The 57,671-nt window shown below is 68.1% G+C and carries 48 protein-coding genes (2 of these 48 cut by a window edge); 19 read left to right on the top strand and 29 right to left on the bottom strand.

Going from position 1 to position 57,671, the window contains the following annotated elements; all coding sequences use genetic code 11:
• The 6 genes from AB8M46_RS26400 to AB8M46_RS26375 form a co-directional block, all read right to left on the bottom strand.
• Positions 1 to 647: the beginning of a hypothetical protein gene (locus AB8M46_RS26400; RefSeq protein ID WP_394361976.1), read on the bottom strand. It extends 2,125 nt beyond the left edge of the window; only the first 647 of its 2,772 coding nucleotides appear in the window; its start codon is at positions 645 to 647; its stop codon lies off the left edge, out of view.
• Entirely contained in the window at positions 644 to 1,756 is a 1,113-nt protein-coding gene (locus tag AB8M46_RS26395) for an AAA family ATPase (RefSeq protein ID WP_350593246.1), read from the bottom strand. The genes AB8M46_RS26400 and AB8M46_RS26395 overlap by 4 nt, the downstream gene beginning before the upstream one ends.
• A 19-nt stretch (positions 1,757 to 1,775) precedes the next feature.
• Positions 1,776 to 3,146: a VWA domain-containing protein gene (locus AB8M46_RS26390; RefSeq protein WP_394361975.1), complete on the bottom strand. Its 1,371-nt coding sequence runs from the start codon at positions 3,144 to 3,146 to the stop codon at positions 1,776 to 1,778.
• Complete coding sequence (locus AB8M46_RS26385) at positions 3,143 to 4,516, bottom strand: hypothetical protein (RefSeq protein ID WP_394361974.1); 1,374 nt, start codon at positions 4,514 to 4,516, stop codon at positions 3,143 to 3,145. The genes AB8M46_RS26390 and AB8M46_RS26385 overlap by 4 nt, the downstream gene beginning before the upstream one ends.
• Positions 4,516 to 5,013, bottom strand: a complete 498-nt coding sequence (locus tag AB8M46_RS26380; RefSeq protein ID WP_394361973.1) for a hypothetical protein — start codon at positions 5,011 to 5,013, stop codon at positions 4,516 to 4,518. The genes AB8M46_RS26385 and AB8M46_RS26380 overlap by 1 nt, the downstream gene beginning before the upstream one ends.
• Positions 5,014 to 5,085: 72 nt before the next feature.
• Positions 5,086 to 5,724 (bottom strand): haloacid dehalogenase type II, encoded by a 639-nt coding sequence (locus AB8M46_RS26375; protein WP_378422912.1) that lies wholly within the window; start codon positions 5,722 to 5,724, stop codon positions 5,086 to 5,088.
• A gap of 76 nt (positions 5,725 to 5,800) precedes the next feature.
• Here AB8M46_RS26375 and AB8M46_RS26370 point away from each other — a divergent pair, with 76 nt between their 5' ends.
• Positions 5,801 to 6,334 carry a CGNR zinc finger domain-containing protein gene (locus AB8M46_RS26370; RefSeq protein WP_394361972.1) on the top strand — a complete coding sequence of 178 codons (534 nt, stop codon included), beginning with the start codon at positions 5,801 to 5,803 and terminating at the stop codon, positions 6,332 to 6,334.
• A gap of 107 nt (positions 6,335 to 6,441) precedes the next feature.
• Here the strand turns inward: AB8M46_RS26370 and AB8M46_RS26365 are convergent, their stop codons facing one another.
• From AB8M46_RS26365 to AB8M46_RS26355, 3 genes are read right to left on the bottom strand one after another with little or no spacing between them, the layout of a single operon-like run.
• Positions 6,442 to 7,017, bottom strand: a complete 576-nt coding sequence (locus AB8M46_RS26365) for a TerD family protein (RefSeq protein ID WP_394361971.1) — start codon at positions 7,015 to 7,017, stop codon at positions 6,442 to 6,444.
• 46 nt (positions 7,018 to 7,063) lie between these two features.
• Positions 7,064 to 8,137, bottom strand: a complete 1,074-nt coding sequence (locus AB8M46_RS26360; RefSeq protein ID WP_394361970.1) for a DUF475 domain-containing protein — start codon at positions 8,135 to 8,137, stop codon at positions 7,064 to 7,066.
• Positions 8,138 to 8,170: 33 nt separating this feature from the next.
• Positions 8,171 to 8,749, bottom strand: coding sequence for a TerD family protein (locus AB8M46_RS26355; protein ID WP_394361969.1), 579 nt, complete (start codon positions 8,747 to 8,749; stop codon positions 8,171 to 8,173).
• Positions 8,750 to 9,084: 335 nt separating this feature from the next.
• Between AB8M46_RS26355 and AB8M46_RS26350 the strand changes: the two genes are divergently transcribed.
• From AB8M46_RS26350 to AB8M46_RS26335, 4 genes are read left to right on the top strand one after another with little or no spacing between them, the layout of a single operon-like run.
• A complete protein-coding gene (locus tag AB8M46_RS26350; RefSeq protein WP_394361968.1) occupies positions 9,085 to 9,468 on the top strand; it encodes a hypothetical protein in 384 nt (127 codons plus the stop codon).
• A gap of 38 nt (positions 9,469 to 9,506) precedes the next feature.
• Positions 9,507 to 12,380 (top strand): TIR domain-containing protein, encoded by a 2,874-nt coding sequence (locus AB8M46_RS26345; protein ID WP_394361967.1) that lies wholly within the window; start codon positions 9,507 to 9,509, stop codon positions 12,378 to 12,380.
• Positions 12,381 to 12,382: 2 nt separating this feature from the next.
• Positions 12,383 to 14,176 carry a protein kinase gene (locus AB8M46_RS26340; RefSeq protein ID WP_394361966.1) on the top strand — a complete coding sequence of 598 codons (1,794 nt, stop codon included), beginning with the start codon at positions 12,383 to 12,385 and terminating at the stop codon, positions 14,174 to 14,176.
• A gap of 3 nt (positions 14,177 to 14,179) precedes the next feature.
• A complete protein-coding gene (locus AB8M46_RS26335) occupies positions 14,180 to 16,342 on the top strand; it encodes an ATP-binding cassette domain-containing protein (RefSeq protein ID WP_394361965.1) in 2,163 nt (720 codons plus the stop codon).
• Between the two features lie 63 nt (positions 16,343 to 16,405).
• On the opposite strand, the gene AB8M46_RS26330 is transcribed toward AB8M46_RS26335, so the two are convergent.
• Positions 16,406 to 17,125 carry a trypsin-like serine protease gene (locus tag AB8M46_RS26330; protein WP_037336721.1) on the bottom strand — a complete coding sequence of 240 codons (720 nt, stop codon included), beginning with the start codon at positions 17,123 to 17,125 and terminating at the stop codon, positions 16,406 to 16,408.
• A gap of 281 nt (positions 17,126 to 17,406) precedes the next feature.
• Between AB8M46_RS26330 and AB8M46_RS26325 the strand changes: the two genes are divergently transcribed.
• Both AB8M46_RS26325 and AB8M46_RS26320 read left to right on the top strand, forming a co-directional pair.
• Positions 17,407 to 18,102 carry a nitroreductase family protein gene (locus tag AB8M46_RS26325; RefSeq protein WP_394361964.1) on the top strand — a complete coding sequence of 232 codons (696 nt, stop codon included), beginning with the start codon at positions 17,407 to 17,409 and terminating at the stop codon, positions 18,100 to 18,102.
• Positions 18,103 to 18,274: 172 nt separating this feature from the next.
• Entirely contained in the window at positions 18,275 to 19,663 is a 1,389-nt protein-coding gene (locus AB8M46_RS26320) for a Gfo/Idh/MocA family protein (protein WP_394361963.1), read from the top strand.
• On the opposite strand, the gene AB8M46_RS26315 is transcribed toward AB8M46_RS26320, so the two are convergent.
• Genes AB8M46_RS26315 through AB8M46_RS26305 form a run of 3 tightly spaced genes read right to left on the bottom strand, consistent with a single transcriptional unit; the run spans position 19,660 to position 21,943 of the window.
• Positions 19,660 to 20,250 carry a TetR/AcrR family transcriptional regulator gene (locus tag AB8M46_RS26315; RefSeq protein WP_394361962.1) on the bottom strand — a complete coding sequence of 197 codons (591 nt, stop codon included), beginning with the start codon at positions 20,248 to 20,250 and terminating at the stop codon, positions 19,660 to 19,662. The two genes, AB8M46_RS26320 and AB8M46_RS26315, sit on opposite strands and share 4 nt — an antisense overlap.
• Complete coding sequence (gene zapE / locus AB8M46_RS26310; RefSeq protein ID WP_394361961.1) at positions 20,237 to 21,091, bottom strand: cell division protein ZapE; 855 nt, start codon at positions 21,089 to 21,091, stop codon at positions 20,237 to 20,239. Before zapE ends, AB8M46_RS26315 begins: the two co-directional genes overlap by 14 nt.
• A 57-nt stretch (positions 21,092 to 21,148) precedes the next feature.
• The gene (locus AB8M46_RS26305; RefSeq protein WP_037336715.1) at positions 21,149 to 21,943 is read right to left on the bottom strand and encodes an adenylate/guanylate cyclase domain-containing protein; all 795 of its coding nucleotides are present in this window, start codon (positions 21,941 to 21,943) and stop codon (positions 21,149 to 21,151) included.
• Between the two features lie 227 nt (positions 21,944 to 22,170).
• Here AB8M46_RS26305 and AB8M46_RS26300 point away from each other — a divergent pair, with 227 nt between their 5' ends.
• Positions 22,171 to 22,767, top strand: coding sequence for a DUF6801 domain-containing protein (locus AB8M46_RS26300; protein ID WP_037336713.1), 597 nt, complete (start codon positions 22,171 to 22,173; stop codon positions 22,765 to 22,767).
• A gap of 384 nt (positions 22,768 to 23,151) precedes the next feature.
• Positions 23,152 to 23,559: a hypothetical protein gene (locus AB8M46_RS26295; RefSeq protein ID WP_394361960.1), complete on the top strand. Its 408-nt coding sequence runs from the start codon at positions 23,152 to 23,154 to the stop codon at positions 23,557 to 23,559.
• Here the strand turns inward: AB8M46_RS26295 and AB8M46_RS26290 are convergent.
• The 6 genes from AB8M46_RS26290 to AB8M46_RS26265 are packed head-to-tail and all read right to left on the bottom strand — an operon-like array spanning position 23,552 to position 31,718.
• The gene (locus AB8M46_RS26290) at positions 23,552 to 24,877 is read right to left on the bottom strand and encodes an MFS transporter (RefSeq protein ID WP_378422884.1); all 1,326 of its coding nucleotides are present in this window, start codon (positions 24,875 to 24,877) and stop codon (positions 23,552 to 23,554) included. The genes AB8M46_RS26295 and AB8M46_RS26290 overlap by 8 nt on opposite strands.
• Positions 24,878 to 24,898: 21 nt before the next feature.
• Complete coding sequence (locus AB8M46_RS26285) at positions 24,899 to 25,744, bottom strand: DUF3592 domain-containing protein (protein ID WP_394361959.1); 846 nt, start codon at positions 25,742 to 25,744, stop codon at positions 24,899 to 24,901.
• Between the two features lie 9 nt (positions 25,745 to 25,753).
• The gene (locus tag AB8M46_RS26280) at positions 25,754 to 26,281 is read right to left on the bottom strand and encodes a hypothetical protein (RefSeq protein WP_038514728.1); all 528 of its coding nucleotides are present in this window, start codon (positions 26,279 to 26,281) and stop codon (positions 25,754 to 25,756) included.
• Positions 26,282 to 26,339: 58 nt separating this feature from the next.
• Positions 26,340 to 29,378 carry a hypothetical protein gene (locus AB8M46_RS26275; RefSeq protein ID WP_394361958.1) on the bottom strand — a complete coding sequence of 1,013 codons (3,039 nt, stop codon included), beginning with the start codon at positions 29,376 to 29,378 and terminating at the stop codon, positions 26,340 to 26,342.
• Positions 29,365 to 30,408: a hypothetical protein gene (locus AB8M46_RS26270; RefSeq protein ID WP_394361957.1), complete on the bottom strand. Its 1,044-nt coding sequence runs from the start codon at positions 30,406 to 30,408 to the stop codon at positions 29,365 to 29,367. The genes AB8M46_RS26275 and AB8M46_RS26270 overlap by 14 nt, the downstream gene beginning before the upstream one ends.
• Positions 30,405 to 31,718 (bottom strand): hypothetical protein, encoded by a 1,314-nt coding sequence (locus AB8M46_RS26265; protein WP_394361956.1) that lies wholly within the window; start codon positions 31,716 to 31,718, stop codon positions 30,405 to 30,407. Before AB8M46_RS26265 ends, AB8M46_RS26270 begins: the two co-directional genes overlap by 4 nt.
• Positions 31,719 to 31,834: 116 nt before the next feature.
• Between AB8M46_RS26265 and AB8M46_RS26260 the strand changes: the two genes are divergently transcribed.
• Positions 31,835 to 32,530: a class I SAM-dependent methyltransferase gene (locus AB8M46_RS26260; protein ID WP_161791101.1), complete on the top strand. Its 696-nt coding sequence runs from the start codon at positions 31,835 to 31,837 to the stop codon at positions 32,528 to 32,530.
• A gap of 185 nt (positions 32,531 to 32,715) precedes the next feature.
• Here AB8M46_RS26260 and AB8M46_RS26255 read toward each other — a convergent pair whose 3' ends face one another.
• The 3 genes from AB8M46_RS26255 to AB8M46_RS26245 all read right to left on the bottom strand — a co-directional run bounded on the left by AB8M46_RS26255 (position 32,716) and on the right by AB8M46_RS26245 (position 37,090).
• Positions 32,716 to 33,939: a DUF222 domain-containing protein gene (locus AB8M46_RS26255; RefSeq protein ID WP_394362150.1), complete on the bottom strand. Its 1,224-nt coding sequence runs from the start codon at positions 33,937 to 33,939 to the stop codon at positions 32,716 to 32,718.
• Positions 33,940 to 34,136: 197 nt separating this feature from the next.
• Positions 34,137 to 36,197: an ATP-binding protein gene (locus AB8M46_RS26250; protein ID WP_394361955.1), complete on the bottom strand. Its 2,061-nt coding sequence runs from the start codon at positions 36,195 to 36,197 to the stop codon at positions 34,137 to 34,139.
• Positions 36,198 to 36,277: 80 nt separating this feature from the next.
• Positions 36,278 to 37,090 carry a hypothetical protein gene (locus AB8M46_RS26245; RefSeq protein WP_394361954.1) on the bottom strand — a complete coding sequence of 271 codons (813 nt, stop codon included), beginning with the start codon at positions 37,088 to 37,090 and terminating at the stop codon, positions 36,278 to 36,280.
• A 582-nt stretch (positions 37,091 to 37,672) separates the two neighbouring features.
• Between AB8M46_RS26245 and AB8M46_RS26240 the strand changes: the two genes are divergently transcribed.
• Entirely contained in the window at positions 37,673 to 40,657 is a 2,985-nt protein-coding gene (locus AB8M46_RS26240) for a family 16 glycoside hydrolase (protein WP_394361953.1), read from the top strand.
• 66 nt (positions 40,658 to 40,723) lie between these two features.
• Here AB8M46_RS26240 and AB8M46_RS26235 read toward each other — a convergent pair whose 3' ends face one another.
• Together AB8M46_RS26235 and AB8M46_RS26230 are read right to left on the bottom strand one after the other, a co-directional pair.
• Positions 40,724 to 42,517, bottom strand: a complete 1,794-nt coding sequence (locus tag AB8M46_RS26235) for a carboxypeptidase regulatory-like domain-containing protein (protein WP_394361952.1) — start codon at positions 42,515 to 42,517, stop codon at positions 40,724 to 40,726.
• Between the two features lie 75 nt (positions 42,518 to 42,592).
• Positions 42,593 to 43,339, bottom strand: a complete 747-nt coding sequence (locus AB8M46_RS26230; RefSeq protein ID WP_394361951.1) for an EI24 domain-containing protein — start codon at positions 43,337 to 43,339, stop codon at positions 42,593 to 42,595.
• Positions 43,340 to 43,490: 151 nt separating this feature from the next.
• Here AB8M46_RS26230 and AB8M46_RS26225 point away from each other — a divergent pair, with 151 nt between their 5' ends.
• Complete coding sequence (locus tag AB8M46_RS26225) at positions 43,491 to 44,657, top strand: MFS transporter (protein WP_394361950.1); 1,167 nt, start codon at positions 43,491 to 43,493, stop codon at positions 44,655 to 44,657.
• Positions 44,654 to 45,070 (top strand): Dabb family protein, encoded by a 417-nt coding sequence (locus tag AB8M46_RS26220; protein ID WP_394361949.1) that lies wholly within the window; start codon positions 44,654 to 44,656, stop codon positions 45,068 to 45,070. The genes AB8M46_RS26225 and AB8M46_RS26220 overlap by 4 nt, the downstream gene beginning before the upstream one ends.
• A gap of 8 nt (positions 45,071 to 45,078) precedes the next feature.
• Here the strand turns inward: AB8M46_RS26220 and AB8M46_RS26215 are convergent, their stop codons facing one another.
• Positions 45,079 to 46,071 (bottom strand): hypothetical protein, encoded by a 993-nt coding sequence (locus AB8M46_RS26215; protein ID WP_394361948.1) that lies wholly within the window; start codon positions 46,069 to 46,071, stop codon positions 45,079 to 45,081.
• Positions 46,072 to 46,198: 127 nt separating this feature from the next.
• Here AB8M46_RS26215 and AB8M46_RS26210 point away from each other — a divergent pair, with 127 nt between their 5' ends.
• The 3 genes from AB8M46_RS26210 to AB8M46_RS26200 all read left to right on the top strand — a co-directional run bounded on the left by AB8M46_RS26210 (position 46,199) and on the right by AB8M46_RS26200 (position 49,235).
• On the top strand, positions 46,199 to 46,771 hold the full coding sequence (locus AB8M46_RS26210; protein WP_394361947.1) for a TetR/AcrR family transcriptional regulator: 573 nt from the start codon (positions 46,199 to 46,201) through the stop codon (positions 46,769 to 46,771).
• An 8-nt stretch (positions 46,772 to 46,779) separates the two neighbouring features.
• Positions 46,780 to 47,916, top strand: coding sequence for an SGNH/GDSL hydrolase family protein (locus AB8M46_RS26205; protein WP_394361946.1), 1,137 nt, complete (start codon positions 46,780 to 46,782; stop codon positions 47,914 to 47,916).
• Positions 47,917 to 48,140: 224 nt separating this feature from the next.
• On the top strand, positions 48,141 to 49,235 hold the full coding sequence (locus tag AB8M46_RS26200) for a S1 family peptidase (protein ID WP_394361945.1): 1,095 nt from the start codon (positions 48,141 to 48,143) through the stop codon (positions 49,233 to 49,235).
• Positions 49,236 to 49,253: 18 nt separating this feature from the next.
• Here the strand turns inward: AB8M46_RS26200 and AB8M46_RS26195 are convergent, their stop codons facing one another.
• A complete protein-coding gene (locus tag AB8M46_RS26195) occupies positions 49,254 to 50,150 on the bottom strand; it encodes a LysR family transcriptional regulator (RefSeq protein ID WP_394361944.1) in 897 nt (298 codons plus the stop codon).
• Between the two features lie 80 nt (positions 50,151 to 50,230).
• On the opposite strand from AB8M46_RS26195, the gene AB8M46_RS26190 reads away from it, so the two are divergent.
• Together AB8M46_RS26190 and AB8M46_RS26185 are read left to right on the top strand one after the other, a co-directional pair.
• Complete coding sequence (locus AB8M46_RS26190) at positions 50,231 to 50,638, top strand: hypothetical protein (protein WP_037336683.1); 408 nt, start codon at positions 50,231 to 50,233, stop codon at positions 50,636 to 50,638.
• Complete coding sequence (locus AB8M46_RS26185) at positions 50,635 to 52,203, top strand: multicopper oxidase family protein (protein WP_394361943.1); 1,569 nt, start codon at positions 50,635 to 50,637, stop codon at positions 52,201 to 52,203. The genes AB8M46_RS26190 and AB8M46_RS26185 overlap by 4 nt, the downstream gene beginning before the upstream one ends.
• On the opposite strand, the gene AB8M46_RS26180 is transcribed toward AB8M46_RS26185, so the two are convergent.
• The 3 genes from AB8M46_RS26180 to AB8M46_RS26170 are packed head-to-tail and all read right to left on the bottom strand — an operon-like array spanning position 52,200 to position 57,008.
• A complete protein-coding gene (locus AB8M46_RS26180) occupies positions 52,200 to 52,937 on the bottom strand; it encodes a fumarylacetoacetate hydrolase family protein (protein WP_394361942.1) in 738 nt (245 codons plus the stop codon). The genes AB8M46_RS26185 and AB8M46_RS26180 overlap by 4 nt on opposite strands.
• Complete coding sequence (locus AB8M46_RS26175; RefSeq protein ID WP_394361941.1) at positions 52,934 to 55,831, bottom strand: FAD-binding and (Fe-S)-binding domain-containing protein; 2,898 nt, start codon at positions 55,829 to 55,831, stop codon at positions 52,934 to 52,936. Before AB8M46_RS26175 ends, AB8M46_RS26180 begins: the two co-directional genes overlap by 4 nt.
• A 10-nt stretch (positions 55,832 to 55,841) precedes the next feature.
• Positions 55,842 to 57,008: a pyridoxal-phosphate-dependent aminotransferase family protein gene (locus AB8M46_RS26170; protein WP_378428684.1), complete on the bottom strand. Its 1,167-nt coding sequence runs from the start codon at positions 57,006 to 57,008 to the stop codon at positions 55,842 to 55,844.
• A gap of 155 nt (positions 57,009 to 57,163) precedes the next feature.
• Here AB8M46_RS26170 and AB8M46_RS26165 point away from each other — a divergent pair, with 155 nt between their 5' ends.
• Positions 57,164 to 57,671, top strand: the 5' portion of a protein-coding gene (locus tag AB8M46_RS26165; RefSeq protein ID WP_394361940.1) for an SLC13 family permease. Its footprint extends 806 nt past the window's final position; 508 of the gene's 1,314 nt are visible here — the first part of the coding sequence; its start codon is at positions 57,164 to 57,166; its stop codon lies off the right edge, out of view.

Below are 57,671 nucleotides of genomic sequence, written 5' to 3'. Positions count from 1 at the left end.
ACGTACTGGTGCCACCATTCCGACCAGTGCCGCACCCGCCCGTGCCGCAGCAGGTGCTCCTCGAGTTCGGCGAACCGCGGCCGCAGAGCGCCGATCTCGACGCCGACCGCGTCACCGTGCAGCGCGGCCTCCTCCTCGGCGGGCGGCGCGTCCGGGTCGGCGGACGGCTCGGGCTCACGTTCGTTCCATTGGAAGACGTGGTCCGCCGACCGGTCGACGAGGACGAGCTCGACGCCCGGGGTGTCCAGGGCGTACGCGATCGCCTGGTATTCCGCCGAAGCCTCGGTGATCGGCGCGACCACGGACAAGGGCGCCCACTCCGCGGGGAACCCCTTCACCTCCGTCGCGAACGCCTGGACCGCCACGGGTAGACGGCAGTTGCGCAGCTCGGTCAGCAACGGCGCCATGTCCTCGCACAGTTCGAGGTAGACGACCTTCGGCTGCTTCTCCCGCAACCGCCGCGCCATCGCCACGGCCGAGGCCGGGGAATGGTGGCAGACCGGGAAGATCTCCAACGGCTCGCGCACCGCGCGGTCGACGTCGTCGACGAGTCCGAGCAGGATGCCCTCCAGTGCGCCGGGCCCGTCGGCGAAGGCGGCCGCGGCCTCCTGCAACTGGCCGCGCAACGCCTCGAAGGCGCCGCTCACGAGAGGGTGGCGATCGCGTCGCGGCCGCCGTCGAGGAACTCCGGCCAGTCCCCGCCCTCGTCCTTGCTGCGCGGCTCGACGACGCCGTGCAGGTACTTGTTGAGGATCGCCAGATCCTCCGGCTCACGGCGGGCGAGCGAACCGACCAGTGAGGACGCCAGCGTACGGGCGGTAAGCGCGCGTTCCCCGAAGAAGTTGCTGTGCAGCACCGCGTCTTCGAGCACGCCGATCTGCTCGGCCGTGGACAACGCCGACTCCAGCTTCTCGTCGTCGCTACCCGCCGACGCCGCCGCTGCGCGAAGGTCGCCGAAGCTGCGCAGCAACACGTCGAGCAGCGTCGGCGGCACGTCCAGCTCGATCTGGTGGCGGCGCAGCAGTTCCTCGGTGCGGAAGCGGACGATCTCCGCCTCGCTCTTCTTGTTCGTCACCACGGGGATGCGGACGAAGTTGAAGCGGCGCTTGAGCGCGGACGACAGGTCGTTCACGCCGCGGTCGCGGCTGTTGGCGGTGGCGATCACGGAGAAGCCGGGCTTGGCGAAGACGATGCCGTCGCTGTCCAGCTCCGGTACCGAGATGTACTTCTCCGACAGGATCGAGATCAGCGCGTCCTGCACGTCGCTGGTGGACCGGGTCAGCTCCTCGAACCGGCCGATCGAGCCCGCCTCCATCGCCGTCATGATCGGCGACGGGATCATCGACTCGCGGGACTGGCCCTTCGCGATGACCATCGAGACGTTCCACGAGTACTTGATGTGGTCCTCGGTGGTGCCGGCGGTCCCCTGCACGACGAGGGTCGAGTTGCGGGAGATCGCGGCGGCCAGCAGCTCGGCGAGCCAGCTCTTGCCGGTGCCCGGGTCTCCGATCAGCAGGAGCCCGCGGTCCGAGGCGAGCGTGACGATGGCCCGCTCCACGATGCTGCGGTCACCGAACCATTTCTGCGCGATCTCACGGTCGAGGCCGTCGGCGCGCTCGGAACCGAGGATGAACAGGCGCAGCATCTTCGGGGACAGACGCCAGGCGAACGGTTTGGGGTTGTCGTCGACGGACTCGAGCCAGTCCAGCTCTTCGGCGTACTTGATCTCGGCGGGGGCGCGCAACAGGTCGGACATGTCTTGCCTTTCGGGGAGTTCAGGAGGTGAGGAAAGTCTTGAGTTCGTGAACGAGTTTGGTGATGTGGCCGGAGATCACGGGCGTGCCGAGATCCTTGAAGCGCTCGCGGAACCAGGGGTTGACGCTGCCCCGTCCGGCGCTGGTGACCGAACCGACCGGGATGAACTTCGCCCCGGACCGGTGGATCGCGGCCATGCTCTCGAAGAGCTGCTCGACGCGGGTCTCGTAGAAGTCCGAGATCCACACCACCACGGTGTTCGCGGGCTCGGCGATCTTCGGCTGGGTCAGCCCCATCGCGACCATGCCGTCGTTGCCGCCGCCCAGATTCGTGCGCAGCAGCGTTTCGAAGGGATCGTGGACCCACGGGGTGAGGTCGAGGGCCTGCGTGTCGTAGGCGATCAGATGAACGTCCACTTTGGGCAATCCGGCGAAGATCGAGGCCAGCACGGCGCAGTTGACCATCGAGTCCACCATGGAACCGGACTGGTCGACGACCGCGATGAGCCGCTGTGGTGTGGTCTTCTTCGCGGTCTGCTTGTAGTACAGGCGATCGACGTAGAGCCGTTCCTCCTCCGGGCTCCAGTTGGTGAGGTTCTTCCAGATGGTGCGATCGAGGTCGAGGTTGCGGAACACGCGCTTCGGCGGGACCGAACGATCCACCTTGCCCGTCGAGGCCTTCTCGACCTGGGTCCGCAGGACCTCCGCGATCTCGTCGACGTAACGCCGGATGAGCGACTTGGCGTTGGCCAACGCCACTCCGGACAGATTGTCCTTGTCCCGCAACAACTGTTCGATGAGGGACATACTCGGGCTCAGCTTCGCCGCGAGCGCGGGATCGGCGAGGACCTCGCGCAGGTGCATCCGCTTCACGAGATCCGCCTCGATATCACCGAGGTCCGGGCCGATCGCCGGGAGCAGGGTACTCAGATCGGGTGTGCCGCCCCCGCCTGTGCCGCCGAGCCCGGTCGGAGCGCCTCCGGAACGGCCACCGCGCAACTCGCCCGGACGGCAGCCGAGCGCGCGCTCCAGCCAGCCCGCGTCGGACTGCCAGCAGGACAGTCGGCCGGCGGTCACCGTGTGCGGCGGCTGAGCGAAGACGTTCAGCAGCACCTTCGACACGAGTGCCGCACGCCGCACCTCCGCCGCCTTGTCCCGGCTGTCCTCGGCTTCGGGGACCATCAGCCCGTCGAACTCGGCGGCCAGCTCCGGATGACGCTGGACGACCGAGTCGACCGCGACGTTCGGATCCAGCAGCGCCGACGGCAAGCCGATGTCCTCGACGACGGCCACACTCGCCGATTCGAGCGCGGCCTGCTCCTCGGTGTCGAAGAGCCGGGCGAGCAGCCGCCAGTACAGAACCTGGCGGCGGTTGTCCTCGGATTCGGTCATTTCCGCAACAGCCTTCCGGCACGCTCGCGCAGCACGGCCGCGGCGTCGGTGGCCGCCTTCTCGGCTTTCACCCCGGCCTTGTCCGTGGTGCCGCCGGCCCAGGCTCCGGCGTGCACGGCGGTGGTCTTCTTCCGCACGGTGGTCTCGACGGCGAGCGGCTGGAGGCGGAATCCGCCGTCCCAGCGGATCAGGCCGATGCACGCGCTGGAACTCGCGACGGCCTTCGGCGTCAGCGGACCGGCCGCGGGGATGCGATCCGTCTCGACGAAGAGCCGATTCCCGGCGAAGGTGAACGTCACCTCGTCCTCGCCGCCCTCGACGTCGTAACCCTCGAGGAAGACGGGGACGGCGATCCGCACCGGATGCCGGTCCAAGGGCGCCACCATCGGCGTGACGGCCTTCGGCAGGACGACGCGCGCCGTCGAGAACGCGTCCGCGGGCTCACCGAGGCGGGCGTGCTCGTCCTGCCAGAGCAAGTCGCCCTCGGCGGTGACCGGCATGTCGGTGAGGTCCATGGAGCGGCCCTCGCTGATCGCCGTGAGCAGGGAGAGATGCGGGCGCAGCAGCTGCCAGATCCCGGCGCCGATGATCGTGTCCGGCTTGGGCACGGTCACGTTCGCACGCACGAGACGGGGAGCCGTGCCGTCTTCGGGTTCGACCACGGCGTGGACCTGGGCCTGCGCGGCCGTCGCGTGTTCCAGCAGGTCGACCCCGAGCGGCAGCAAGCGGCCGGTGACCGTGCTCGTCGCCGATGCCTCGTGGTGAAAGGTCAGCAACATCGCACGCGACCACAGGTCGCCCCAGCGCCGGACGGGGACGCGCTCCAGCGCCGCACCAGGACACGACGCCGCGAGCTCGGCCGCGAAACCGTCGAGCAGCACGGCCAGCCGGCGCAGGCTCGGCTCGGCGAGCAGCGCCGAAATCACCTGCGCCGAGCCCGAGATGAGGTCGTGGTCGATGCCCTGCCAGCCCGCTCGGGCCAGATCGGCGAGCCAGGACCGGGCGGCCGCGAGGAGATTCGGCGACTCGGTCTCGGAAGGTTGCCAGGCCGAGTCCTCGTCCTGCGGTCGGCCAGTCGCTTCGGCAAGGCGCGCGAGGATCGCGTCGTGCACGGAGCCGAACACCGCGATCCTCGCGGCCGCAAGGGAAACGAAGTGCTCCTCCCCGGCCGCACCAGCCGCGGTCTTCTCGGCAGCCTCCGCGACGCGCGATGCCAACGGCGACCCGGCGACGGCATCGGCGAGCTCGGTCAAACCGGCTGTTTTCTGAGGACGAAGCAACCCGGCGACGAGCACGTCGTCGAAGGCGTCGACGACCGCCAGTGCCTCGTCGAGACCGGCGATGGGATCGGTGAGCAGATCGACGCGCATCAGACCACCGCCCTGGTCGACGGGAACCACTGAAGCTCAGGCACCGGCGCCGTGGACGCTTCGAATTCGAGATATGCCAAGTGCCGCAGGAATTGGCTGAACACCGAAGCCGCGGCGGTGCTGTCACCCTGCGAAGGCCGTGTCGCGCTCATGGTCTGCGAAATGGCCTGCGCCGTCGGCTCGGGAACCTCGACGCGCAGGTATCGCGCCACCCGCTCGCCACCGTATTGAAGGGTGGATTCGTTGATCAGGGCGAGAATGTGGTTGCAGAATATCCCCCGCGCCCCGCCACACGGCCGGTTGTTGTTGGTACTACAGGAGAATTCGTACGTGCTCGCCGCGACCGACGAGACGTACACCCGCCCGATGTCCGATCCGCTGGACACCACGCCCTGCACCCGTCCGTCGGCCAGTTCGACGAACGGGACCTTCGCGAGCTTGCGCGGGCGGGCGGGTGGCAACACCCGGGCCGTGCTCGCTCTTTCCCAGTCTGACAACGCATCTTCTCCTTGCGGGGGTGCCTCGGTGGGGACTGGGATGAACCTAGCGGGAGGCACCGACAGTTTTGATCACATCCGGAGTTTTGCGAGCTGAGCGGCCAGATCGGCGAGGCCGTCGGCATGGAAGTCGAACCGGTCCGTCTCGGACGGCGGGTCACCGACGGGCCGGGCGACGTAGGCGGTCCGGAGACCGACGCTCTGCGCTCCCCTGAGGTCCCACGCGTGGGTGGCGACCATCAGCAGCCGCTCCGGCTTCGTCTTGGCCACGTCGACGGCCAGTTCGTAGACCGCCGGGTCGGGTTTGTAGGTCTGCGCGTCCTCGGCGGAGAGCGCTTGATGCCACCGCAGGCCGGCGTGGGCGTCGATCCTGAGGAGGCTCGTGCGGCTGGCGTTGGAGAGTCCGATTAGCGTGTGGTGTTCAGCGAGCTTGGCCAGTCCTTCGACGGAGTCGGGCCACGGCGAGAGCTTCGGCACCACGTCCGTCTTAGTGGCGATCTGGGCCGCTTCGCGGTCGAGAACGTCGCTCGGCGCGTACGGCCGCTCCCCCGCCACGATGCGCCGCTGCTCGGTCTCGACATGGCCCTGCCACAGCCTGACCAGCTCGTCGGCGTCGGCATCCGGCGCGACCTCCCGGACGGCCGCGCGGATCCCGGCCGGCTCGTCGACGAGCGTGCCGAGGATGTCGAACACCAACGCGTCGATCTCCACGATGAACCTCCCGGTAAGGGTTAAAGTGTCGGTTAACCGCGAACGTACGAGAGGTCGGTAAGGGATGCAAGTAGCGTTGGACGATTACGCCTGGGCGGCGGGCATCGCGACCGATCTGGTCAACACGGCGCCTGAGGTGTGGCACGGCGAAGACAAGCTACCGGATCTGGACTCCCTTGCCGCCTTCGCTGAGCTTCACTCGATACCCGTGGACACGCGGCCCAGTGACCTGCGCGCCGTTCACCGGCTGCGCCTCACAGTGCGCGATCTGATCAATTACCCGGACCGCACGGAACTGATCGACGGCGCATCCGTCCTCACATCGGCCGTCGCTCGGCTCACCGTTCTCGCCGACAGCGCACGATGGGCCGTTTCGATCCGGCCTGGCTCTACGGTCACGGACTCGCTGTCCCTGCTCTGTGGCGTGGGCATACTCGGCGTCGTCCAGGTTCTGGGCCCGGAACGGTTCCGTAAGTGCAGCGCACCTAGCTGCCAAGGCGCATTCATCGACACCACACGCCCCGGGCGCCGGAGATACTGCATGCCAGGACTCTGCGGAAACCGCGTCAACGTCGCCAATCACCGGGCCCGCCGAGCCTCGGCACGCTGAGGCGCCCCTCAGCACGAGCAGCCGTCAACGCCTCGGCGAGCGACCCTCCGACCCGACCCTCGAGGGGCCGGGCCGGAAAGCGAACTCCGCCATCACCGGATGATCTACTACAGGTGCGCAACCATGGCCGGCAGCAGGTCCCGAAAGGTCTGGCCGGACGCCGGCGCGCCGATCGCGGTCATCGACCAGCCGTCGCTCTCACGAGTCAGCTTCGCCATTATCTGCGCCGTATGCGTCCCGGATCCACTGAGATCGTAACGTGCGATCTCAGCGCCCTTCACCTCGTCGATCAAACGACAAAAAGCATTCTCGATCTGCGAGAAATCCTGCCCGGTGAAGGAGTTGACGGTGAAGACGATCGAGGATACGCCTGCCGGAACACGGGCCAGGTCGACCTTGATCGACTCGTCGTCACCCTCGCCGTCGCCGGTCAGGTTGTCACCCGTGTGCTGAACCGAGCCATCGTCGCTCTTGAGCTGTTTGAACCAGACCTGATCAACGACATTTCCCACACCATCGAACAGAACCGCCGAGGCGTCCAGATCGATCGTCTGCCGCTTACTGCCGAAAATTCCTCTCTTCTTCATGGCGTCCCATCCAAGACCCATCCGGACCCGAGTCAGCGATCCGCCTTTCCGTTTGGACAGTGAGACTTTCTGTCCTTTGACCAAGCTCATCGTCATCTTTTCCTCCTCTACTCGTTCCACTCGAACTTCTCGAACGTCCCGATCAGACCGCCGCGGATTCAGCAACGGCGGCGCTCGCCTCCCTCTCCCCCGCTCGCCTATTGCGAATTATCGAGGACAAGAAGGCGACACCGATGAACCCGACACCTATTGTCCCGGTGAGCACCTGGGGCACCTCGTACTTGATCGAGACCAGAAGCAAGATGGCCAGCGCACCGATCGCCCACTGCGCTCCGTGTTCCAGGTAGACGTACTCGTTCAGCGTTCCCTTCCTGACCAGGAACACCGTCGTCGACCGGATGTACATCGCGCCGATCCCGAGACCGATTCCGATCACCACCGGGTCGGAAGTGATGGCGAACGCACCGATCACGCCGTCGAAACTGAAGGTGGCATCCAGAACCTCGAGATAGAGGAACAAGATGAACGCCGCCTTGCCCGCGACCTTGACCGGATGTCCGGCATCACGTACTCCACCGTTCTCGAACATTCGTCCCGCTCCGTTGACGAGAATGAAGACGATCAGTCCGAGTGCCCCGGAAACCATCACGCTGACCGGCTTCCCTGCCGGAGCGAGAAAGTTCGCGGCGAACAGCAACGCGCCCCCGGCGACCACCACTGGCAACTGATCGAGCTTGCCTGCCTTGGCCAGCGGCCGCTCCAACCAGGACAGCCACGTGATCTCACGTTCTTCGAATATGTAGCTCAGGAAGAGCATGAGCAGGAACACGCCGCCGAAGGCCGCGATTGCCGGATGTGCTTCGTGAAGCACATGAGCGTAGCTTCCGGGCGTATCGACATCGCCTCCATCCATGGCAAGTCGATACGCCTGCGCCGGCGAAATTCTCGCCGTCACACAGACGATGACCACCGGGAAGAGCAGGCGCATCCCGAACACGGCGATCAGTACGCCCAGCGTGAGGAACAAGCGCTGCCACTTTTCGTTCATTCGATCCAGGACCGTGGCATTGACGACGGAATTGTCGAAGGAAAGCGATATTTCCAGCACCGCCAGAATGGCAACGACAGACAGACCGACAACGCCACCGTAGAGGAAAGCTGCAATCAGACCGGCAACGGTGATCCCGATAGCCATTCCGAACGTTTTCAGGAACATCTCTTTCCCGCCGTTTCACCGAGCAGTGGAGCGTCAGCCGACGTTGACACCGAAGTCCTTGGCGATACCGGCAAGGCCGGTATCGTAGCCCTGACCGACCGCCCGGAACTTCCAGTCCCCGCCACTGCGATAGAGCTCGCCGAAGACCATGGCGGTTTCGCTCGAAGCATCCTCGGAAAGGTCGTACCGGGTCAGTTCACGACCGTCTGCCTGGTTCACGACCCTGATAAAGGCATTGCGGACCTGCCCGAACGTCTGACCACGGCCGTCCGCGTCATAAATCGAAACCGGGAAAAGGATCTTGTCCACCTCAGCGGGAACGTTCGCCAGCGCGACCTTGATCTGCTCGTCGTCGCCATCCCCGTCACCGGTCAGGTTGTCACCGGTGTGCTCGACCGAACCATCAGGGCTGCGCAGGTTGTTGAAGAACACGAAGTGCTTGTCCGAAAGGGCATTGCCGTCTGCGCCGACAATGATGGCGCTCGCGTCGAGGTCGAAGGCCTCCCCGCTGGTCGTACGCTCGTCCCAGCCCAGACCGACCGTGACCGCGGACAATCCAGGTGCTTCCTTGGTCAAGGAAACGTTGCCACCCTTGGCGAGATTGACTCCCATGATCTTCCTCCTATATTCGAACCGAATCCGGTGATTCACGAACAATCCACTGCCAGGCGAAGAATCCCGATCGACTCACTCCGGATACCGGTGAGCACCAGCGAACCTTGTCGCACTTAATCGTCGAATCCACAGTCTGACATGTTTCCAGCAAAAGGCGTTTGTCACTGATTTGTCCAGTGGGATCCAACCGGACAAGCCAGCTGGTCGGAACAGAATTTTCGACGAAACAGGTCAGTTTCATGACAAATTATTTTTGTCACCCGCGACGAGTAGCGAATCCGTTGCTTCGTGCGATCAAGTGGCCATATCGGAGAGAAGTAAGGGGCGCCGTCATGCGCATCGTCACCATCGTCACGCTGTTGACCGTCGTGGGACTCATCACCGTCTCGGGCTGTGGCCCCACCGGCCCCAGCACACAAGCGGAGGTCTGCGCGGCGTTCGACCAGCTGGGCGAGAAACTCCTCGGCGCGAACGGGCTGTATGACAACGCCGTATTCAGCAAGGCGGGCGACCTCGCGGACGCGGCGGGACGCTACCCGGGGAATCCCGGGCTGACCGCGGACTCCGCGGCGCTGGCCAAGATCGCCGACTCGGACTCCACCAGCGGTCGCGCACTTAACCAGGCCACCTCGGCCATCGCGGACCTGTGCGGTCACCCCCTGGGGTTCGGCAGCATATTCGGGCAGAACGGGTCGACCGAGTTGGCGGGGCAGTGAACAGTCCACGATCCTCACCAGGAAGGCAAGGAAGGCCGATGGCCGGATTCGACCCGTTCAGGCTGAGGCGAGCGCACACGGCCCGGCAATTCGATGTCTTCATCAGCTTCACCAGGGCAGACCCGGGCGGCTCGGAGGCCGTACGGTTCATCAAAAGCTCCTTGGAATCGGCCGGCCTCCATGTCTTTTGGGATGAGGACATCAAGGAATTCGACGGCATCACCCAGGATCTGGTGGATGCGCTGGCCTCGGCCAAAGTCCTGCTCGCGTACTTCTCGGAGCAGTTCCCGACTCGTTACGCCTGCCAATGGGAACTCACGGCGGCGTTGATCGCGGCACGACGGCACGGGAACCCGGCAGATCGAGTACTCGTCGTCAACCCCGAAGGCCCGTTGAAGGACTCTCATCTGAAGCCGATCGAGCTTGCCGACGCCCGATTCTTCGCCGGCCCGGTGACTCCCGGCACCATCGACACACTCGTCGACCGCGTCGTGAAGAAGGTCAGAGCCGCGGACCGTCCGCTGGGTAGTCCCCGGCGCTCATCCGACCCTGCCGGAATACCGGCCCGGATTCTGCGACCTCGCCGGTTCATCGGCCGGTACCCCGACATGTGGGATATCCACAGTGGACTCCATGCGTCGGATTTCCCCGCCGTCCGCCTGCCCGAATCCCGCCCGGCGGTGATGGTCCAGGGTATCGCCGGTCAAGGGAAGACCAGCCTTGCCGAGCAGTACGCCTACCTCTACCGCGACGCGTTTCCAGGCGGCATGTTCTGGCTTGAACCGTTCGGCGCACTGCCGTCGCCCACCAACCCCAACCCCGGGAGTATCCTTCCGCGCTACCACGCGGCCCTGCGCCACGTAGCTGACGGTATCCATGGACTCCAAGCCGAAGGGGCCGACCCGGCCAGGCTGAGCAAGATGATCGCGGATCACCTCACCGGCAGGCGCGAACGCGTTCTCTGGGTGATCGACGACGTACCGGCCGGTGTTCCGCCGGACGTACTCGATCAGCTCCTCATTCCTTCGCCGGTGGTGCGCACGATCTTGACCGGACGAGGCGGCGCCCCTGGCTGGGACGTGCGGAGCGTCGAGCTGCGTGGTCTGAGCCAGGCCGACGGCCGTTTGCTGTTCGCGATGAGCCGCGAACCCGCGAGCGTCGCGGAGCAAGCCGCCGTCGACGACTTCATCCGGCGCTGCGACGGGCATCCGATGGCCATCCGAGGTGCGGCGAACGCGGCACGCAACCGGCCGGATCTCATCGACAGCCAGGACTTCGCCGACCATATCAACCGGACGTCGCCGTTCGTCATCCGGGCCATCCGGGACGACCTCGCGAACATCAGTGCCCTGGCTCGCCGTCTGTTGCAGGTCGCGGCGGTGCTCGCGCCGGTTCCCTTCCCGGCCAGGCTGGCCAGTCGGATCCTCGGGTGTACCGAAGGCATGGCCAGAGAACGCCTGGGTTCCGCGGCTGACGAGTTGGCGGCCGGCGGCTTCCTCAGCGTCGTCGACGGCGCTTGGCAAGTACACGGCCTCGTCACCGAGGCGGTCGGTACCGAAGAGTCGATCACCTCTGCCGCCGCGCCTGCGGTCCTCGCCGCCTTGGGGGAAACCGCCGGGGACGACCTAGTTCAACACGCCGAGACCCTCGCCAGGAACGCGGATGTCGCCGCTTCGGACCGAGTGTCCCTGCTGCGGCTTGTCGGCACCTCCTACCAGCGCCACGGCAACCTGATCGCGGCAGCAGAGGTATTCGGCGAGCTGCTGGCGATCGACGCCGCCGTCGCCGATTTGCTCACCGCGGCCGAAGCAGAGATCGGCTGTGCTCACTACGACAAGGCCGTGGACCACGCGCGCCGTGCCACCGCGAACACCGACGACCACCGGCTGCGCTATCGAGCGAGACTGCTGGCGGCACGCGCCTTGGACGCGCAAGCCAGATACGGGGAAGCCGATCAAGAGTTCTGGGATCACTACGGTGAACGGCCGGCCGTTTGGATGAGTGTCGAGGAACGTTTGTCGACCACACTCGCGATCTCCGTGAGACAACGCCAGCGGGGCAGGCCCAAGGACGCGGTGGCGGCACTCCGGTCCGCGGTGACCGAGTTGCGGGCCGCACCACCCGGTCCGCTCCGCGACGACATCGGGCCGTCCATCAGGCTGGAACTCGCCCGGGTCCTCCAGCTGACTGGCAAGGCCCGTCAGGCGCGCGTGATCGCCGGGGAAGTCGTCGACGAGTACACCGAAGCAGGTATGCCCCGGCACGGACGGCGTCTGGAAGCTCTCGCCGTTCAGGCCGAAGCGACTCTGACACTCGACTTCACCGAAGTCGGCGCCGCCTCAGAGAGCTGGAGTCGCTCCGCCGCCGGACTCGGGGAACTCAAGGCGCAGTACACCGAACTGTTGGGCGCCGACAATCCCTTGACCTTGGAAATATGGGTGAAAGCCGATCGTGCGTTGCTGGCCTTGGGCCGGCCTGAGGAGGCTTTGTCCGCACTCTCCGCCACCGACGACGAGATCGCTCGGCGACTCGGCCCGGACCACGTGCTGCGGCTGCGCGCACGACACGGAATGGCGACGGCTCATGGACAGCTCCGGGAGTTCGGCCGCCAAGCGGAGATTCTGGAAGAGCTCTTGCCACAACAGATCGACGCTCTCGGGAACCAGCACCCCGAGACCGTCGAAACTCAACTCGATCTCGGGACCGCCTTGCTCATGGGCGACTGCGGGCAACGAAAACGAGCAGTCGATCTGGTCGACGAGGCGGCCAAGACCCTCCGTGACGTACTCGGTTCGAACGTCGACCTGTCGGCCAAGGCGACCACAGCCCAATGGGTGCTGCGCCTACCTCAATGGATGGTGGGCTCCTACCTCGTCTTCGAGCGGTTACTCGGCACCAAGAAGGAGAAGTAGTCATGGAACGTGCGTTGGGCAGCCGCTATCGGCTGGGCGACCTCCTCGGCAGGGGTGCCATGGGGCAGGTATTCGCGGGAACCGACCAGGGTGGACACGAGTTCGCGTTCAAGATCTTGCGCAGCGATCTGACCGGGGATCCGGACGTGGTGGCCCGCTTTCTTCAGGAACGGTCGATCCTGGTCGGGCTGAGGCATCCGAACCTCGTACCGGTGCACGATCTCGTCGTCGAGGGCGAAACCGTCGCGATCGTGATGGAGTCGGTGCATGGTGGCGATTTGCGAACGTGGCTGAACGCCACCGGCACCCTACTCCCGTCGGAGGTCGCGAGGACCGGTGCCGGGATAGCGTCGGCCTTGGCCGAGGTGCATCATGCCGGCGTCGTGCATCGGGATGTCAAGCCTGAGAACGTCCTGATGGACGATTCGGGTTCGGAGAGAATTCCTCGTCTCACGGACTTCGGTATCTCCAGGCTGGCCAACTCGAGCGACGTCGGACGCAGTTCACTGTTGGCAGGCACTCCGCAGTACGTCGCTCCAGAACTCGCGGAAGGCGAAGAAGCCACCGCCGCGGCGGATCTCTACTCGTTGGGCATCGTTCTCTACGAGCTGTGCTGCGGCGTGACCCCTTTCGCCGGTAGATCGATGCTCCAGGTGGTACGGCAGCACGCCGAATACGAGCCGGGGAGACCGGACGGGATTCCGGACCAGCTGTGGGACATGATCAGTTGGCTCTTGGCAAAGGGACCGCGTGCCAGGCCTCAGTCCGCGAAGCAGGTCGCCACCATGCTCGAGGCGATGATCCCGAACCTTACCGGACTTCCGGTGGCACTCCCCCTGTCCACGCCCCCGGCGGCCGTATCGATCGCACACACCCAGGAAACGGTGGGTGCCATACCGCAGACTCCGCGGGTCCCGGCAGGCCCGCCGGGCGTTCTGACCGGACCCGCCGATGGAGTTCCCGTGCCCAAACGCAGACGTTCGAAGAAGATTGCCCTGGCACTGCTGGTTTTCGCGCTCGTCGGTGGAGGTGTCGTCGTGTGGAACTCGGCACGGCAAACACCCGAAGCCACCTCGACCGGGCGACCCGCGGAACCGGGTTCGTCGCGCGCCGCACCTCCGGTCAAGGAAGCGGAGACCACCAGTTCCGCGCCCACGATGACCACCGCGCCCGATCTCGTCGGCAAGGCGGTGTCGGAAGCGCAAGACTCACTACCCTCCAGTGTGCAGGTGGAGATCATCGACTCGATCGAACAGACCGGAAAGCCGGGAACCGTGATCGGCCAGGAGCCCAAACCCGGTGATCAGCTGAACGGGAAGATCAAGCTGACGGTCGCCAGGGAGGCCGTTCAGGTCTATCTGGACGAGTTGGAACCCGTGCGCGGCGAGTGGTCCAGCCAGAGTGCCGCTGGCCGGGTGGGCGGCAAGGTTCTGACGCACACCGTTCACGACGAACTGGGCTGCAGCAATGCGGCCCAGGCTGTTGAATACAACCTGGCGAAGGGCTTCAGACGGCTGCTGGCGACAGCGGGGATCGACGATGACTCACGAGACACCGAGTTGAAAGTCCAGTTGGAGATTTTCGCCGACGGCCGTAAGTTAACGTCGTCCGTACTGGAATACGGCAAGAGCATCGAGGTGAACGTCGATCTCAGCGGCGTTCTCCGCTTGAGGGTGCAATGGCAGCCGCTCGGTTCCAATTCGGATTGCTTCGGCGGAACCGTCGACGTCGGCGAGGCTCGGCTTCTCGGTCTGCCGGGTGAAGTGCCCAGCTCGTCAAGTGTTCCGACGAGCTGACCGATGACGCCGCCGGAACCCGTCGTGTCGATCACCTTCGGCCTACGTTCGTGGCAGCTCGTTCCCGGGCAGATCATCACGGTAGGGCGATCCGACCGCTGTGATGTCCTGGTCGATGACGTCCGGGTGTCCCGGGAGCACTTGCGGATCAGTTACGACGGCGGTTGGCAGGTGATCGACCTCCGGCCGAACGGTGCCACCATGCCGGAACCGCTTACCGGCAGAGGATCCGTTCTGCTGGCCGATGGCCTGTCGATCGAGTTCGACGTCGCTTCGTCGCGACGGAAGGCGTCGGACGGTACCACCGTGACAGTGGGCAGGGCGCGCGACAACGACGTGATCTTGAACGATGTCCGCGTGTCACGGCACCATGCCCGGCTGGAACGCGGCTCCTCGGGCTGGCAGGTCACGGATCTGGGCGCCCGGAACCGGACCCTTCTCAACGCTGTCCCGATCTCCAACCCGGCCCCGGTGTTCAGCGGAGATCGGCTCACCTTCGGTGGGACGGATCTCCTCGTCGAGGGCGACGACTTCCTTCCGGCCGGGACCACGCGGGCCTCACTCGTCGCAAGGCACGTCGGCTACAGCCTGCCCGGAGGTCGGCAACTGCTGGTCGGCGTCGACCTCAATGCAGGGCCGGGTGAGCTCGTGGCCATTCTCGGTCCTTCGGGCGCGGGGAAATCGACCCTGCTCGCAGTCCTGTCCGGGAAGCTGCGGCCGGACACGGGAACCGTTCACTACGACGACTACGAGGTCCATGATCAGTACACGGCGGTCCGCAGCCGGATAGGCCTCGTACCGCAGGAAGATCTCGTACATGCGAGATTGACCGGGCGTCAGGCGCTCACCTACGCGGCGGCCTTACGGCTTCCGGAAGATACCAGCAAGGCGGAAGTGCGCGCGAAAGTCGAAGCCACACTTAAGGAACTCGGCTTGGCCGGCCACGCCGACGTCCGGATCTCGCGCCTGTCCGGGGGACAGCGCAAACGGGTGTCGGTGGCACTCGAACTTCTCACCAGCCCGTCCTTGCTGTTCCTCGACGAGCCGACATCCGGCCTCGACCCAGCGCTCGACAGACAACTGATGTCCAGCCTGCGAGAGATCGCGGACGCGGGCCGGACCGTGGTGCTGGTGACCCACAACGTGCTCAATCTCGGCCAGTGCGACAAGGTCGTTCTGCTGGCACCGGGCGGGATTCCCGCCTTCACCGGTCCGCCGGGCGAACTACGCCAACGCTTCGGGACCGACGATTGGGCCGACATCATCACCAGCGTCGTGGAGACACCTCCGGTCTCCCTTTCCGACGATCCACCACGTCGGTCGGCCGAAGCTAGGAAGCCACCTGATCAGGGTGGACGGAAACCCGTCTTCACCCGTCAGATGGGCACTTTGGCGAAAAGGCATACACGTCTCATCTTCGCCGACCCTGGGTATGCGATCTTCCTCGCCGTCCTGCCGGTCGCCCTCGCCTTACTGGCCTTGACCGTTCCCGGGCGCGCCGGACTTCGAAACGGCTCGCCGGTCGAAGCGGCCGAAGCAGGTCAGATCCTTGTGCTGCTGTTCGTCGGTGCGGCGTTCATGGGCGGCGCCGCCGCCGCACGAGAGGTGATCGGTGAGCGATCGATCATCCTGAGAGAACGTGCGGCCGGTTTACTTCCGGCGGCGTACTCCGCGGCCAAGACAGGCATGTTCTGCCTGGTGTGCGGCGCTCAGAGCGTTCTGTTGGTCGGTGTTCTCGTCATCGTCAAACCGAGACCTACCGACAGCGTCGCACTCGGCAGCGCGTCACTCGAACTTGTGATCGCGGTCTGGGGTACGGCGACGACGTCCTGTCTGTTCAGCCTTTTGGCTTCCGCACTGGTGCGCTCGAGCGAGCAGGCCATGCCGGTGCTAGTGGTGACCGTCATGGCGCAGTTGGTGCTCTGCGGCGGGCTGATTCCGATCACCGGCCGAGCCGCGCTGAGTCAGCTGTCCTGGCTGGTCCCGGCCAGGTGGGGATATGCGGCAGGTGCCTCGACCGTGGATCTCAACAGGACCGGGCCCCCGGACGATCTGTGGACTCACGCGTCCCACTGGTGGCTGCTTTCGATCGCCGTTCTGACCGGGGCCGTGATCCTGTGCGCGGGCCTGCTCACGGTTCGGATGGTCCGGCTTTGCCGAACCTGAGGGGGGCCCGACAGCGGGGCCCTTCCCGGCAACAGCCGGGAGGGGCCCCGCCACAACCGAACCTCAGACCCCGGCCACCTGCTGGATCCAGGGCCGGTACCGCGTGATGTTCGTGTACGCGGTCGTGGTCTGCCGGTCGCTCGTCGACGCGACGCCGACCTGGCGGCCGGAGGCGAACATCGGGCCGCCCGAGTCCCCGCCGGCGGTGATGCCGTCGCCGCGGCGCGCGCACACCGCGATGCCGCCGTTGTAGTCACGGCAGGAGACCGACGTGACCGAGACGTTGGCGACCTTCAGGTAGCGCGACTGGCAGTTGATCTCCGAACCGCACTGGCTCGTCGCGCCCCAGCCGTAGACCTGGACGGTCTGGCCGACGGAGACGCTGGCGGTGGTGCCCAGCGGCGAGTAGGTGGCGTTCACCGAGGTCGTCAGCTTCACGATCGCGAGGTCCGCGCTCGGGTGCCGGGTGACGGTGGAGCCGGTGGCCATGGTGCCGCCGCTCTGCTGGTCGAGGCTCCCGATCCGGAAGGTGAACGTGCCACCGCTGGCCACGCAGTGCTTCGCGGTCAGGATGTACTGCGGCGCGATGATCGTCGAGGTACACGTTTGCCGGCCGTTGGCGAAGAGCCTGGCCGCCCACGGGCCGCTCGAAGCGTTCTGGCCGCCGATGATCATCGGCTGGACGTCGGAGGACGGTTCCGCGGCGGACGCCACGGGGGCGGTGACGCCGAGCAGTGCCGCGAAGGCGGTGCCGGCGATCAGTGCGAAGGAGCGAAGTCGCATGGTTCCGACTCATTTCTGCGGCCGGGATCCGGCCGCGCGATGGGGACGGGGTGTGCTGATTCTGAGACGCGGCAAGAGAAATCGGACACCGCCGAAAGTCGTGCAGTAGGTACTTATCTCTTCGCCCCCACCACCGCTAAGTGCCCCTCTAGGTACCGGAACCACCCGCCGGTTACGACACCCGGCGTCCGTCCACTTGAGACGGATGGCGGCATAACTCCAGGGACATAACCCGGCGCCGGGTCTTCCCGAAAACCCTTCCCGCCGACAGAATCGCCACCATGACCGCAGCACAGTGGACCCCGACCTACGGCGACCCCTTCGAGCCGGTTCCCTATTGTCCGGCGCGCATGCCCGAGGAGGAATCGCTGGCCACCGCCGCCGATCTGCGCCGCCGCATGGACGACCGCCGCACCGTGCGGATGTTCTCGACCGACCCGGTGCCCGAGCAGGTGGTCGTCGACGCCATCGCGGTGGCCTCGACCGCGCCCAGCGGCGCGCATCAGCAGCCGTGGACGTTCGTGCTCATCAAGGACGCCGCGACCAAACAGCGGATTCGTGAAGCCGCCGAAGAGGAAGAGCGCGTTTCGTACGAGGGCAGGCTCGGCGAGGAGTGGCTGTCCGCCTTGCGCCCGTTGGGCACCGACGCCGTGAAGACCCATCTCACCGACGCCCCGTACCTCATCGTGGTCTTCCAGCAGCGCTACTTCCTCGACGAGGACGGCACCAAGCACAAGCACTACTACGTCGACGAATCGGTGGGCATCGCCGTCGGCATGCTGCTCACGGCGCTGCATCTGTCCGGGCTGGCCGCATTGACGCATACGCCGTCGCCCATGCGGTTCCTCGGCGAGCTGCTCGAACGGCCGCAGAACGAGAAGGCGTTCGCCGTCATCCCGGTGGGCTATCCGGCGGACGACTGTGTCGTGCCGAACCTCGTGCGCAAGTCGATCGATCAGGTCATGATCCGTCGCTGAGCCGACGCGTGACCCGGGTGCGCGCGCACCCGGGTTGCGCGAAGCGGCCGCGAACACACAGTCAAACTGCGCATTAGTGCAGTTTACTGCTCACTTTGGCGCATCTCTTGACATATCCGGCGGCGATTGGACAAAGTCTGGGCACCGAAGGCGACACGAAGGAGTGTTCTTCATGGCCGACCTGCCCTCTGTCTCCCGGCGGACACTGTTCGGTGGCGCGCTCGCCGCCGGGGCGCTCGCCGCGATGCCGGCGAGCGCCACCGCCGCGGAAGAAGCCGCGAGCCCGCCCCGCCGTCCTGGCCGGCGCAGCATGATCGGCGTCCCGTTCGAACGGCACCGGACCGTCCGGATCGGGATGATCGGTCTCGGCAACCGCGGGATGTCCATGATCGGCGGCTGGAGTGCCGTCCCGGGCGCGGCGGTCACGGCCGTCTGCGACATCCGCGCCGAGCGCGCGAAGGCCGCCGCGGACAAGCTCGCCGCCGACGGGCGTCCGCGTCCGGCGGAGTACGGCGGATCCGCCGACGCCTACCGGAAGATGCTCGCGCGGGACGACATCGACCTCGTCTACATCGCCACGCCGTGGGAGTTCCACTACCCGCAGGGCAAGGCCGCGCTGCTGTCCGGCAAGCACGTCGGCGTCGAGTTGCCCATCGCCACCGAGCTCGACCAGCTGTGGGACCTCGTCGACACCAGCGAGCAAACCCGCAAACACCTGTTCCTCGCCGAAAACTGCAGTTACGGCCGCAACGAGCTGGCCATCCTCAAGATGGCGCACGAGGGCGTCTTCGGCGAGGTCACCAACGGGCACGGCGGTTACCTGCACGACCTCCGCGAACTGCTGTTCTCCGACACGTACTACACCGACGCGTGGCGCCGGAAGTGGCACACGCGCAGCACCGCGAGTTTCTACCCGATGCACGGTCTCGCGCCGATCGCCGCCTGCATGGACGTCAACCGCGGCGATCGGTTCGCCACGTTGCGCGCCACGGCGACCGAGCCGAAGGGCCTCGCCGATTACCGGAAACGCCACATGCCGCCGGGTCACCCGTCGTGGAAGGAGACCTACATCAACGGCGACCTGGTGACCTGTCTGATCGAGACCGAGCAGGGCCGGATCATCCGCGCCGAGCACGACGTCAGCTCGCCGCGCCCGTACAGCCGCATCAACAGTCTCGCCGGCAGCCGCGGCATCGTGGAGGACTACCCCGCCCGGATCTACATCGAGCCCGACCACAGCGGTCACGCGTGGAAGGACTTCGGGCCGTACCGCGACCGCCACGACCACTGGCTGTGGAAGAAGCTCAAGGACGACCCGAACCTCGGCGGGCACGGCGGCATGGACTACGTGCTGCAGTGGCGGATCGTGCAGCAGATGCGGGCCGGGCTGGTGCCGGACATCGACGTCTACGACTCGGCGGCCTGGTGCTCCCCCGTGCCGTTGAGCGTGGTCTCCCTCGAGCGCGGCGGGAAACCGGTGGCGGTACCGGACTTCACGCGTGGCGGTTGGCAGAAAGCCCGGCCGGGGCTGGACTCGCAGCCTTCGGAGATGCCCGGCTAAGGCATTCCCCGCAGGAAGGCCGCCAGTGGCCGGGTGAACTGGTCGATACTCGCCGGGGTGCCCGCCTCGACGCCGTCGAGGGAACCCGCACCGGCGAACCGGTCGAACAGCAGGCCTTCGATCAGGCTGACGAGGTCCGCGCTCGCCGTGCCGGGATCGGACGCGCCGAGGGCTTCGCACAACCGCGTCGCATGCTCACGGGAGAAGAGGGCCCGCGCGAGGAGTTCGTGGAGCTCGGGGAAGTCGGCGAGTTCGATCGTCAGCGCGTAGCGAGCGGTGACGTGATGGCGGCGGCTCACCAAGAGGTCGTCGAGCCACGCCGCCATCGCCCGCGCCGCGGCGGTGTGGCCGGCGACGGCGGCGTGCGCCAGGCCGGTCAGCTGGAAGCGGTGGGCGGACATGTCCGCGATACGCCGGACCACCGCTTCCAGCAACGCCTGGCGCGTGCGGAAGTAGTACGACGTCGAGCCGCGCGGCAGGTCCAGCCGGACGTCGACGGCGCTGTGCGTCAGGCCACGGATTCCTTGTGAGGCAAGAACTTCCGTCGCGGCCTCGGCGATGCGTGTCCGCCGGTCAGTGGGCTCCACAGTGGACCTTCCCGCCGGACAGCGCGGTGAGCCTGCTCCGGATCCGGTCCAGATCCGGGACTTCCGGAGGATCACGGAAGAGTTCGTCCAGCGACGCGGTCGCGTAGACGGCCAGTTCGACGCCCTGGTCGACGAGGATGTCGATCAGGACCCGGAACCGCATCGTGGCGTCGGCCCCCGCCGTCCTCAACGGCGGGACGTCGGTGATGGTCCACCGGCGGTGGCGCGCGGCCAGCTCCAGGTAGTCCCTGGTCGACATCTCCGTCGTCGCGCAGAGCTCGCCGAAACCGAACGTGACACCGGCCGTCGACTCGGGCGGCTCGCCGACGACGAATCGGCCCGGCCTGGTCCCTGGCAGGCGGTAGTCGTTCTCGCCGTCGAGGCGAACGACGTCGAGATGCGCCCGAAGCGCCGTCACGACGGCCTCGATCTTGTCGTGGAAGAGCGGATCCGGCAGCAGCCCTTCCGGTGGGTAGTTCGACGTCGCGACCAGCGTGATCTTCCGGGCGAACACCGCGTCCAGCAAACGCCGCAGGAGCATCGCGTCGCCGATGTCGTGCAGGTGGAACTCGTCGACGCACAACAGCGAGAGCCGGTCCAGCACCGCGGCGACGGCCCGGTCGATCCCGCCGAGGTCGTGCGCGGTGGACTGCAGATGCGCGAGCAGATGATGCAGATGCCATCGGCTCTTGCGGCCGGGCGCGGCTGCGTGGAAGGCGTCGAGCAGCATCGTCTTGCCCCGCCCGACGGAACCCCACAGGTAGACACCACGCCGCCTGCGCGGCACCTCGTCCAGCAGCGCCGCCACGGCGATCTGCCCGGAGTCCAGCTCTATGCCCATAGAGGAAGCCTCTAGAGAAATAGAGGGCCAGGCAAGCGAAGGTGATCGAGAGGACACTCAGCCGTCGGCCGTGTACCGGGGAACGACCCGGAAGACGCGCAGGTCCCTCGGGGTCCCCTTGGCCCGGAAGTTCCGGCGCGGGCGCACGGTGAAGGTGTCCTGGTCGAGTTCTTCGACGACGCTGGCGCTGGCCAGGACCTCGTCGCCGTCGGCGGCGGCCATGATCCGGGCGGCGATGTTCACGTCGACGCCGAGATAGTCGTCGCCGACCCGCTGCGGATTCCCGCGGTGCAGCCCCGCGCGCAGATGGGGCAGGTAACCCTCGGCCTTGATCACGCTCACGGCGGAACACGTCTCGTAGGCGGCGTTCACCGCCTCCCCCGGGTCGGCGAACACGGCCATCACCCCGTCGCCGAGCCCCTTGACGACACTGCCGCGGTGCCCGGCGACGATCGACTCGGTCACCTTGGAGACCTCCCGCAGCAGCTCCAGCACGCGGTCGTCACCGGCCTCCAGCGCCCAGGTCGAAAAGCCGACGAGGTCGGTGAACAGCACGGTGATGCCGTCCGCGGACAGCGGCGGGGCGCCGGAGCGGCGGACGGCCTGCCATGCCTGGACCGCGGCCAGCCCCAGCTCGCGGGTGGCGCTGGGCCGGTCGGCACCCGCCTCGGTGAGCAGGCGGGCGAGCCGATCGGACGAGCGTCCCGTCGACGGCGCCAGTGGCTCGGCGTTCCCGGGGACGAGCCCGCGCAGGAACCGCGCGCCGCGCACCAGCTCACCGCGCTGGTCCGTCGCGCGCAGGAACCTGCGGGTCCGGAGGTGCCACGGCTCAGGTCGTTCGGTCACGATCAAGACGATAGTCGTTCGCCGCGCGGACGGAGCACCTGTCACCGGGGTGACAAGAACACGGACGGCAGTTCCCCTTTCCGCCTTCGCGTGACAATTCGCGAACTCACCATTCTCCATACGCGTGACAAGATCGAAGCGTAAAGAAAACGCGAGAGATCTTTCCCTTTCCTCGTTGGTGACTTTCCACCTACATTCGGTTTCGAGCCCATTCAACGACGAAAGGACCTGACATGACGGAAACCCTCGTACGGAAGGGTGTCCGGCGATTCCGCGCGGCCGGGATCGCGGCCGTGGTCGCCGGAACCGTAATGCTCACCGCGGCGGGAACCGCGGCCGCCGTCGAAAAGAATCTCACGTACAAGGGCGGCTTCCCCATCATCGGCGACCAGAAGGTGGCGGTGGTGGTGAAGGCGGAAATCCCGGCGACGGCCAAGGCGGGTGAGCCGATTTCGGTGCCGTTCACCCTCGACGTCGATTCCGGTCAGGCCGCCGGCGACGGGCTCCGGCTGGTCGGTGCGAAGAAGCTCTCCGGCACCATCAGCTCGAAGGTGAACATCGCGCTCGGCGAGCAGAAGGTGTCGATCCCCATCGAACTGCCGATCCCCGACACCGAGGTGCCCGCGGAAGGCTCGCTGAAGTTCACCGCGACGGGCAAGGTCGACTTCACCATCCCGGCCGGGACCCCCGCCGGTGAGGCGACCAGCAGCGTGGACGCCGCGGCGACCTCGCATATCGTCACCGACAGTTCGCTCGGCGAGTTCGACGTCAACCTCACCCTCGACCCGCCCGACCAGGACGCCGTCCTCGGCAAGACGACCGTCAGCTGATCACCCGTCTTCCCCCGGCTCGGCGAGCCGGGGGAAGACGCGTCTTGACCTCAAGCGCACTGGAGGTCACAGACTCTCGATCATGTGGATCTGCGACAGGTGCGGTATCGAACACCCGGCCACCCCGGAGCCGCCCCGGTGCGTGCTCGACCGCGGCGAGGTCGGTATGGAGGAAGCCGGTGACCTCGGCGCGCACACCGGACGCTGGTGGACGCACGAAGAACTGATGTCCGTGCCGCACAAGACCCTGCACCGGGATCACGGCCGCGGGCTGCACAGCATCAAGCGGGACCCTCAGTTCGCGATCGGGCACTGGTCGTTCCTCGCGACGACTCCGGCGGGGACCCCTAGCTCGGCTGGAGCCGCGCGCTGGGCGGGGTCCCGGTGCTGGTCAACGAACGCAACCGCGAATGGCTGCCCGCACCCGATCCGGCGTTCGAGTTCTGGGACGAGCACGTGGAACCCTTGCCCGGCCTCGAACTGATCCGGCTCGGCGGGCATATGCGCGGCAGCGCCGTCGCCAGGACACCGGACGGGAGCATCCTGGCGGGCGACACGATCTCGGGCGGGCTCGCGCCGGGCTGGGTCTCGTTCCAGCGCAACTTCCCCAAGCACATCCCGCTGTCGGCGGCCGTGGTCCGCCGCATCGTCGACCGGCTCGACGACTTCCCCTACGACCGGCTCTACACCCTGGGCGGGGACACGATCGACCGTGACGCCCGCGCCGTCGTGCGCCGAAGCGCCGAAACCCATATCCGGTGGGTGAACGGCGACTTCGACCACCTCACTTGACCGACAGGTTCTCCTTGGCCTTCTCCTTGCGGCGGAAGGACAACGCGATGACACCGGCCATCCCCATGAAGAACGCGACGGCCCACATGCCGGGCCGGAAGCTGCCGGTCAGCCCCTGCAGCCAGCCGACGAGGTACGGGCCCACGAAACCCGACAGGTTGCCGAAGGAGTTGATCAGGCCGATGCCGGCGGCCGCGCCGACGCCGGTGAGGAAGGCGTTCGGCAGCTGCCAGAACACCGGGACCGCGGTGAACACGCCGACCGCGCACAGCGTCACCGCGGCCATCACCAGCAACGGCGAACCCAGGTAGAGCGCCGCGGCGATCGAGACCGCGCCGACGAACGCGGCGATGGCGACGTGCCCGGCGCGTTCGCCGGTGCGGTCGGAATGGCGTGCCCACAACACCATGGCGACGGCGGCGATGGCATACGGGACCGCCGTGATCAGGCCGATTTCGACGATGCTGTATTTGGTCTGGAACTGCTGCTCGAAGCCCTTGATCACCTGCGGGAGGAAGAACGCGAGCACGTAGAGGCCGAAGATGATCCCGAAGTAGACGGCGCTCAGCGCGAGCACGCGCGGATCGGTCAGCGCCTTCCGCGTGCTCACCTCGTGGCCGACCTCGCGGGTGTCCTCGGCGTCGAGGGTCGACTGCAGCGCGGTGCGCTGGTCCGGGGTCAGCCATTTCGCGTTCTTCGGCCGGTTCGGCAGCAGGAACAGCACCGCGATGCCGAGCAGGATCGAAGGAACACCTTCGGCGAAGAACATGAAGCGCCAGCCCGAGTCGAAGCCGAGAGCCCCGTCGCCGTGCTTGATGAGCAGGGCGGAGATCGGACTGCCGATGACCGACGAGAGCGGGACCGCCAGGAAGAACAGCGCGACGATCTTGGCCCGCACCTTCCGCGGGAACCAGTAGGTCAGGTACAGGATGATGCCGGGGAAGAACCCGGCCTCGGCGATACCGAGCAGCACCCGCACGATGTAGAAGCTGACCTCGCCCTGGATGAACGCGGTGGCCGAGGCGACGATGCCCCAGGTGACCATGATCCGCGCGATCCAGACCCTGGCCCCGACCTTGTGCAGGATGACGTTGCTGGGCACCTCGAAGAAGAAGTACCCGACGAAGAAGAGGCCGGCGCCGAGCCCGTAGGCCGCCGAGCTGATGCCGAGGTCGGCGTTCATGGTGAGCGCCGCGAACCCGACGTTGACCCGGTCGAGATAGTTGAGCAGATAGAGCAGCCCGAGGAACGGGACCAGCCGGATCATCGCCTTGCGGACCGCCTGCGCGGTGGACACCTCTGCCGTCTGTTCGTCCATCCGCGGGAGTGTAGAGGGCGATCAGAACAACGGGGGCAGGAAGGCACCGAGGTTTCCGCCCGCCGCCCGATCCGCCGGATCCGGATCGATCCGGACCGACTCCGGATCGCGCGGGTCGTAGGTGACCTTGACCGTCGAACCGCGGGCCGGCGCCTGCAACGGCGAGGTGATCATCGTGGCGGTGACCGTCCGCTCCCTCGCGTCGGTGGGGAACCGGACCTGCACGGTGAACCGGGGATTCCCCATCACCCAGACGTTGGTGAACTCGACGCCGACCACGGTGCCCATCACCTCGTGGCCGGTCCGCGCCAGCGCCTCCGCGCGGTCGTCCGCTTCGGCCTTGGTGACGAACGCCCGTCCCAGCACCATGATCATGACCAGTGCGGTCACCCCGGCCACCGCCGGGACGAGATACGGCTCGTAGTAGACGACCCAGTCCACCTCGGTCCACGGTTCGGACGGCAGCCGCTTCCCCACCGCCTCCGGCGGCGTCCAGGACGGAATCGCGGCGCCGGCGCCCAGCGCGATGCCGAGGGAGGCGGCCAGGCTGCTCGCCCGGAAGCCGACGCCCATCCCGCGCAGCGACACCCCGCCGCCCCACAGCATCGCGAACCCGAGCGACGAAGCCACCGTGATCGAGATGCTGAAGAGCAGGACGAGGGAGACCGCCGGGCCCGCGTCGGCCCCCCACGCGTCGACGCGGTTCAGCGACATCAACCGGAAACCGTCCAGCAGCCCGAGCGCGCCCGACCAGCCCACGACCGCCCAGGCCAGCGTCGTGGGCACGCCGAGCAGCCACAGACGCAGGCCTGGGCGGCGGGCCCGCCGGGAGTCTTCCGGCAGGCCGAATTCGAAGGTCCCGAACATGTCTACCGCCTAACCGATCGGGCCGAACACTGCGACCTTCGCCGGGTCGGCGGGGTCGACGCGGGCTTCGTGCCGGGTACCGGGCGCGTACTGCTGGATCGTCGCCAGCGGCGTGATCAGCTGCGTCACCGTCCGGTAGGTGGTGCCGTCGGCGCGGGTGACCTCGAGCGTCGCGGTGTACTGCGCCTGCCCGGCGATCTTCCGGCCGGTCGGCTCCAGACCGCGGACCACCAGCGTGGCGGGCTCGCAGGTGTCGTAGAGCCGCCGCAGTTCGGTGCCGTAGGCCTGCAGTTCCTGCTGCTGGCGCAACTGCTCGTCCATCGGCAACGCCATGAACGCCGCCATGTCCGGGTCGGCGTTGAGGCTCCGGAACGCCTGCGCGGCCAGCTGCGGAGTCGGCAGCTGCGGCGTGATGTCGTGGCCCTGCGCGGCGGCGGCCTGCCGGAACTGCTCCGCGTGGCGCTGGAAATCCTGCTCGCCCCGCGCCATGCCCTGCTGCGTCGCGTCGTTGATCTTGTCGCGGATCTTCTTGAACATCGGGTGCCGCCTTTCGCCGTGTCGTTCGTGCTGGACACAGCCTCGGCGGCCCCTCCCGCTACCGAACCCAGGTTTTCCCGTCGTCGGTCGCGTCGAGGCAGGTCAGCGGCGCCCAGAAGACCGGAGAGGTCGCGGGCTCGGGCCGCTCACGCCAGCGGGCGAGCCGGGATCGCTGCCAGGCGCACAGCTCGGTGACCGGATCCTCACCGGCGAGCGCCGTGTCGACGGCGATGACCAAATCGGACATCGGGTCCGCACCGGGCACGGCTGCCGACGTCGGCAGCGCCCAGACCGTGGCGGCGACCAGACCGGCTCCGGCCGCGATGGCGGCGAGCAGTACGCCGAACGGTTCGGCGAGGCCGAAATCGCTCGCGCTGGCACAGCCGACGAGCGCCACTCGCGCGGGCATGTCCATTTCGGACAGTGCGAGGTCGGCGGCGGTGAACGGCCGGTGCGCGCCGATCGGGGCGGCCGTACCCGGAAGATCGGCCGCACAGGACAGATGCAGGGCGGTCTGCGCGCCGTGCTCGTCGCGGACGCGGCTGACGTGCCCGACGAACACCAGCCGCGAACAAGGCCCCGCCACGAGTTCCGCGAGCAGGCGGCGGTCGGTGTCGGTGCGGCGCACCAGATCGAGCCCGCGTCCGGCGGCGGGAAGGACCGGCCCCTCGGCGAGCCGCTCGTCGAGATGGCGGATCAACGGTGAGGTCGCGTCCTGTTTGCCGAGCACGGAGCCCAGCTCGCCGAACGCGCTCTGGCCGGGGATGCGCGGGTCGAGCAGGTAGACCGGCGGGCCGTCGGCCGAGGACGGGCGACGCGGGATCGCGGACGGGGCGAGCAGCGAGACGTCGGCGACGTCGAGGACGCGCTCGTCGCCGTCGAAACAGAGGCCGAGCTCGTCGATTTCCAGCACGCGATCGGCCCGCCGGTCGGGCAGCGCCAGCAGTCCCCACGGGACACCGGCGAGGCTCGGCGACGGCTGGATCCGCAGGAGCGGGCGGTTTCCCCCGGCGGCGGCACGACGGAGTCGCTCGACCAGGTCGGCGGGCAGGAGGTTGAGCGCGAGCACGCGGGCCAGGCGTTGTTCCCCGGCGAAGCTCCCGAACGCGTCTTCGCCCAGCGAGCGCCGGACCGCGTCGGCCACGCTCTCGCCTTCGTGCGGTGTCGGGGACGCGGCGTCCAAGACCTGACGGGCGGTCCCGACCAGGGCGAAGTCGATCGGGTGCGTGTGGACGGTGTCGAGGTCCTCGGTGGTCCGCCAGGTGAGGAAGGTGTGTCCGGCATCGGCGAAGCGCAGGAGGAACGTCTCGCGCCCGGGCTTCGCGTCGGGCCAGGTCTCGACGGTGTCGGTGACCGGACGAGGCAGCCGGTACCGCTCGGCGGCGACGGCGAGCCATCGGTCCAGTTCCATGGGCGACGACGGCGACCAGCGCAGCGCGGGCGGCGGGGCGAGCCGCAGCGGAAGCGACGAAGTCACGGAACCCAGTGCCGCCAACGGAAGCCCCTCGGTGACCGGGCCGACTTCGAGACTGGGAAGCGCGCCGGTGAGGCCCAGTGTGGGCTCCTCCGTGCCCGTGTACGCGCCGACGGCACAGGTACGCTCGACGAGTTCCGCCGCGAGCCTCGGCTCCTCGAGCTGGGCCAGCAACGCGAGCGCCATCCCCATCGTCGGGGCCGCGATGTCCCGTGCCCACGCCGTGCGCGCCTCCGGCGAGACGAACTCGAACCGGTACTCCGCCGCCGCGAGCGTCAGCGGGAGCAGCAGATCCAGCACCGCGGGCAGGTCTTCTCCACGGGCGAACCCGATCGACGCCGCCACGAAATCCGTGTGCAGGAGATCCGCCCAGTCCCCCGCCGTCCGCGCCGATTCCCTCGCGCGGTTCGCGTGGTCCTCCGCCGTCGCCCAGTCGCCTTCCGCGGCCGCGCAGCGGGCCAGTGCCGTGTCCACGAGGCGCAGACCCGGACCGTCGCCGTTGGCCGTCCGGATCGCTCCCGCGTGTTCGAACTGCGCTCTGGCCTGCGAGACGTCGCCCGCGTGCAGCAGCAACATGCCCAGCGCGTGGCTCGCCTCCGCGACGTCGCCGGTCAGGCCCGCCGCCGCGAGTTCGTCGCGGGCGGTGACGATCGCGGTGACCGCGCCGGGGAAATCACCCGCGAGGGCGCGGGCCTCCGCCAGCCCTATGCCCATCTTGGCGGCCATCGGGCTCCCAGCGTGCTGAGCCGTCAGCCTCAGGAGGTCCGCCCGCGCGTCGGCGTCCTCACCACCCGCCTGGCGGATCCTGGCACGTTCGGCCCTGACCATGGCCTGCTGGTGCACGACCCGCTCGCGGACCTCGTCGTTCTCGGCGAGCGCGTCCAACGCCGCCAGGATCTCGTCGATCGCCGTCCGCGCGCCGGCGAAATCCCCGGCCGCGATCTGCACCCGCACGTCGAAGATCCTCAGTTCCAGCTCGTCGACCCCGTGGACGTCGAGCAGCTCGGGCGGATACTGGTCCGGTCCCGCCTCCTTGCGGAATGCCGCCCGGCGCCGCTGCCCGGCGATCAGCTCGCGCGCCTTGGCGACGTCACCTTCCTCGGTGGCCAGGGAGATGAGCACGCGCTCGGCGACCTCGCGGGAGCCTTCGATCATCCGTGCCTCGGCATACTGTCCGAAGTGGACGATGGCGACGGCGCTCACCTTGAAGACGTTGAGCACGGCTTCGGCGCATTGCCGCGCGTTGCGCAGATCGCCCGCCGAATAGCAGAGCGTGGCCAGATCGCTGACCGCGGCGAGTTCCAGATCCGTCCGGTCGAGCCGCTGCGCGATCTCCCGCATCCGGGCGTACTTCCGTTGCGCGTCCGCGACGTTCCGCGTGACAGCCAGTCGTTTGGCCTCGTCTTGGACCTCGGCCGCCTCCACCAGCAGCTTCCGGTACTGGCGTTCGGACAGCGAGCAGGCGGGGAGTTCGCCGTACGGGGCCGGATCGAGAGCGAAATACCGTGCGACGCAACGACAGTTGTACCCGTGCGAACTCGCGGGGCCCAGTTCGGGCGGAAGCGGGCGATCCGGCGGATTCCGGGGCGGCGGCATGCCGACGAGCACGTCAAAACTCCTCATCGGCGGAAGCGGCCGCCGCCCGTTCGGCCAGCGTCCTGAGCTCGGGTGGGCGGGCCCGCACGAGCGCGACCACCTCCGCCCGGTCTTCCGCCGTGGTCCCGGCGACACTCTCGTCCGCCATCCCGACGACGACGGCGATCTGTCCACCAGGGACACGCGCCGCCAGCCGCGCCGCGGCGTCGTCCAAGTCGGCCGTGCCGCTGAACCGCCCGGCGCCCAGCTCCAGCGGTACCTCCGCGAACGACTCGCCCTCGTGGCTCGCGAACGCGCTGATCGCCGCATCTGCGAACGCGCCCGCGACGACGACTTCGAGCCGGGTGGCGGCCGCGGCGGCGACGATCCGCCAGCTCACCGTGTCCTCGCCGGCGTCCAGGATCCCGGGTGGGACCCGCGCCCAGTCGACGCTCGCCCGTCCGCTCGCCAGTATGCCTTCGCCGGGCGCCACCGGATCGAGGCCCGCGGCCAGTGCGTACGCTTTTTGGCTCGGTGCCGGTGTTTCCACACGTACCGCGGCTTCGGCGCGCACGATGTCGTCCTGATCGTCGAACCAGGCGGCGAGGCGGGTGCACAGTCCTCGGACGTCGTCGGCGACCGACCCCGCGGCTGCCAGGAGGGCTCCGTCCGCGACCGCCGCGTCGAACAGCTCCGCCGGAGAGGCTTCGAAACCGTCGAGAAGCCCTTCGGCCAGGTCCTCGACGTCGGCCGTCGCGACCGCCGTTTCGAGGTCCAGCAACGCCGGGTCCAGCGACGGGACTCCGAGCGACGGGCCGGCGGGCCACCAGCGCCGGAGCCACAACAGCAGCGCGAGCCTGCCCAATTCCGGCCGGGCGGGAAGATCCGCGTGGCCCTGGGCGAGCGCGGCGAGGCTCGCTTCCGCGCCCACGAGCCGGGTCAGCCACGGTTCGGCGGCTCCGGCGTCGCTGAGCTCGATGCGCATCGTGGTCGTCCTGCCCGCGAGGAGATCGGCGAGGGCGAAACGGATGAGACCGCCGTCGGCCGCGACGACGGGCGTGTGCACCGGATGCGTCATGACACGGCCTCCAGATCCGGCAGGCGGGCCATGAGCGCTCGACGCACCTTCGTCCGCAGATCCAGTGACGTCGAGCGGACCACTCCGGTGACGAGGTCGCGGACGTCGGCGGCGTCGGCGGGCAGGTCGCCGCGGACGTCGAAGCCGTGCAGCCGGACCCACAGCCTGCCGAGGAAGTGCTTGGCGAACTCGCGAAGATCACGCAGGAGTTCGGCGTCGGGCCGCGGGGTGAGCGGGGTGGCCCCGGCCAGCGCGCGGCGGGCGTGCAGGACGTAACCCTCCCGCGCGACTTGCGCGTTGAGCCGCCGCGCGAACTCGGGCACCCCGGCGGGGGCCGCGCCGTCGAGCGGCCGCAGCGCGGGGGCGAGGACGACACCCAGCGCGAAGCACGCGGCCAGCGCGGGCAGGCCGAGCCCGAATCCGGCCGCGACCCGGGTGAGTTCGTCGTCGACGAGGTCCTCGACGGGAGGCCGCTCGTCCGGCGGAAGACGGCGCAGGGTGGCGCGCACGCGGCGTTCGACACTGCGTTCGAGGAGTTCGGCGCCGGTTTCGTCGCGCCGGTTCAAGGGCGGGACGGCGGTGCGATCTCCGCGTTGCAGGCCGAGATCCGGCGCGGGCAACCCGGAGATCTCTCGGATGATCTCACTGAGCTCGCGTGCCCCGCCCGGCTCCCTCAGCCCGAGCCCGAGAGCGTGCCCGGCGGCCGAATCGGCGAGGGTTCGCCAAGTGGCGTCGGAAAGGTCGTCGACGAACGTCCGGAGCGCGGCGATGTCTTGTGGCACAACGGTTTCAGCGGCCCAGCGGCGACGCAACTCCGCGGTCAGCCGCGTCTCGTGCCGCGGATCCGCGAGATACGCGGTGAGCCGATCCACGCCCGCCGCGCCAGCCTCACCATGGAGATCCCGCAACGCCCCCGCGGCCGTCACCGCCGCATCGGGCCCCGGCGAGCCGAAGCCTGTCGCCAGTTCATACGCCAGGGGGAAACAGACGTCTTGCACGTTGCCCGCCGTGATGCGCAGGGCGCGGCGCTGACGTTTGAGGTGGGTGAACCACGCGGCCGTCGCGCGCAGCCTGTCGGCGTCGGCCAGCAGGAGTTCCGTCAGCTCCGCCGCCGTCGCCGCGTCCAGCACGGGACGACCGAGCCGGGGACGCGCCGCCGTGCGGATCACCAGTGGGTCGATGATCTTCTTGATCGTGCGGGTCAGCGGGCCGCCGTCGGCGGAGGAGAGGACCTCGACGCCGTCGATCCGTTGCCACGCCTGTGCGAGAACGGCCGACCTCAGCCGGGGTTCGCCCGATGCCGTCGTCACTCGCCCTCCCCGCTCCGGCCACAACTCTATCCGAGGCCGGGCCTCACCCTGATGCCCGAAAGACCCCACCGAGCAGACGACGCGAACCGCCCTGCCCGTCCCTAGTCTGTCAGGTCGTGAATGACGCCGTTCCCGTCGATTACGAGAGTGATCCCGGACGCTTCGCGGCCAATGTGCTCTCGACCGCCTGGTTCTCCTCGTGCGGCGACGTCCATCCGGAGATCGCCGCCGGCTTCGCGACCGAAGGATGTTCACTGGTGCTGGACGTCGGAGGCGGCACCGGAGCGCTTTCCCGGCTGCTGGTACGCCGGAACGTGCCGACGGTGGTGGCCGACCTGGCGTCGCACGTGTCCCACGCGCCCGGATACTCCGTCCAGGCCGATGTGACCGGCCTTCCCTTCCGCGAAGCGACCTTCGACGGTGCGGCCGCGTTGTGGATGCTTCACCATGTGCCCGACCCGGTGGAAGCGCTCACCGAGGTGAGGCGGGTCCTCTCACCGGGTGGGCTGCTGGCCGTCTCGGCGTCGAGCCGGTGGAACGATCCCGAACTGGCGTGGGCGCTGCCTCGCTGGGGCCGGGCGTCGAGCTTCGACGCGGAAACCGCCGAACCTCTGCTGGGCAAGGTGTTCGAGGTCGAGTCGATCCGCGCCTGGGACGCCCGGTTGGTGACACTTCCCGATCGCGCCGCGGTCGCGCTGTTCCTCCGCGGCCGGGGTCTGCCCGAGCCGTCCGCGTGGCGGCTGGCCACCAAGACGGCGGTGCCTTTGTCGCTGACGAAACGGGGGCTGGTGGCGTGGGCGCGGAAACGCTAGCCGGTCGGCTGGGATTCGTGGAGGCTTGCCGCTACTTGGGCGCAAGCCGTCCGTTGCCGCTTTTCGGCAACGGGCCGGAACGCTGAAACCCAGCCCCCACACCGCCCGCCGCCACATTCCGACGACAGGCCAGAACCCTGAAACCCAGCCCCCACAACGCCCGTCGCCGCTTTTCGGCGACGGACTCAGAACGGTGGCGGCTCGTCGCTTCCCGGGCGGGGTTCGTGCAGCGGTGGTGGCGTGCTGTCGTACTGCTGCCCGGTGGGTGTGGTGATCGTCAGAGTGCCATCAGAGGCGAGCCGGTAGATCCAGCCGGGTTCGTCTTTCAATCGGTGGTCGCGGCGGCAGAGATCGATGAGGTCGGTGTCGGTGGTGTGCCCGCCGTGCTGCCACGGCACCGAATGATCGATGTCGCATGCCTGCGCTGGGCGATGGCAGCCGGGTCTTCGGCACTCCCGGTCCCGCACCCGCATGAACTCGGCCAAACCCGCGGTCGGCCGGTACCGGTCCCGGCGCAGATCCAGAACCTGCCCGGACAGCGGATCAGTGACGATCCGCCGCAACACACTGTTCCCACCCGTGGCGATCTCCCTGGCCAACGCGGCGGGGATCGTGCCATGCCCGGCCAGCTCCGCCGGATCATCATTCAGGCCCAGATAGGTGAACAAATCCATATAGAGAAACACCTCGCTGCGCTCACTCGCCCCACCCTGGCCACCGAGCAAAAGATCGAGCGCGACATCCGCCCGCAACTGGTCGAGAGTACGAGTCTCACCACCGGTTCGGAGAGCCCGCGCTTCACGATCGATCCGCTGATACGCCGCAGCGACCTTCTCCACCGGCCCATCCTCCACCTCGACCGAGGCGACCCCCGTCTCACCGTGCCGCATCGTGAGGCGGCGGCCTTCACGGTGCTGCTCGGTCCGTTTACCGGCACCCTCAGGGTCGATCGTGTTCGCCGCGTGATTGGCCGCTTTCCGCACCTGATCCGGGTTCTTGTCCCCGATCCGGTCCTCCAACACGGCGTCCACCGCACGAGCATCCTCATCCGACAGCCACGCGGTGGCCGTCGCGACCTTCATCGCGCTGAACCCGGCCAGCTTCCCCTCATCCATCAGGTTCAACGTGCGGGGCAGGCGGCTGGTCAGCGCGTCCGCGGCGGCGACCAGCGCACCCGCATGATTGTCCACAAGGGACAACTCAAGCGCGACCTCCTGCGCCACACTCCGCGCACCCTCACGATGACGATTCAACTGCGCCAACGCCCGAAACCGCACCGCCTCCAAACGCGCGATCCCCACCGACGCCGCCTGCGCCAACGCCACGCAATCCTTGTCATCCAAAGAATCCACCACGGAGTTCACCGCAGCCAACACCTCGGGATCGGTGAGACCTTCCAAGAGCGCCACAGGCGCGGAATGAGTATCCACCCCACAAACCTACGACCCACCACCGACAATTCCCGACCCCACGAACGACCAAAGCATTGCCGATTTTCGGCAACGCACACCGCACCACTGCATAACGTGAAAAGAATTCCGACAAGGGAGCAAGACGCGTGGCGCCGTCGCCGATTTTCGGCAACACACACCACACCATCAAATCCCTAACCCGCTTGAACCTCACGAAGCCGCGCGTACACCTCCGCAGCCCTCGGCGCACCGAGTTCGTTGAAGATGTTCAACGCGTCACCCCAGCAGGTCTTCGCCCACTCGGTTTCGCCTTTTCTCGCCCAGAGCTGACCCAAGTGGTCCAGCGCCGCCGCTTCACCATAGCGATCTCCCATGTCGCGACGTAGTTCCAAGGCCCGCTTCAGCTGCCCAGCGGATTCGCCGCTCCGGTCGATCTTCTGGAAGACGAGGGCCAGCCCCACCAGCGTTTCCGCTTCGCCGTAGCGATAGCCGATCCGATGCCGGATGTCCAAGGCCTGCCGTAGATTCTCGTAAGCCTGCTCGAATCGGCCCAGCCCATGGTTCGTGAGGCCGAGGAAATGCAGCGTCTGCGCCGCTCCCCATTCGTCACCGAGGAGCCGGAAGACCTCCAGCGCGTCTGTGTGGTGCCCGAGGGCTTCGGCGAACCGGCCCTGCTCGTGGTACGCGATCCCGAGACTGATCAGCGCCTGGCCCTGCCCCCAGGAATCGTCGATCCGCCGCCGGATCGCGAGCGCCGACTCCAAATACGCCAACGCCTCTTCGAACCGGCACAGATCCCGGTGCGCGATGCCCAGTCCGGCCAGCAGGGAAGCCTCGCTGAACTGGTCGGAGCATCGTCTCGCAGCCTCGACGCCCGCTTTGTAGGTGGCGATCCAGTCGGCCCACGGTTTCCGCAAGGTGAAGAACGCCCACAGCGCGAGCGGCAGCCTGCACGCGATCGAGCACCAGTCAGCGGCCAGCGCGGCGTGCACCGACGCGACCAGATTGGCCTGCTCGGCCTCGCACCAGGCGAGTGCTTCCCCGTAGGTGCCGAATTCGAGCTTGCCGGAGACGTCCGGGGAGACTTCGAGAGCGACACGTCTTCGCATGGGTGTGAGCACCCGGTCCGCCGAATCGGCGCAGGCGAGATACCACTCGAGCAAGCGCCGAGGCGATTCCTCTCGTTCTTCGGCGGACTCCTCCGCGTCGACACGTTCCTTCGCGTACACGCGCAGCAGGTCGTGGAAACGAAATCTGTCTCGGTCGACCTCGCTCAGCAGGCATCCCGCGGTGAGCTTGTCGAGCCTGCGCCGGACATCGGCCGCGGGCGGGCCGACGAGCACGGACGCGGTGGCCACGCTGACGGACGGTCCGGGATGGAGGCCGAGCATCCGGAAGACGCGGGCCGTGGCGGGATCCAAGGCTTGGTACGACCACGAGAACACCGGCCGCAGGGCGGACATTTCGTCGTCACCCGTTTCGAACGCGTCGAGTCTTCGTGCCTCCGACCGGAGTTCTCCGAGAAGGTCAGCCAGCCTCAGATACGGATGCGCCGCCACTCGCTCGCCGGCGATCCTCACCGCCAGTGGCAGATGTCCGCACAGATCCGCGAGCTCTCTGATCGCGCCGGGTTCGCCGTCCGCCCGGCGCGCTCCGATCGCCGTCCGGAGCAGGGTCTCCGATTCGGCGGGCATCAGCATGTCCAAGGTGATCCGGCGGGCACCGTTGGTCACGACGAGGCCCGACAGGCTACTGCGGCTCGTCACCAGCACGAAACAGCCGGGTGTGCTGGGCAGCAGCGGGCGTACCGCGTCCGGTGAGGTGACGTTGTCCAGAACGATGACGAATCGGCGATCGTTCAGCAACGAGCGGAAGAGCGCCGACTTCGCCTCCAGGCTTCGCGGGATCTTCTTCCCGGGAACTTCGAGCGCGCGCAGGAAACCGGCGAGAACTTCGGGTGGCGTACTGGCCGGACCCGGCGCGTAGCCGTGAAGGTCGCAGTAGAGATCGCCGTCGGGAAAACGCTCGCGCTGCGCGGACGCCCATTGCACGGCCAAGGCGGTCTTCCCCACCCCCGGCGCGCCCGCGATGATCGCGATCGCGTTGGAGCGGCCGTCCCCTCGGTCCGCGATCGCGCTGATCTTCGCCAATTCCGTTTCCCGACCGACGAACGTCGCGGTCACCGACGGGAGCTGATGCGGGGTCAGCGGAGAAGCTTCACCGCGCCCGGGGGACTCGTCGTACCAACGATCCATACCGGGAAATCGCGCCGGGATAGACCATTGTCGCGAGTTCCCGCGGTTCCCACCTGAATGGCGCAGACCAGCGACGCCGGTCACCCCCGGGATCTTCCCCTGTTCTTGAAAAGCCGCGCCAGCGGTCGCTTCAGATCGTCGGGTTCGCCCTGCCAGGTGATCACCGCGGGAGGCCGAGGGCCACCGAGATTCCGCAAGGCCCTTGTGTCGACCTCGCGAGCGACGATGAGAACGTCCGCGCCCTCCTCGACGGCCGACATCCTGGACCGCATGTAAGAGGTGACCTGATCGTCGAGGGTCGTACGGATGGAGACGTACACGGAGACGCTTCCCTTCGCGACGCGAGCGTTCCACCATTCGTCGCCGATCCCGTTCTCTTTCGTCTCGGCACCGATCATGGCGGCGACGTCTTTCACCACCGCCATGATCTCCGCAGTGAAGAGTGCGTGGTCGGCGAGGATCACCGCCTCCGTGACCCCCTCGACGTCCGCGGAGCCCTTCACGGTCGCGATCGCTTCCTGCGCAAGACGCGAGATTTCCGACGGCGCGGTCGTCAACGCCTGCGCCTCCGCGACCCTCACCCCGGCCAGGAACTCGAGCTTCAGGCTCTTGCCCCAGGAGACCCGCTTGGGCACCAGACCCACGACGCCCAGCAAGAACGCCACTCCCGCCAGGACCACGAGAGCGACCACGGCCGCACCGTCATGACCGAGATAGACACCCGCTTGCGCCAGGCCGATAACCGCGAGGCCGAATGTCACGCAGGCGAACCGCTGGCCGAAGGAAAGCCCGACGGGACGGATGCCATCGTCTCGTCGCTCGCGTCTGGGCATTTCCACCACCTCACCTGTGAGCGCTCTCAAGCGAGCGGGTTCTTTCCACCATTCGGGCACCCGAGCTTCCGCACCTTCGCCCGCCATGCCCGCAGGTACGCCTCTCGCCCGTAGCCACAGGTCGCCTGCAGGTACATGATCTGTGGCCGGGACAGGCGTGCTCCCTTGGGAACCGGGACCGTGATACCGCCTCTACGAAGCCACCGGGCATCTGACGTCGAGCCGATGCAGCTGAATCCCAAGGTCCGCAGGGTCCGCGCATGCGCCCTGCCGCCTCCGTCGCAATTCCACTTCTTTCCTTTTTTCGCCATCTCCACAACCATCCTGGATATCGGGTTCAAGGACCTCCGTCGTCGCCCATGGCGTAAAGGTCGGGTCCGACGGCGACACCGTTAAGCAGCATCGACGAAAGCTCCGGAATGGAAGCCGGATCGTGATCGTCTGGGGACTCACGATTCACGCGAGTTCCCGGACTTCCACGATCCCCGAGGTCACCGCCGGACGGCAGGGCAAAGACCCCGAACGCGGCCGTTCGGTCTAACTTTCGTCCGTTCTGTACAGACTTTCGTTGACTTCGATCGAAAGTCCTCTTAGGTTCAGCGGCGTCACAGAGGTGCTCCGCCGCCGACCCGAGGAGCAACGATGCTTCCGTTTGTCCGCAAGCGCTTCAACCGGTCCATCGTCGCCTCGTTGGCGCTGGTCACGGCATTGACCGGGCTGACGACAGTCCCGGCCGAAGCGGCCATCCCACCCCAGCAACCCGGTGTCACGCTCCGCACGTACGACCTCCAGCGTGAGCTCACCAAGCTCTGCGCGATCAAATCCGGCCAGACCCCCAACGTCGACAAGTTGATGCCGACGATCGACTGGACCACCACCGCCGACTTCGGTCTGGACGAGCGGTTCGTCTCCGAGGTCATCGGGAACATCAACATCGCCACCGCGGGCCAGTACGAATTCCGGCTCACCAGCGACGACGGCTCCAGGCTCCGGATCGACGGCCAGACGGTGATCAACCACGACGGCCTGCACGGGGCGACCCCGGCGACCGGCACGGTGCAGTTGAGCACCGGGTATCACGCGTTGCGGATCGACCATTTCGACAACACCAACGATCAGCAGGTCACCCTCGAATGGCGGCCGCCGGGCGCGGCGGATTTCGCGCTCGTGCCGAATTCGGTGCTCAGCACCGACGCCGACGTCGTGCGGGTGACCTCGCCCGGGCGCAAGGAATGCGAAGGCGCCACGGACTCCCCCGGTGACGGCCTGCCGCTCAACGGCGTCCACCCCGGCTTCACGCTGACGAACCTGCGTCCCGAGGGATTCCAGCCGCAGGTCACCGGCATGGACTGGCTCCCGGACGGACGGCTCGCGATCGCCACGTGGGGCGGCTCCGACAAGGTCCTCGGCGAGGTCCACCTGCTGAGCAACGTCAGCGGGAACACCGACCCGAGCAAGGTCCGCACGCAGCGCGTCGCCAGCGGGCTCAAGGAACCGATGGGCGTCAAGTACGTCGACGGCAAGCTGTACGTCTCGGAGAAGACGCGGCTCGTCGAACTGAACGACACCAACGGCGACGGCGTGACCGACGACTACCGCACGGTCGCCACCTGGCCGTTCGGCGGCAACTTCCACGAGTTCGCGTTCGGCCTGCTGTACAAGGACGGCTACTTCTACGCCAACCTTTCCGTCTCCATCAACTACGGCGGCGCCACCACCGACCCGCAGCCCGCGAAGAACCGCGGCACGACGATCAAGGTGAACAAGGCCACCGGCCAGGTCTCCTACATCGCAGGCGGGCTGCGTACACCGCACGGCATCGGCTGGGGACCGGAAGGCGACGTCTTCGTCACCGACAACCAGGGCGGCTGGCTTCCCGCGAACAAGCTCGTGCGGATCAAGCAGGACCGCTTCTTCAACCACTACACCAATCCCGCGGGCCCGTTCGACGAGAAGCCGGTGACCGCGCCCGTGTTGTGGTTGCCGCACAACGAGATCGCGAACTCGCCGAGCAACATGGTCATGCTGCCGACGGGCCCGTTCGCCGGGCAGATGGTGTACGGCGACGTGACCTACGGCGGGCTGCAGCGAGCTTTCCTGGAGAAGGTCAACGGTGAGTACCAGGGTGCGGTCTTCCGCATGACCCAGGGCCTCGAGTCGGGTGTCAGCCGGATCAGCCTCGGCCCCGACGGCGCGATCTACACCGGCGGGATCGACGGCGGCGGGAACTGGGGCCAGCCCGGCAAACTCGCCTACGGCCTCCAGAAGGTGACGCCCAACGGCACGAACGCCTTCGACATCCGGGCGATGCGGGCCGTCGCGGGCGGATTCGAACTGGAGTACACCCAGCCGCTGTCGGCCGGGACCGCGCAGAACCTCGCGGCGAAGTACCAGGCACAGCAGTGGCGCTACCAGCCCACACCGGCCTACGGCGGGCCGAAGATCGACGAGCAGACGTTGTCCGTCACGTCCGCGAGCCTGTCGGCCGACCGCAAGAAGGTCACGCTGCAGGTCGCAGGGCTGAAGGCCGGACATGTGGTGCACCTGCGCTCGCCGCGTCCGTTCGCGTCGGAGTCCGGTGCGGCGCTGTGGAGCACGGAAGCCTGGTACACGCTCAACTCCCTGGTCGGCGGTCCGCCGGCGAGCACGACCTACGAGGCGGAGCGGGCCGCGCTGAGCGGTGGCGCGGCGACGAACACGAACCATGCGGGCTACACGGGCACCGGTTTCGTCGACGGCTACTGGAACCAGGGCGCCGCGACGACGTTCACCGTGAACGCGCCGAAATCCGGTGCCTACAACGCGGCCTTGCGCTACTCGAACGGCCCGGATCCCGCGCCGGGGACCAAATCGGTGACCGTCTACGTCAACGGGACCAAGGTGAAACAGGTCCGGCTCGCGAGCACCGGCAACTGGGACACCTGGAACACCCAGCCCGAGACGCTCGACCTCAAAGCCGGAGCGAACACGATCTCCTATCGCTACGACACGGGCGACGCGGGCAACGTCAACCTCGACAGTCTCACCCTGACCGAGTCCCGGCGCATCACGTTGTTCAAGGGCACCGATCTGAACGCGTGGGAGAAACGCGCGGGCGGCGCGGCGACCTGGCCGGTGTCCGGCGGCGCGATGGAGTCGAACGGCGGGGACATCCGCACGAAGCAGCAGTTCGGCGACTTCCGGCTGCACGTCGAATGGAACGAGCCGAACTACCCGCCGGAGGTCACCGGACAGCAAAGGGGCAACAGCGGCGTCTATCTCCAGGAACGCTACGAACTGCAGGTGCTCGAATCCTTCGTGGACACCACGCTCGCCAACAACGAGGCGGGCGCGATCTACTCGAAGAAGGCGCCTGACCGGAACATGGCGACGGCGCCGGGCACCTGGCAGACCTACGACGTCACCTTCCGTGCCGCCCGGTTCGACGGTGCCGGGAACAAGACCGACAACGCCCGTGTGACCGTGGTGTGGAACGGCGTCGTGGTCCACAACGACGTGGCGATCGACGGCGGTACGGGCGACAGCATCCCGGAAAGCGCAGCACCGGGCGCGATCCGCTTGCAGGACCACGGGGATCCTGGTGAGAACCCGCGGTTCCGCAACATCTGGATCGAGCCCATCGGCTAGCACGCATTGCGCGTGAAGGCCTCCTTCCCTCGGCTGAGCCGAGGGAAGGAGGCCTTCACGCGCTTGTCAGCGGCGGCAGGGGCGGAGGTCCACTCCTCCCGTCGTCTGCCCGGCGGTGACCGGAATCGGCGTGGCGGAAGCGAAATCGGCCGCGTCGCGGTACCAGCAGTCGGCATCGATGTAATGCTTGATCTTGACGTTCTGCGTGGTGAGACCGTTGACCGTGTACTGCCCGTTCGAATCCGAATTGGTCGCGTCCAGGATGTCGCCGGTGCGCGCGCTGTAGGCGTAGACGTAGCCGAAGGTCGGCTTGCCGTCCTTGTCGAGGATCCGTCCGCTGACCGCGCCGTTCGGCACCAGCGCGGCGTTCTCGGTCACGGTCGCGCCGGGCCGCACCCACACCGGACGGGCGGCGAACCGGTCCGCGCCGCCTCCTGACCACTGCCACGCGTAGTCGCCCCGCGAGGACGCGAATTCGAGCGGCCACTTGTACGGCCCGAGGCCCTTGATCGTGTAGACCCCGCCGTCGCGGCTGCAGTTCACGTCGAAGCGGAAGCCGATCCGGGGATCGACCGCGTACGGGTACACGCAGACGCCGTTCACCGGCGCCCCCGTGGCGCGATCGGTGACCTTGCCGGTGATCGTGCCGGCGGGATCCATCTTGATGTCCGCGGTCGGGACGGCCTTGCCGAGTTCGGCGGTGACCGTGCGGGCCTGCCCGATGTCGCCGGTGCCGCCGTCCGGCCCGGCCCACTGGATGCCGTAGCGCTCGTCGAGCGGCTTGACCAGCAGCTTGTACGCGCCGGGTTCGATCGGCCCGATCACCAGTTTTCCGTTCGCGTCACTGCAGTAGTACTGATAGTCGGCGTCGAGGACACCGACGATCGGAAGGGCGTAGGTGTCGACGCAGATCCGCTCCAGCGGCGCCTTGGTCTTCGCGTCCCGCACGGTGGCCACCACCGACGCGGCGGGTTTCATCGACGCCCGGAAGTCGGTGGTCTGCCCGGGAGCCAGATCGACATGCTGCCAGTTGACCGGGTAATGCGTACCGTCCGGACCCCATACGCTCAGCGTGTAGTAGCCGAACGGCGGCATGTCCTCGTACAGCATGACTCCGTCGGCGCCCGCGCACTTCCGCAGCTCCGGCGGATGCCCTTGCTCGACCTGCGAGCACGCACCCGCGACGGGCGCTCCGGTCTTCTCGTCCGTCGCGACCACCCGGAGCTTTCCGTACGGCGCCATGGCCTCGTCGACGACAGCGACCTGACCCTCCTCGACCGCGAAGGTGTCCGCGCCCGGGAAGCTCGACTTCTGCCGGATCCATTGCGTGCGATCGCCGTAGGTGACCGCCATCGTGTAGGTGTCCGCCTTGACACCGCTGAACGAATACGTGCCGTCCGCCGCGGTGAGGACCGTCGACCACCACCGCTGGTTCTGATCGGTGAGGCTCACCGAGGCACCCGCGGCGGGCTTTCCCTCGGCGGTGATCTGCCCGCGGACCGTGGCCGTGCCCTGCCGCAACGAGAAGTCCAGACCGTGCGGCAGGTCCAGCACCTCGGCGGCGAGCGCGCTTCCCCTGTTGTACGCCCAAAGCTCGGCGTACCCGGCGGCGGTCGCGCGGGCCTTGTACTTGCCGGGTGCGACACCCGCGATCTCGTAGCGGCCGTCCGCGCCCGCGCACCCCGAACCCGTTTCCTTCAGGTCGAGATCGAACAGCGTCACACACGCCCCGGCCACCGGCTCACCGGAGTCGGCGGCCTTGACCACCCCGGCCACGATCCCTTCGTCGGCCATCGCCGGACCGGTCGTCAGCAGCGCGACGATCGGGATGGCGGCGGCCAGGAACAACGCTCTCTTCATCGGAAGCTCCCCTCAGTGTCGCGCCAACGATGGCGCCGGGGAGCCGCCCGTGTCTGCGTCATCTGACACAGACACCTAGGCCATGTCGTCCGCCAGGACTTCGCGCGCGACAAGCACGCCACCGACGAAACCGACCGGCATCACGATCAGCGCGGCGAACGGGATCAGGCACAGCAGTGACACGGGAAGCCCCAGCCCGAGGGCGAGCGCGCGGTGCCGTCGCAGCACCAGCCGGCGCTGCTTCAGGCCCATTCCGCGCCGGTAGAACGGCACGGCGATCAGTTCCAGCGCCAGGAACCACGCCGTCACCAGGGCCAGCAGGGCCGGCACCACGGTCTGCCCCACCACGGGGATGAAGCCCGCGATCAGCAGCGGGATCGTGAACAGGAGCGAACGCAGCACCAGGGCAAGGCCGTCCTTCAGGCCCATCACCAGCAACCGCCACCCCGACAGGTCCACCGCGCCGGGCACGCCGCCGAGATCGTCCTCGACCTTCTCGGCGATGTGCTCGTAGAACGGCCCGCCGACGGCGAGGGTGATCGCCGTGAAGCCGATCATGGCGATCGCCAGCACCGCGCCGAACACCGCGACGCCGACCGCCACCCGGATCGTCGTCCGCCAGCCCGGCGACCAGTCGTCGGCGAACGGCGTGATCAGCAGCGAGAGATCGTCGATCCAGAACGCCAGCGCGACGATCCCGCCGATCAGCAGCACCGTGGTCAGCAACGCGGGCAGCGCGCCGATCAGCAGCAGTCTCGGCGACCGCGCCAGGATGCCGAGGCCTCGCCCGAACATCCGGATACCCCTGAAAAAGTCCCGCACCGGACATTTCTACCAGTGCGGGCGCCGGCCGGGGTCGAGCAGGTTCTCCCGCGCGTACTGGGCCTTCGCGTCGCCGAAGCGCTCACGCCAGGACGGACATAGGCGATTTTCACCGACGCGAACGCCGGTGTCCCGCTGCGAAATTGGTGGCGTGACGGACACCTTGGCACCGACGGGGCGGGCTCGCGGCACCGTGCTGGCCGCCGCGCCCCTGACCATCATGGCCGCGGCGATCATCGCGCCCAGCCTGCCCGCGATGCGGGAGGACTTCGCGGATACGCCCGGTTCGGGTCTTCTCGTCCGGTTGGCACTGACCGTGACCTCGCTCGCGATCGCGATCAGCGCGCCCCTCTCCGGGATCGTCGCGGACCGCGTCGGACGCCGCCCGCTGCTCTTGACGGGTCTGGGGCTCTACGCGGTTTCCGGGACGGCCGGGTTCTTCGTGGACGACCTCTACCTGCTGCTGATCACCCGGGCGGCGCTCGGACTGGCCGTCGGCGGGATCATGACCGCGGTCAGCACCCTGATCACCGACTGGTTCACCGGCGGACGCCGTGCCTCCTTCCTCGGTCTGCAGCAGGCTTTCGCGAGCCTGGGCGGCGTCGTCTTCCTGCCGCTGGCCGGACTACTCGCCACCGTGAGCTGGCATGCCCCGTTCTGGATCTACTCGGTCTCGGCGATCGTGGCGGTCTTCGCGATCGTGTCGCTGCGCGAACCGGAACGGAACAGCCCCGCGGTCGGCGAAGGCGGCCGGCTGCCCGCCCGCGTCGTCGGGGCCTACGTCCTGGCGTTCGTGGTGACCCTGGCCTTCTACATGGCGCCGACCCAGTTGCCGTTCCTGTTGGAGGGTTTCGGTAGCGGGCCCGTCGTCGTCGGTGCCGTGGTCGCCGGGAGCACCTTGACCGGCGTCGTCGGCGCGCTGGCCTTCCCGCGGCTGCGCCGTCGCCTGGGCCCCACCGCGATCACCACCGTCAGTGTCGCGCTCATGGGCGCGGGCTGGCTGGTGATCGGGACCGCGGGAACCGTCGCGCAGGTCGTGACGGGACTGCTCGCGGGCGGTCTCGGCGTCGGTTTCGTCGTCCCGAACCTCAACCTGCTCCTGGCCGAGTCCGCCGATCCCGCGCGGCGCGGCCGGGTGCTCAGCGGCCTGGTCACCGGGATCTTCCTCGGCCAGTTCCTGTCCCCGCTCGTCGTCCAACCCCTCGTCCAAGGCATCGGCATCGCCGAGGCGTTCACCTGGACCGGCATCGCTTTGGGTGCCGGAGCGGCACTCGCCGCCCTTCTCTCGAACCGGAACAACGGAAAGGAAACACGATGATCTACCACGGCAACCGTTTCACCCTGCGGCCCGACGCCTCGCCGGAGCAGGTCGAAGAGGCCTTGGAGAGCCTCCGGAACCAGGGCCGGGTCATCCCGGCGGTGAAATCCTTCGTCGTCGGCCGCGATTTCGGCGGCGACTACGAATGGGGCGCCGTCTTCGCGATCGAAGACCTCGACGGGTACTGGGAGTACCTCATGCACCCGGCGCACCGGAACACCGACCGGGTCGGGCTCCCGCTGGTCGACCGGTTCGCGTCCTTCGACGTCACCGACGACCCGGATCCGGAGATGGGCGCGAAGATCGCCGAACTGCACCAGCGCCGTTACGACAACGACGCCGACCTGACCGAGCTGATCTCCGGCCTCGGCGAGTACTCCGGCAGTGCCGCGCCGGGAAAACACGGAGCCTGACCACGGCTTCAGCCACCGTCCGCGAGTGAGCCGCTGCCATCTGGGCCGGTCACGATCACCCGGCTGCTCACCGCGGTGCCGAACGGGATGATCGTGACCTGCCACGTCTTCGGCTCCCCGACGTGGATGGTCGCCTTCGCCCGCTGCACCAGGGCAGGGACCCGGTCGACCGCCAACTCACGGAGGTCGAACCGCGGCACCTGGGCGTCCGTCGGGGCGAAGACCACGGTCAGCCGCCGGTCCTCGACGACCGCGGTGATCACCCGGGAAACATCCGTCGCCAGTGCCAGCGAGTCGATCGCCCGGCGCAGTTCCCCTTCGCCCAGCAGGGATCTGTCGACGTTCACGGTCGCCGATCCCGAGGACGACGTGGTCGTCGACTGGGTTTCCTCCGCCCGGACGGGCGCTTCGGGCGCGAACAGTTCCGCACGGAACAGGTACAGCACGAGCGCCGCCCCGAGGGTGAATCCGAGGACCGCGAGCGCGCCGAACGCGCAACCCTCCGCCGGTTCCCGCACCAGGCTGGACTCCGGGGCGGATTCGATCACCGCCTCGGCCACACGGCGCTCCCACTCCGGTGACAGCCGCTCGACGACCTCCGCTTTCCACGGCCGGTCCGGCGGATACCGCACGACGAGGACATCGCCCGCGTGGTAGTCCGGGAGGTCGACCAGGTTGATGCCGTGGGTGATCTTCAACCGGTAGGTCGCCGCCCCCTCGGGGGCGACGGTGAGGTCGAAGTAGACCGGGATGTCGCCCGTTTCGGTGCCGCCCGCGCGGAGGCTCTCGATCTTGGCGAGCGCGATCACCGGCGCGATCCTCGCCTCACGAGCACGTCGTGGCGCTCCGGCGAGGTAGAGCAGGATTCCGTAGGCGATGGGGAGTCCGACGCCCGTGATCATCAGTGGCACGTACTCGATGACGATCCCCACGACGAACGCGCACAGGGTCGTCCCGGTGATGATCCCGGTCAGGAATCCGCGGGCGAGGGCGAGCGGCATGGGCGTGGCTCCAGACTTCCGGGGCGGGTGCGGTCAGTCTTCGCCGTGCCGTGCGCTACCGAACCCAGGTTTCAGCTTCCTAATCTCATTAGGCAAATCCCGAATGGACTATGGTACGGTGGTAGTCATGGCGAGAGCGGGACTGACCACGGAACGGGTGGTCCAGGCGGGTGCGGAACTCGCCGACGAGATCGGTTTCGAGCACGTGACGCCCACGGAGCTCGCGAAGCGGTGCGGTGTCAAGACGGCGAGCCTGTACTCGCACGTGAGGAACGCCCACGAGCTGAAGACCGAGATCGCCCTGCTGGCCTTGGCCGAACTCGCCGATCGCGCCGCCACCGCGGTGGCGGGCCTGGCAGGCAAGGACGCGTTGATCGCCTTGGCGAACGTCCACCGTGACTACGCGCTCGAACACCCCGGCAGATTCACCGCCGCGAGATTCCGGCTCGCCCCGGAGAAGGCGTCCACCAGCGCCGGTGTCCGGCACGCCGAACTGATGCGGGCGATCCTGCGCGGCTACGACCTGGCCGAGCCGCACCAGACGCACGCGGTCCGGCTGCTGGGCAGCGTGTTCAGCGGCTTCGTGGGCCTGGAGTCCGCCGGAGGCTTCAGCCACAGCACCCCCGGCCCGCAGGAGAGCTGGACCGAGATCCTCGACGCGCTCGACGTTTTGCTGCGCGCTTGGCCCCGAACGAAATGAACGGAAGAATGCTCACCACTCCGATCAGCGCCGACCTCGTCCGCGGCGCGCTGGACCTCGAACACACCGAACGCGGCGTGCTCCCCCACCGGCTGCCCGCCAGGGCCAGGCAGCAGATCCCCGACGGTCAGCTGGCCATGGCGGAAGCGCAGCCGTCCGGGGTGCGACTGGTCTTCCGCAGCACGGCGACGCTCGTCGAACTGGACGTCCTGGCCACCAAACGGGTCTTCACCGGCACGCCGCCCCGGCCCGATGGTGTCTACGAACTGCTCGTCGACGGACGGCTCGCCGGGCGGGCGAGCGTGACCGAAGGCGACACGATCACCGTCGACCTGGCCACCGGCGCCGCGCGGCACCAGCCCGGCCCCGTCCGCACGCTGCGGTTCGACGGCCTGTCCGGGCACGATAAGAACGTCGAGATCTGGCTGCCGCACAACGAAACGACGCAGCTCGTCGCCTTGCGCACCGACGCGTCCGTCCACAGTGTCCAGTCACCCGATGGCGAGACGTGGTTGCACCACGGCAGCTCCATCAGCCAAGGCTCCAACGCCGCGACCCCGACCGGGATCTGGCCCGCCACGGCCGCGGCCATCGCCGGAAAGGAACTGGTCAACCTCGGTTTCGGCGGCAGTGCGCTGCTCGACCCGTTCACCGCGCGCGCGATGCGGGACACGGCGGCCGACTTCATCAGTCTCAAGATCGGGATCAACGTCGTCAACGCCGATCTGATGCGGCTGCGCGCGTTCGGCCCGGCGGTGCACGGTTTCCTGGACACCATCAGGGAAGGCCATCCCACCACGCCGTTGCTGGTCGTCTCGCCGCTCTACTGCCCCATCCACGAGCACACGCCGGGGCCCGGCGAATTCGACCCGGACGCCTTGCGGGAAGGAAAGGTGCGGTTCAGGGCGACCGGTGATCCCGCGGAGACCGCCGCGGGAAAGCTGACCCTCACCGTGATCCGCGACGAACTCGCCCGCATCGTCAAGGAGCGGAGCGATCCGCACCTGCGTTACCTCGACGGCCTCGAGCTGTACGACGAGGCGGACCATGCCGAGCTGCCGCTGCCCGACCACCTCCATCCGGACGCGGCCACGCACCGGCTCATCGGGGAACGCTTCGCCCGCCTGGCTTTCGACGCCTCGTGAGACCCATCGTTTACTGTGCGCGTCAAGCCCGGTAGCACCCGGTGCGGCTACCTATTTTTCTTCCTGTCCAACGAAAGTCGGTATCCGCCACCGGTGCGGCGGCTCACCATGATCGGCACCGGATCACCGGTGCCGGGTCGCCTTGGCCGTGCCCGGCGACCCCACTGTGTCCAGTGCGGCCACCCCTCGCGCTGGATCCTCCCTCGCGAAAGTGAGTCACCGGTATGCGCACAAACCCCCTAGCCCGTACCGCCACCACACTGGTGGCCGCAGCCGCGGCCGTCGGCTTCCTCGCCCCGTCCACGGCCACCGCCACCACCATCGCGGGCTACTCCCCCACGGTGCAGCACGAGGCGGTGACGTCCCTCTCCGCCGAGGCCGGGATCAGCCAGGCCGCCGCGGTCGAGTTCCTCCGGACGCAGACGGCCAGTGTCGAAACGCTGCAGAAGGTCACCGCGTCGCTCGGCTCCCGTGCCGCCGACGGGTACCTCGACGACGCCGCCGAACCGGTGGTGAACGTGCTCGACCAGGCCGCCGCCGACCAGGTCACCGCGACCGGCGCGCGGGCCCGCGTGGTCAAGCACTCCACCGCGGCGCTCACGAGCGCGCAGAACGCCCTGCAGGCGCTGCCCACGGTCGCGCACACCTCGATCGGCCTCGACCCCAAGGCCAACCAGGTCGTGCTGACCGTCTCCGACGCCGCGAAGGGCACCGAGGCCCTCGTGAAGGCCGCGGAAGCGCTCGGCGACCGGGTCCGCGTGGAGCGGACCACCGGCGAGATGCACACCGCGATCTACAACGGCGAGGCCATCACCGGCGGCGGCACCCGCTGCTCGGTCGGCTTCAACACCAACCGCGGCGGCCAGAACTACATCCTCGACGCCGGCCACTGCACCCGCGCGGTCTCGCAGTGGAACGTCGGGCCGTCGCAGGGCGCCAGCTTCCCGACCAACGACTACGGCCTGATCCGCAACACCACCGGCAGCGCGCCGGGCGCGGTCACCCTGTGGAACGGCTCCACCCAGCGGATCGCCTCCGCCGGTTCGGCCACCGTCGGGCAGCGGATCAGCAAGAGCGGCAGCACCACCCGGCTCACCTCGGGTTCGGTGCAGCGGCTGAACGTCACGGTGAACTACGCCGAAGGCTCGGTGTACCAGCTGATCCAGACCAGCGCGCTGGTCAACCCCGGCGACTCGGGCGGCTGCCTGTTCTCCGGCAGCGTCGGGCTGGGCATCACCTCCGGCAAGGGCAGCGGCACCTCGTACTTCCAGCCGATCGGCGAGGCGCTGAGCGCCTACAGCGTCACGCTCAACCCGTAAGCCCGTTCCGGGCCCCGGTCACCGCGACCGGGGCCCGGCCGGTGCGTGGAAGTGCTCGACGACGTGGTCGCGGAAGCGTTGTGCCGCGGCCGAAAGATAGGTGTCCTCGCGCCAGGCGACGCTGAGCACGCGACGGCAATCGGGATCGTCGACGTCGAGCCAGACCACCGTCTGGCTGGTCTCCGGCCGCAGTCCGAGCGACGGCACGAGCGCGAGACCGAGACCCGCGTCGATGAGCTGGAAGAGCACGGCGGCTTCGTCGCCCTCGCAGACGATGTGGAGTTCGAGCCCGGCCTTCGCGAACAGGCGCTCGACGAGCGCGCGCTGCCAGTAGCCGGGGCGCGTGGTGAGGAACGGCTCGCCTTCGAGGTCCGCCAGGCCGACGTGACCACGCCCGGCGAGCCGGTGCCCGGAAGGCACGCAGAGGAAGACCTGTTCGTCGAGCAGCACGCGGCTGCGGAGGTCGTTGCCCGCCAAGGGTTGCGACGAGATGCACAGGTCGACGTCGCCGGATCGCAGCTTCTCGGTCATGCCCTCCGCCGACGCCTGGGACAGCCGGACGTCCACCAGCGGATGCCCGGGCACGAACGTGCGAAGCGGATCGGTGAGGGCGAGCAGGCTTTCGGCCGCGACGGTGACGGTGCCACGTTCCAGCCCGGCGGCATCGTCGAGCTCCTGACGGGCGTCGTCGAGTTCGGCCAGCGCCCGGTCGACGCGGCGGAGGAACGCGGTGCCGAAGCGGTTGAGCCTGATCCGGCGGCCGTGCCGGTCGAACAGCGGTACGCCGAGTTCGTTTTCCAGTCTGGCCAGGGTCCGGCTGAGCGAGGGTTGCGCGACCCGCAGCTTCTCGGCCGCGCGGCCGACGTGTTCGAGCCGGGCGACGGTCTGGAAGTACCGGAGGGCCAGAAGATCCACTGCTGATACCTCACCTGTTATGAACAGATAACCGATCTTGTCTTGGACAGCATAAGGCCTCGGCTCTTACGTTCGATCGCGTGAGTGAAACCCTGACCAGCCCGAGCCGGAAGGCGAACGGGACGCTGGTGGTGAACCGGGTGCTGGTGAGCGCCCACGCCGTCGCGATCATCGGCCAGCCGGTGTTCGCGGGCGGCTACCTCGGCGGCGATTACGACATGCTCTGGCTGCACCGCTGGGGTGCCGACGCGGTCTCGTACCTGGCGTACGCGCAGATCATCGCGGCCTTGGTCCTCTGGCTGGTGCGCGGACCGCGCTGGCTGTTCTGGATCAGCCTGCTGCTCGCCGCGGGCGAGACCGGCCAGTACCTCGCCGGGATGGCGGGCGCGCTCGATCTGCACATCCCCCTCGGCGTCGCGCTGGTCACCGGAGCGGTGCTGACGACCATCGCCGTCTGGCGGCCGCAGATCTGGCGGGCACGCCGATGAGCCGCCGTCTTCCCCGCAGGACCTTCCTCGGGCTCGCCGGCGGGGCCGGTGTCCTCGCCGCCGCCGGGATCGCTGCTCCCCGCCTGCTCGCGCAAGGCGCGCCGGGGACCGGCGAGTTGCTGCGCAGCGGGGTCCCCTTGCCGGAACCCTTCCGGGTGCCGCTGCCGATCCCGCCGGTCCTGCGTCCACAAAGGACGGCCGACGCCGATCACTACACGGTCACCCAGCGGGCGGCGACGGCCGAGATCCTGCCCGGCGTCCGGACACCGATCTGGGGCTACGAAGGGATCTTCCCGGGTCCGACGATCGAATCGCGGCGAGACCGGACCGTAGTGGCGCACCATCGCAACGAGCTTCCCGTCCCGACCGTGGTCCACCTCCACGGCGGGCACACGCCCGCCGATTCCGACGGCTACCCGACCGATCTCGTCCTGCCGCGGTCCGGCTGGAACACCGCGCACGGCGGGCACGGCATGGTCGACGCCCGTGCCCGGATCTCGAACGGGGAGCGCGACTACGTCTTTCCGCTGCGGCAACGGGCCGCGACGCTGTGGTACCACGACCATCGCATGGATTTCACCGGTCCGGCCGTGTACCGGGGCCTGGCCGGATTCCACCTCGTCCGCGACGACGAGGAAGACGCCCTGGGCCTCCCGTCGGGCGAACGTGAACTGCCGCTGATGATCGCCGACCGTTCCTTCGACGAGCACGGCGAGTTCGCCTATCCCTCCCTCGACCGCTCGCTGCGGACCACACCGGGAGTCGAAAGTGCTTTCGTGGAGGGCGTTTTCGGTGACGTCATCCTCGTCAACGGCGCGCCGTGGCCGGTGCACGAAGTCGCGGCCGCGCGGTACCGGCTGCGTCTCCTCAATGGTTCCAACGCGCGGCGGTACGACCTGGCGCTCGACCCGCCGCCGCCCGGTGGAGGCGGTTTCGTGCAGATCGGCGCCGACCAGGGCCTGCTCGACGCACCGCGCGCACACGACCATCTCCCCATCGCCCCGGCGGAACGGTACGACGTCGTCGTCGACTTCGGCCGGTATCCGGTCGGCACCGAGGTCACCCTCGTGAACCGGCTCGGCACCGGCTCGACCGCCCAGATCATGCGGTTCGTCGTCGCGCGCCGTGCGGCGGACGACAGCCGGGTTCCCGCGAAGCTCAGCGACATCCCGCCGCTGCCCCGCGAGCAGGCCACGACCACGCGCGACTTCTCGTTCCGCGCGGGCGCCGTCCACGGTCGTTCGGGCTGGGTGATCGGCGGGGAGCCGTTCTCGCCGGACCTCATGTCGGCGAGCCCGCGCCTCGGCGACACCGAGATCTGGCGATTCGTCGCCGACATCCACCATCCCGTGCATCTGCATCTGGTGGGATTCCGGATCCTTTCGCGGGGCGGGCGGCCGCCGGGGCCATTCGACGGCGGTATCAAGGACACCGTCGATCTGGCCCCGGGCGAATCGGTCGAGGTCATCGCCCGCTTCGACGGCTATCGCGGCCGGTACGTCTTCCATTGCCACAACGCCGAACACGAGGACATGGCGATGATGGCGAACTTCGAGGTGGTCTAGCGGACCCGGTTGGTCAACTCCCCGATCCCCTCGATCGCGACGGTGACCTCGTCCCCCGGCTCCATCGGCCCGACCCCGGCCGGGCTGCCGGTGAGGACGACGTCGCCGGGGCGCAGGGTGAACCAGCGGGTCACCCACGCGAGGATCTCCGGCACACCGAAGATCATCTCCCGCGTGGTGGCCCGCTGGGCGAGCCGATCGTTGATCCGCGTGGTCACCGCGAGGTCTCCGTTCTCGATACCGGTGGTGATCCAGGGCCCGAGCGGCAGGAACGTGTCGGCGCTCTTGGCCCGCGCCCATTGACCGTCGGCCCGCCAGTCGTGCGCGGTGACGTCGTTGGCGCAGGTGTAGCCCAGGACGTGCGCCAAAGCGTTTTCGACGGTCAGGTTCCGCGCGGTCCTGCCGATGACGACGGCCAGTTCGCCCTCGTACTCCAGGCGTTCGACCTGTCGCGGGTGCAGGATCGGCCGCCCCGGACCGGTGACGGCGTTCGGGGCCTTGAGGAACAGGGCGGGCCGCTCGGGCCACGGGCGGCCCTTTTCCTTCAGCTGGCAGGGATAGTTGCTGCCAACGCAGACGATCGTGCGCGGCTCGCACGGCGCGAGCAGCCGGACCCCGGACAGCGGGCCGACGACCTCGCCAGGGCCGGTGACCGGGTCGTACGCGCGGACGACGTCACCTTCGACGCAGCCCGTCCTGGCGGCCTCCTCCCGGCCGAAGCGGATCAGTCTCATGCCGGCCCGCCGAGCGCTTCACGGACCAGTTCGAGCGGATGCCACGCCGTACGGCCGGCCCCGTGGAAGATCTGCTGACGGCACGAAACGCCGGTGGCGGCGACCAGTGTTCCGGCCGGTTCCCGCTCCAGCGCGGGGAAGAGCCGGTCGCGGCCGACGGCCATCGAGGTCTCGTAATGCTCGGCCTCGAAGCCGAACGAACCCGCCATCCCACAGCATCCGGAGTCGATCTCGGCGACCTCCAGCCCCGGGATACGGCGCAGGAGCGCCATCGTGGCGGCGGTGCCGACCTCCGCCTTCTGGTGACAGTGGCCGTGGAAGACCACGCGCCGCCCGCTCAGCCACGATCGTTCCGGCAGGTTCAGCCTGCCGTCGTCGATGGCCTCGACGAGCAGTTCCTCGACCTGGCGGACCCGCTCCTCGACCTGCCGCGCTTCGGGAAGATCCGGCAGCAACGCCAAAGTCTCGTCGCGCAAGGTGAACACGCACGACGGCTCACAGCCGACGATCGGCGATCCCGGTTCGGTGTCACGCGCCAAGGACGTGACCAATCCAGTGGCCTTCTTCTTGGCGTCCTCCAGCAGGCCTTTGGACAGGCTCGACCGTCCGCAGCAGCCCCCGGACGCGAGTTCCACCGCCCAGCCCGCGGTTTCGAGCAGTTCGATGGCCGCCTTGCCGATCTGCGGTTCGGTGAAGGTGGTGAAGGAATCCGCGAGCCAGTTCACCGTGCCCGCCGTCCCCGGCGCCGTCACCCGGCGGCGATTCCAGCGCACTAGGTTGTCCCGTGCGAACTTCGGCAGCGGACGTTCGGCCTTGATGCCGACGGCCCGTTCCATGAGTTTGCGGAGCGGCTCGATCCGACCGGGCACATTGGACAGTGGCGCGGTCGCCGAGCCGAGCCGGTTGAGGAACCGGATCGAGCCGAAGATCCGCGACCGCAGCGGGGTGCCGTGCTCCTCGTGGTGCTGGTGCAGGGTTTCGGCCTTGAGCGAGGCCATGTCGACGCTCATCGGGCATTCGCTCTTGCACGCCTTGCACATCAGGCACAGGTCGAGGATCTCGTGCAGGCGTTCCCCGCCGAGTGCGGCCTTCGGATCCGGTTCGGAAAGCGCCTTGACCAGTGCGTTGGCCCGGCCGCGCGTGGAATGTTCCTCCTGCAGGGTGACCTGGTACGACGGGCACATCACCCCGCCAGTGGTCTTGCGGCACAACCCGATGTTCATGCAGCGGTCGGCGGCGTCGCGCATCCCGCCGACGACCTCGAACGACAGCATCGTCCGCAACGGCGGCGCGGGCGGCAGGGCGTCGCGGTCGCGCAGGTTCTCGGTCATCGAGGGCGCGTCGACGATCTTGCCGGGGTTCATCGTGCCCACGGGATCGAAGAGTTTCTTGACCTGGCGCATGGCTTCGTAGAGTTCGTCGCCGAAGATCTCGCGGTTGAACTCCGAGCGGGCGAGGCCGTCGCCGTGTTCGGAGGAGTTCACGCCGCCGAATTCGGCCACGAGATCCTTGATCTTCTCCGCGACCGCGCGCATCGTGTCGACCTGCGCGGGGTCGGTGAGGTCGACGAACGGCCGGATGTGCAGGCAGCCGACCGAACAATGGCCGTAGAACCCGGCTTCGAGCCGGTGCTCGTCGAGGATTTCCTTGAACCGCGCGGTGTATTCCGCGAGGTGCTCGGGGTCGACGGCGGTGTCCTCGATGAACGCCAGCGGCCGCTTGGTCCCCTCGCCCGCCGCCATCAGCAGGCCGAGACTGGACTTGCGCACCTTGAGCAGCGCCGCCTGTTCGGCGGCCGTGACGAGTTTGAGCGTGTGGTAGCCGTGCCCGTTACGCTCCCAAAGCGCGGCCACCTCGTCGAGTTTGGCCGCCAGCACGGTCTCGTCGTCGCCGGAAAACGACACGAACAGCAGTGCCTCCGGATCACCGACGAGATGGTTGCCGAGATCGGCGTACTCGATCTTCCGCCGTGACAGATCGAGGATCGTCTTGTCCATCATCTCGACCTGATGCGGCCCGCAGCTGAGCGCGTCGAGCGTCGCCGAAATGGCGCCGTGCGTCGTCTCGAAATGTCCGACCGCGTAGACGGTCTTCCTCGGCTTGGGCACCAGATCGACTTCGATCCGGGTGGCCAGCACGAGCGTGCCCTCCGCGCCGACGACGAATTTGGCGAGGTCGAAGGGTTTGTCGTCGCCGTATCCGGAGAGCCGGTCGAGCCGGTAGCCGCACGCCCGCCGCCAGAACATCGGCATGCCCTTGGCGATGGCGTCCTCGTGCGCGGTGACGAGTTCGGGGAGTTCGCGGTAGATACGGCCTTCGAGCGTGTCCGCCTCGGCGCGCCGCAGGCGTTCGGTCTCGCTCACCGGTTCCAGGCGGGCGGTGGAACCGTCGGCGAGGACGACGTCCAGCGCGCGGACGTGGTCGATGGTCATCCCGAAGGTCAGCGACCCGGAACCCGCCGAGTTGTTGCCGACCATGCCGCCGATCGTGGCGCGGTTGCTGGTGGAGGTGTCGGGCCCGAACATCAGCCCGTGCGCGGCCGCCGCCTGGTTGAGCTGGTCCTGGACGACGCCGGGTTCGACGACGGCGGTCCGCGCGACGGGATCGAGGGCGATGATCCGGTTCATATGCCGCGACAGATCGAGCACCAGACCGGGGCCGACGGTCTGCCCGGCCAGGCTGGTACCCGCCCCACGCGGGACGACGGGCACGCCGAACTCCGCCGCGGTGGCGACGGCCGCGGCGACGTCCTCCTGATCGACGGGGAACACGACCCCGCGCGGCATGATCGAGTACATGCTCGCGTCGCGGGAGAACAGGTGGCGCGTGTAGTCGTCGAAGGCGACTTCCCCGGTGATCCGCGCACGCAACGCGTCTTCGAGAAGGCTGGTCATCGGCGGGCCCTCAGTCGTTCTGCAGCAGTTCGAGGGCGTCCTGCAGCCCGCGTGGATCGGCCGGGGCGCCGGCGAGTGTCAGTCCCATTTGGACTCCCGCGAGGGTGCCGGCGAGGGTGAGATCGTTGAACGCGCCGAGATGCCCGATCCGGAAGATCTTCCCGGCGAGTTTTCCCAGTCCCGCGCCCAAGGACAGGTCGAACCGGTCGAGGATGATCGCGCGGACCTTGTCGGCGTCGATCCCCTCGGGCATCAAGACGGCGGTCAGCGCGCCGGAATGCTCGCGCTCGTCCTGGCACAGGACCTCCAGGCCCCAGCCGCGGACGGCGGCACGTGTGGCGGCCGCGTGCCGGGCGTGGCGTGCGAAGACGTTCTCGAGCCCCTCGTCGTAGAGCAGGCGCAAGGCCTCCCGCAGGCCGTACATGAGGTTCGTATTGGGGGTATAGGGGAAGAATCCGCGTTCGTTCGCGGTGAGCATCGGACCCCAGTCCCAGAAGATCTTCGGCAGGCTCGCGGTTTTGGCGGCGTCGAGGGCCTTGTCGCTGATCGCGTTGAAACTCATGCCCGGCGGGAGCATGAGGCCCTTCTGTGAGCCCGCGACGGTGACGTCGACACCCCATTCGTCGTGCCGGTAGTCGATCGAGCCCAGCGACGAGATGGTGTCGACGAGCAGGAGCGCGGGATGTCCGGCGGCGTCGATCGCGGCGCGGATCTCCGGGATCCGGCTGGTGACACCGGTGGAGGTCTCGTTGTGGACCACGCAGACCGCCTTGATCCGGTGCGCGGTGTCGGCGGCGAGCCGGTCGGCGACCACCCCGGGGTCGGCACCACGTCGCCAGTCACCGGGCACGAAGTCGACGTGCAAGCCGAGCCCCTGCGCCATTTCTTGCCACAGCGTGGCGAAATGGCCGGTCTCGAAAGCCAGGACGGTGTCGCCGGGGCTGAGGGTGTTGGTGAGCGCCGCTTCCCACGCGCCGGTCCCAGTGGCGGGATAGATGACGACCGGGTTCGTGGTGCCGAAGACGGGCTTGATGTCACGCAGCAGCCGCGTCGCCAGCTCCTGGAACTCCGGTCCGCGGTGGTCGATGGTCGCCGCCGACATCGCCCGGAGCACCACGTCGGGCACGTTCGTCGGCCCGGGGATCTGCAGGAAGTGCCGTCCGGCCGCGTATGTCATGTGCGCCTCCACGCTCGGCTTCGAAGGTTTCGGGAACGGGACCTTGGTCTCGCCGCTTGAACGGTATACCGTGTACCGAACTCCGTCGAGGGGGTACCCGGAACTACTTCGACCCGATTCCCTGAATGTGTCAGCGCCGACCGCAGAGGATTCCGATGTCCATACAACTCGTCACCGTCGTGGCGCTCGCCCTGGTCTTCCTGATCGCGACCGTGCTCCCCGTCCACATGGGAGCGTTGGCGTTCGTCGCCGCCTTCGTGATCGGCACGGTCTTCGCCGGGGAGAGCACCGACGACATCGTCTCGGGCTTTCCCGGCGATCTCTTCGTCATCCTGGTCGGGGTGACGCTGCTGTTCGCGATCGCCAAAGGCAACGGCACCGTCGACCGGCTCGTGCGTCTGGTGGTGCGCGCCGTCGGCGGCCGGATCGCCCTGATCCCGTGGGTGATGTTCGTGGTCACCGCGGCCTTGACCGCGGTCGGCGCGGTGGTGCCGGCGGCGGTGGCGATCATCGCGCCGATCGGGATGGGATTCGCCCGCCGCTACTCGATCAACCCGATGCTGATGGGCCTGCTGATCATCAACGGCGCCAGCGCTGGCGGCTTCTCCCCCATCAGCATCTTCGGCAGCATCGTCAACGGCGTCGTCGCCCGCGACAACCTGC

Origin of the sequence: Amycolatopsis sp. SB7-3 (assembly GCF_041021335.1) — a bacterium.
Lineage (GTDB): Bacteria > Actinomycetota > Actinomycetes > Mycobacteriales > Pseudonocardiaceae > Amycolatopsis > Amycolatopsis japonica.
The sequence above is the reverse complement of the archived record's forward strand: the minus strand, read 5'-3'. Positions and strand labels throughout refer to the sequence as shown.

Bases quoted from the DNA above. Each gene is read 5' to 3' on its own strand.
- AB8M46_RS26180 (WP_394361942.1), bottom strand. From the start codon at position 52,937: ATGAGACTGATCCGCTTCGGCCGGGAGGAGGCCGCCAGGACGGGCTGC.
- AB8M46_RS26280 (WP_038514728.1), bottom strand. From the start codon at position 26,281: ATGTTCAAGAAGATCCGCGACAAGATCAACGACGCGACGCAGCAGGGC.
- AB8M46_RS26395 (WP_350593246.1), bottom strand. From the start codon at position 1,756: ATGTCCGACCTGTTGCGCGCCCCCGCCGAGATCAAGTACGCCGAAGAG.
- AB8M46_RS26350 (WP_394361968.1), top strand. From the start codon at position 9,085: ATGCGCATCGTCACCATCGTCACGCTGTTGACCGTCGTGGGACTCATC.
- AB8M46_RS26185 (WP_394361943.1), top strand. From the start codon at position 50,635: ATGAGCCGCCGTCTTCCCCGCAGGACCTTCCTCGGGCTCGCCGGCGGG.
- AB8M46_RS26205 (WP_394361946.1), top strand. From the start codon at position 46,780: ATGCTCACCACTCCGATCAGCGCCGACCTCGTCCGCGGCGCGCTGGAC.
- AB8M46_RS26365 (WP_394361971.1), bottom strand. From the start codon at position 7,017: ATGACGATGAGCTTGGTCAAAGGACAGAAAGTCTCACTGTCCAAACGG.
- AB8M46_RS26170 (WP_378428684.1), bottom strand. From the start codon at position 57,008: ATGACATACGCGGCCGGACGGCACTTCCTGCAGATCCCCGGGCCGACG.
- AB8M46_RS26330 (WP_037336721.1), bottom strand. From the start codon at position 17,125: ATGCGACTTCGCTCCTTCGCACTGATCGCCGGCACCGCCTTCGCGGCA.
- AB8M46_RS26250 (WP_394361955.1), bottom strand. From the start codon at position 36,197: ATGGATCGTTGGTACGACGAGTCCCCCGGGCGCGGTGAAGCTTCTCCG.
- AB8M46_RS26285 (WP_394361959.1), bottom strand. From the start codon at position 25,744: ATGTTCGGGACCTTCGAATTCGGCCTGCCGGAAGACTCCCGGCGGGCC.
- zapE (WP_394361961.1), bottom strand. From the start codon at position 21,091: ATGGGCATAGAGCTGGACTCCGGGCAGATCGCCGTGGCGGCGCTGCTG.
- AB8M46_RS26320 (WP_394361963.1), top strand. From the start codon at position 18,275: ATGGCCGACCTGCCCTCTGTCTCCCGGCGGACACTGTTCGGTGGCGCG.
- AB8M46_RS26340 (WP_394361966.1), top strand. From the start codon at position 12,383: ATGGAACGTGCGTTGGGCAGCCGCTATCGGCTGGGCGACCTCCTCGGC.
- AB8M46_RS26175 (WP_394361941.1), bottom strand. From the start codon at position 55,831: ATGACCAGCCTTCTCGAAGACGCGTTGCGTGCGCGGATCACCGGGGAA.
- AB8M46_RS26270 (WP_394361957.1), bottom strand. From the start codon at position 30,408: ATGACGCATCCGGTGCACACGCCCGTCGTCGCGGCCGACGGCGGTCTC.
- AB8M46_RS26200 (WP_394361945.1), top strand. From the start codon at position 48,141: ATGCGCACAAACCCCCTAGCCCGTACCGCCACCACACTGGTGGCCGCA.
- AB8M46_RS26235 (WP_394361952.1), bottom strand. From the start codon at position 42,517: ATGAAGAGAGCGTTGTTCCTGGCCGCCGCCATCCCGATCGTCGCGCTG.
- AB8M46_RS26355 (WP_394361969.1), bottom strand. From the start codon at position 8,749: ATGGGAGTCAATCTCGCCAAGGGTGGCAACGTTTCCTTGACCAAGGAA.
- AB8M46_RS26335 (WP_394361965.1), top strand. From the start codon at position 14,180: ATGACGCCGCCGGAACCCGTCGTGTCGATCACCTTCGGCCTACGTTCG.
- AB8M46_RS26220 (WP_394361949.1), top strand. From the start codon at position 44,654: ATGATCTACCACGGCAACCGTTTCACCCTGCGGCCCGACGCCTCGCCG.
- AB8M46_RS26215 (WP_394361948.1), bottom strand. From the start codon at position 46,071: ATGCCGCTCGCCCTCGCCCGCGGATTCCTGACCGGGATCATCACCGGG.
- AB8M46_RS26325 (WP_394361964.1), top strand. From the start codon at position 17,407: ATGACCGCAGCACAGTGGACCCCGACCTACGGCGACCCCTTCGAGCCG.
- AB8M46_RS26275 (WP_394361958.1), bottom strand. From the start codon at position 29,378: ATGAGGAGTTTTGACGTGCTCGTCGGCATGCCGCCGCCCCGGAATCCG.
- AB8M46_RS26385 (WP_394361974.1), bottom strand. From the start codon at position 4,516: ATGCGCGTCGATCTGCTCACCGATCCCATCGCCGGTCTCGACGAGGCA.
- AB8M46_RS26300 (WP_037336713.1), top strand. From the start codon at position 22,171: ATGACGGAAACCCTCGTACGGAAGGGTGTCCGGCGATTCCGCGCGGCC.
- AB8M46_RS26360 (WP_394361970.1), bottom strand. From the start codon at position 8,137: ATGTTCCTGAAAACGTTCGGAATGGCTATCGGGATCACCGTTGCCGGT.
- AB8M46_RS26345 (WP_394361967.1), top strand. From the start codon at position 9,507: ATGGCCGGATTCGACCCGTTCAGGCTGAGGCGAGCGCACACGGCCCGG.
- AB8M46_RS26290 (WP_378422884.1), bottom strand. From the start codon at position 24,877: ATGGACGAACAGACGGCAGAGGTGTCCACCGCGCAGGCGGTCCGCAAG.
- AB8M46_RS26240 (WP_394361953.1), top strand. From the start codon at position 37,673: ATGCTTCCGTTTGTCCGCAAGCGCTTCAACCGGTCCATCGTCGCCTCG.
- AB8M46_RS26210 (WP_394361947.1), top strand. From the start codon at position 46,199: ATGGCGAGAGCGGGACTGACCACGGAACGGGTGGTCCAGGCGGGTGCG.
- AB8M46_RS26390 (WP_394361975.1), bottom strand. From the start codon at position 3,146: ATGACCGAATCCGAGGACAACCGCCGCCAGGTTCTGTACTGGCGGCTG.